General features: G+C 57.5%; 52 protein-coding genes (2 of these 52 cut by a window edge). 33 read left to right on the top strand and 19 right to left on the bottom strand.

What is annotated here, in order from left to right; all coding sequences use genetic code 11:
- The 4 genes from gudP to EnteroDNA1_RS09660 form a co-directional block, all read left to right on the top strand.
- On the top strand, positions 1 to 1256 hold the 3' portion of the coding sequence (gene gudP, locus EnteroDNA1_RS09675) for a galactarate/glucarate/glycerate transporter GudP (RefSeq protein ID WP_023309021.1). 100 nt of this gene lie to the left of the window's left edge; 1256 of the gene's 1356 nt are visible here — the last part of the coding sequence; its start codon lies off the left edge, out of view; it ends in the stop codon at positions 1254 to 1256.
- On the top strand, positions 1256 to 2596 hold the full coding sequence (locus EnteroDNA1_RS09670; protein ID WP_069303258.1) for an enolase C-terminal domain-like protein: 1341 nt from the start codon (positions 1256 to 1258) through the stop codon (positions 2594 to 2596). Before gudP ends, EnteroDNA1_RS09670 begins: the two co-directional genes overlap by 1 nt.
- A gap of 15 nt (positions 2597 to 2611) precedes the next feature.
- Positions 2612 to 3949, top strand: coding sequence for a glucarate dehydratase (gene gudD, locus EnteroDNA1_RS09665; protein ID WP_069303257.1), 1338 nt, complete (start codon positions 2612 to 2614; stop codon positions 3947 to 3949).
- 77 nt (positions 3950 to 4026) lie between these two features.
- On the top strand, positions 4027 to 5166 hold the full coding sequence (locus EnteroDNA1_RS09660) for a glycerate kinase (RefSeq protein WP_069303256.1): 1140 nt from the start codon (positions 4027 to 4029) through the stop codon (positions 5164 to 5166).
- A gap of 83 nt (positions 5167 to 5249) precedes the next feature.
- Here the strand turns inward: EnteroDNA1_RS09660 and barA are convergent, their stop codons facing one another.
- On the bottom strand, positions 5250 to 8009 hold the full coding sequence (barA, locus tag EnteroDNA1_RS09655) for a two-component sensor histidine kinase BarA (protein WP_069303255.1): 2760 nt from the start codon (positions 8007 to 8009) through the stop codon (positions 5250 to 5252).
- A 57-nt stretch (positions 8010 to 8066) separates the two neighbouring features.
- On the opposite strand from barA, the gene rlmD reads away from it, so the two are divergent.
- The 5 genes from rlmD to eno all read left to right on the top strand — a co-directional run bounded on the left by rlmD (position 8067) and on the right by eno (position 15749).
- On the top strand, positions 8067 to 9365 hold the full coding sequence (rlmD, locus tag EnteroDNA1_RS09650) for a 23S rRNA (uracil(1939)-C(5))-methyltransferase RlmD (protein WP_069303254.1): 1299 nt from the start codon (positions 8067 to 8069) through the stop codon (positions 9363 to 9365).
- Between the two features lie 51 nt (positions 9366 to 9416).
- Positions 9417 to 11648: a GTP diphosphokinase gene (relA, locus tag EnteroDNA1_RS09645; protein WP_023309015.1), complete on the top strand. Its 2232-nt coding sequence runs from the start codon at positions 9417 to 9419 to the stop codon at positions 11646 to 11648.
- 67 nt (positions 11649 to 11715) lie between these two features.
- Positions 11716 to 12507 carry a nucleoside triphosphate pyrophosphohydrolase gene (mazG, locus tag EnteroDNA1_RS09640; RefSeq protein WP_069303253.1) on the top strand — a complete coding sequence of 264 codons (792 nt, stop codon included), beginning with the start codon at positions 11716 to 11718 and terminating at the stop codon, positions 12505 to 12507.
- 223 nt (positions 12508 to 12730) lie between these two features.
- Entirely contained in the window at positions 12731 to 14368 is a 1638-nt protein-coding gene (gene pyrG, locus EnteroDNA1_RS09635; protein ID WP_023309013.1) for a glutamine hydrolyzing CTP synthase, read from the top strand.
- Positions 14369 to 14450: 82 nt separating this feature from the next.
- A complete protein-coding gene (eno, locus tag EnteroDNA1_RS09630; RefSeq protein ID WP_023309012.1) occupies positions 14451 to 15749 on the top strand; it encodes a phosphopyruvate hydratase in 1299 nt (432 codons plus the stop codon).
- 53 nt (positions 15750 to 15802) lie between these two features.
- Here the strand turns inward: eno and EnteroDNA1_RS09625 are convergent, their stop codons facing one another.
- Together EnteroDNA1_RS09625 and EnteroDNA1_RS09620 are read right to left on the bottom strand one after the other, a co-directional pair.
- Positions 15803 to 16912, bottom strand: coding sequence for an SDR family oxidoreductase (locus EnteroDNA1_RS09625; RefSeq protein ID WP_069303252.1), 1110 nt, complete (start codon positions 16910 to 16912; stop codon positions 15803 to 15805).
- Positions 16913 to 17270: 358 nt separating this feature from the next.
- On the bottom strand, positions 17271 to 18095 hold the full coding sequence (locus tag EnteroDNA1_RS09620; RefSeq protein ID WP_029741550.1) for a MurR/RpiR family transcriptional regulator: 825 nt from the start codon (positions 18093 to 18095) through the stop codon (positions 17271 to 17273).
- 165 nt (positions 18096 to 18260) lie between these two features.
- Between EnteroDNA1_RS09620 and EnteroDNA1_RS09615 the strand changes: the two genes are divergently transcribed.
- The 3 genes from EnteroDNA1_RS09615 to queE are packed head-to-tail and all read left to right on the top strand — an operon-like array spanning position 18261 to position 21253.
- Positions 18261 to 19820, top strand: a complete 1560-nt coding sequence (locus EnteroDNA1_RS09615; protein ID WP_069303251.1) for a PTS transporter subunit EIIC — start codon at positions 18261 to 18263, stop codon at positions 19818 to 19820.
- Positions 19820 to 20527 carry an N-acetylmannosamine-6-phosphate 2-epimerase gene (locus EnteroDNA1_RS09610; RefSeq protein WP_069303250.1) on the top strand — a complete coding sequence of 236 codons (708 nt, stop codon included), beginning with the start codon at positions 19820 to 19822 and terminating at the stop codon, positions 20525 to 20527. Before EnteroDNA1_RS09615 ends, EnteroDNA1_RS09610 begins: the two co-directional genes overlap by 1 nt.
- A 54-nt stretch (positions 20528 to 20581) precedes the next feature.
- Positions 20582 to 21253 carry a 7-carboxy-7-deazaguanine synthase QueE gene (gene queE / locus EnteroDNA1_RS09605; RefSeq protein WP_023333236.1) on the top strand — a complete coding sequence of 224 codons (672 nt, stop codon included), beginning with the start codon at positions 20582 to 20584 and terminating at the stop codon, positions 21251 to 21253.
- A 28-nt stretch (positions 21254 to 21281) separates the two neighbouring features.
- Here the strand turns inward: queE and queD are convergent, their stop codons facing one another.
- Positions 21282 to 21644 carry a 6-carboxytetrahydropterin synthase QueD gene (queD, locus tag EnteroDNA1_RS09600; protein ID WP_023309002.1) on the bottom strand — a complete coding sequence of 121 codons (363 nt, stop codon included), beginning with the start codon at positions 21642 to 21644 and terminating at the stop codon, positions 21282 to 21284.
- A gap of 306 nt (positions 21645 to 21950) precedes the next feature.
- On the opposite strand from queD, the gene cysJ reads away from it, so the two are divergent.
- Genes cysJ through cysH form a run of 3 tightly spaced genes read left to right on the top strand, consistent with a single transcriptional unit; the run spans position 21951 to position 26218 of the window.
- Positions 21951 to 23756 carry an NADPH-dependent assimilatory sulfite reductase flavoprotein subunit gene (cysJ, locus tag EnteroDNA1_RS09595; RefSeq protein ID WP_033146415.1) on the top strand — a complete coding sequence of 602 codons (1806 nt, stop codon included), beginning with the start codon at positions 21951 to 21953 and terminating at the stop codon, positions 23754 to 23756.
- Complete coding sequence (gene cysI, locus EnteroDNA1_RS09590) at positions 23756 to 25468, top strand: assimilatory sulfite reductase (NADPH) hemoprotein subunit (RefSeq protein ID WP_023309000.1); 1713 nt, start codon at positions 23756 to 23758, stop codon at positions 25466 to 25468. Before cysJ ends, cysI begins: the two co-directional genes overlap by 1 nt.
- A gap of 15 nt (positions 25469 to 25483) precedes the next feature.
- The gene (cysH, locus tag EnteroDNA1_RS09585; RefSeq protein ID WP_069303249.1) at positions 25484 to 26218 is read left to right on the top strand and encodes a phosphoadenosine phosphosulfate reductase; all 735 of its coding nucleotides are present in this window, start codon (positions 25484 to 25486) and stop codon (positions 26216 to 26218) included.
- Between the two features lie 71 nt (positions 26219 to 26289).
- On the opposite strand, the gene EnteroDNA1_RS09580 is transcribed toward cysH, so the two are convergent.
- Positions 26290 to 27333 (bottom strand): aminopeptidase, encoded by a 1044-nt coding sequence (locus EnteroDNA1_RS09580; RefSeq protein ID WP_069303248.1) that lies wholly within the window; start codon positions 27331 to 27333, stop codon positions 26290 to 26292.
- A 237-nt stretch (positions 27334 to 27570) separates the two neighbouring features.
- On the opposite strand from EnteroDNA1_RS09580, the gene cysG reads away from it, so the two are divergent.
- From cysG to rpoS, 13 genes are all read left to right on the top strand, one after another.
- Positions 27571 to 28929: a siroheme synthase CysG gene (gene cysG / locus EnteroDNA1_RS09575; RefSeq protein ID WP_069303247.1), complete on the top strand. Its 1359-nt coding sequence runs from the start codon at positions 27571 to 27573 to the stop codon at positions 28927 to 28929.
- 9 nt (positions 28930 to 28938) lie between these two features.
- Positions 28939 to 29847 (top strand): sulfate adenylyltransferase subunit CysD, encoded by a 909-nt coding sequence (cysD, locus tag EnteroDNA1_RS09570; protein WP_010434549.1) that lies wholly within the window; start codon positions 28939 to 28941, stop codon positions 29845 to 29847.
- 9 nt (positions 29848 to 29856) lie between these two features.
- Positions 29857 to 31281: a sulfate adenylyltransferase subunit CysN gene (gene cysN / locus EnteroDNA1_RS09565; protein WP_023308996.1), complete on the top strand. Its 1425-nt coding sequence runs from the start codon at positions 29857 to 29859 to the stop codon at positions 31279 to 31281.
- Positions 31281 to 31886 carry an adenylyl-sulfate kinase gene (gene cysC, locus EnteroDNA1_RS09560; RefSeq protein WP_010434543.1) on the top strand — a complete coding sequence of 202 codons (606 nt, stop codon included), beginning with the start codon at positions 31281 to 31283 and terminating at the stop codon, positions 31884 to 31886. The genes cysN and cysC overlap by 1 nt, the downstream gene beginning before the upstream one ends.
- A gap of 58 nt (positions 31887 to 31944) precedes the next feature.
- A complete protein-coding gene (locus tag EnteroDNA1_RS09555) occupies positions 31945 to 32271 on the top strand; it encodes a DUF3561 family protein (protein WP_008499610.1) in 327 nt (108 codons plus the stop codon).
- Between the two features lie 166 nt (positions 32272 to 32437).
- Positions 32438 to 32749, top strand: a complete 312-nt coding sequence (gene ftsB / locus EnteroDNA1_RS09550) for a cell division protein FtsB (protein WP_008499609.1) — start codon at positions 32438 to 32440, stop codon at positions 32747 to 32749.
- A gap of 19 nt (positions 32750 to 32768) precedes the next feature.
- Complete coding sequence (gene ispD / locus EnteroDNA1_RS09545) at positions 32769 to 33479, top strand: 2-C-methyl-D-erythritol 4-phosphate cytidylyltransferase (RefSeq protein WP_069303246.1); 711 nt, start codon at positions 32769 to 32771, stop codon at positions 33477 to 33479.
- Positions 33479 to 33958, top strand: coding sequence for a 2-C-methyl-D-erythritol 2,4-cyclodiphosphate synthase (ispF, locus tag EnteroDNA1_RS09540; protein WP_029741541.1), 480 nt, complete (start codon positions 33479 to 33481; stop codon positions 33956 to 33958). The genes ispD and ispF overlap by 1 nt, the downstream gene beginning before the upstream one ends.
- Positions 33955 to 35004 (top strand): tRNA pseudouridine(13) synthase TruD, encoded by a 1050-nt coding sequence (gene truD / locus EnteroDNA1_RS09535; RefSeq protein WP_069303245.1) that lies wholly within the window; start codon positions 33955 to 33957, stop codon positions 35002 to 35004. The genes ispF and truD overlap by 4 nt, the downstream gene beginning before the upstream one ends.
- Positions 34985 to 35746, top strand: a complete 762-nt coding sequence (surE, locus tag EnteroDNA1_RS09530; protein ID WP_069303244.1) for a 5'/3'-nucleotidase SurE — start codon at positions 34985 to 34987, stop codon at positions 35744 to 35746. The genes truD and surE overlap by 20 nt, the downstream gene beginning before the upstream one ends.
- Entirely contained in the window at positions 35740 to 36366 is a 627-nt protein-coding gene (locus EnteroDNA1_RS09525; RefSeq protein WP_023333224.1) for a protein-L-isoaspartate(D-aspartate) O-methyltransferase, read from the top strand. The genes surE and EnteroDNA1_RS09525 overlap by 7 nt, the downstream gene beginning before the upstream one ends.
- A 116-nt stretch (positions 36367 to 36482) precedes the next feature.
- Complete coding sequence (gene nlpD, locus EnteroDNA1_RS09520; RefSeq protein WP_033146405.1) at positions 36483 to 37607, top strand: murein hydrolase activator NlpD; 1125 nt, start codon at positions 36483 to 36485, stop codon at positions 37605 to 37607.
- A 59-nt stretch (positions 37608 to 37666) separates the two neighbouring features.
- Positions 37667 to 38659, top strand: a complete 993-nt coding sequence (gene rpoS / locus EnteroDNA1_RS09515) for an RNA polymerase sigma factor RpoS (RefSeq protein ID WP_008499600.1) — start codon at positions 37667 to 37669, stop codon at positions 38657 to 38659.
- A 52-nt stretch (positions 38660 to 38711) separates the two neighbouring features.
- On the opposite strand, the gene EnteroDNA1_RS09510 is transcribed toward rpoS, so the two are convergent.
- A complete protein-coding gene (locus EnteroDNA1_RS09510) occupies positions 38712 to 39089 on the bottom strand; it encodes a DUF4440 domain-containing protein (RefSeq protein WP_069303243.1) in 378 nt (125 codons plus the stop codon).
- The gene (locus tag EnteroDNA1_RS09505) at positions 39086 to 40288 is read right to left on the bottom strand and encodes an MFS transporter (protein ID WP_069303242.1); all 1203 of its coding nucleotides are present in this window, start codon (positions 40286 to 40288) and stop codon (positions 39086 to 39088) included. The genes EnteroDNA1_RS09510 and EnteroDNA1_RS09505 overlap by 4 nt, the downstream gene beginning before the upstream one ends.
- A 108-nt stretch (positions 40289 to 40396) precedes the next feature.
- Here EnteroDNA1_RS09505 and EnteroDNA1_RS09500 point away from each other — a divergent pair, with 108 nt between their 5' ends.
- Positions 40397 to 41284: a LysR family transcriptional regulator gene (locus tag EnteroDNA1_RS09500; RefSeq protein ID WP_064673568.1), complete on the top strand. Its 888-nt coding sequence runs from the start codon at positions 40397 to 40399 to the stop codon at positions 41282 to 41284.
- On the opposite strand, the gene EnteroDNA1_RS09495 is transcribed toward EnteroDNA1_RS09500, so the two are convergent.
- Entirely contained in the window at positions 41281 to 41688 is a 408-nt protein-coding gene (locus tag EnteroDNA1_RS09495; RefSeq protein WP_023308984.1) for a MarR family winged helix-turn-helix transcriptional regulator, read from the bottom strand. The genes EnteroDNA1_RS09500 and EnteroDNA1_RS09495 overlap by 4 nt on opposite strands.
- 172 nt (positions 41689 to 41860) lie before the next feature.
- Here EnteroDNA1_RS09495 and EnteroDNA1_RS09490 point away from each other — a divergent pair, with 172 nt between their 5' ends.
- The 3 genes from EnteroDNA1_RS09490 to EnteroDNA1_RS09480 are packed head-to-tail and all read left to right on the top strand — an operon-like array spanning position 41861 to position 44112.
- The gene (locus tag EnteroDNA1_RS09490; protein WP_069303241.1) at positions 41861 to 42463 is read left to right on the top strand and encodes a non-oxidative hydroxyarylic acid decarboxylases subunit B; all 603 of its coding nucleotides are present in this window, start codon (positions 41861 to 41863) and stop codon (positions 42461 to 42463) included.
- Positions 42453 to 43880: a non-oxidative hydroxyarylic acid decarboxylases subunit C gene (locus tag EnteroDNA1_RS09485; protein ID WP_069303240.1), complete on the top strand. Its 1428-nt coding sequence runs from the start codon at positions 42453 to 42455 to the stop codon at positions 43878 to 43880. Before EnteroDNA1_RS09490 ends, EnteroDNA1_RS09485 begins: the two co-directional genes overlap by 11 nt.
- Positions 43881 to 43890: 10 nt before the next feature.
- On the top strand, positions 43891 to 44112 hold the full coding sequence (locus tag EnteroDNA1_RS09480; RefSeq protein ID WP_033146398.1) for a non-oxidative hydroxyarylic acid decarboxylases subunit D: 222 nt from the start codon (positions 43891 to 43893) through the stop codon (positions 44110 to 44112).
- A 92-nt stretch (positions 44113 to 44204) separates the two neighbouring features.
- Here EnteroDNA1_RS09480 and mutS read toward each other — a convergent pair whose 3' ends face one another.
- Positions 44205 to 46766, bottom strand: a complete 2562-nt coding sequence (mutS, locus tag EnteroDNA1_RS09475) for a DNA mismatch repair protein MutS (RefSeq protein WP_069303239.1) — start codon at positions 46764 to 46766, stop codon at positions 44205 to 44207.
- Positions 46767 to 46879: 113 nt separating this feature from the next.
- Positions 46880 to 47110 (bottom strand): SymE family type I addiction module toxin, encoded by a 231-nt coding sequence (locus EnteroDNA1_RS09470; RefSeq protein WP_023333217.1) that lies wholly within the window; start codon positions 47108 to 47110, stop codon positions 46880 to 46882.
- A 175-nt stretch (positions 47111 to 47285) separates the two neighbouring features.
- Here EnteroDNA1_RS09470 and EnteroDNA1_RS09465 point away from each other — a divergent pair, with 175 nt between their 5' ends.
- Positions 47286 to 47630 (top strand): nitrous oxide-stimulated promoter family protein, encoded by a 345-nt coding sequence (locus EnteroDNA1_RS09465; RefSeq protein ID WP_048979264.1) that lies wholly within the window; start codon positions 47286 to 47288, stop codon positions 47628 to 47630.
- Between the two features lie 5 nt (positions 47631 to 47635).
- Here the strand turns inward: EnteroDNA1_RS09465 and EnteroDNA1_RS09460 are convergent, their stop codons facing one another.
- From EnteroDNA1_RS09460 to hypB, 9 genes are all read right to left on the bottom strand, one after another.
- On the bottom strand, positions 47636 to 48856 hold the full coding sequence (locus EnteroDNA1_RS09460) for an MDR family MFS transporter (protein WP_064673522.1): 1221 nt from the start codon (positions 48854 to 48856) through the stop codon (positions 47636 to 47638).
- Between the two features lie 16 nt (positions 48857 to 48872).
- Entirely contained in the window at positions 48873 to 49634 is a 762-nt protein-coding gene (locus tag EnteroDNA1_RS09455) for an ABC transporter ATP-binding protein (protein WP_069303238.1), read from the bottom strand.
- Complete coding sequence (locus EnteroDNA1_RS09450) at positions 49634 to 50671, bottom strand: FecCD family ABC transporter permease (RefSeq protein ID WP_069303237.1); 1038 nt, start codon at positions 50669 to 50671, stop codon at positions 49634 to 49636. The genes EnteroDNA1_RS09455 and EnteroDNA1_RS09450 overlap by 1 nt, the downstream gene beginning before the upstream one ends.
- Positions 50671 to 51669, bottom strand: a complete 999-nt coding sequence (locus tag EnteroDNA1_RS09445) for an ABC transporter substrate-binding protein (RefSeq protein WP_069303236.1) — start codon at positions 51667 to 51669, stop codon at positions 50671 to 50673. The genes EnteroDNA1_RS09450 and EnteroDNA1_RS09445 overlap by 1 nt, the downstream gene beginning before the upstream one ends.
- Before the next feature lie 153 nt (positions 51670 to 51822).
- On the bottom strand, positions 51823 to 53895 hold the full coding sequence (gene flhA, locus EnteroDNA1_RS09440; protein ID WP_029739538.1) for a formate hydrogenlyase transcriptional activator FlhA: 2073 nt from the start codon (positions 53893 to 53895) through the stop codon (positions 51823 to 51825).
- A gap of 63 nt (positions 53896 to 53958) precedes the next feature.
- Positions 53959 to 54969, bottom strand: a complete 1011-nt coding sequence (hypE, locus tag EnteroDNA1_RS09435) for a hydrogenase expression/formation protein HypE (RefSeq protein ID WP_069303235.1) — start codon at positions 54967 to 54969, stop codon at positions 53959 to 53961.
- On the bottom strand, positions 54966 to 56087 hold the full coding sequence (gene hypD / locus EnteroDNA1_RS09430) for a hydrogenase formation protein HypD (protein WP_069303234.1): 1122 nt from the start codon (positions 56085 to 56087) through the stop codon (positions 54966 to 54968). The genes hypE and hypD overlap by 4 nt, the downstream gene beginning before the upstream one ends.
- 2 nt (positions 56088 to 56089) lie before the next feature.
- On the bottom strand, positions 56090 to 56362 hold the full coding sequence (locus EnteroDNA1_RS09425) for a HypC/HybG/HupF family hydrogenase formation chaperone (protein ID WP_023308975.1): 273 nt from the start codon (positions 56360 to 56362) through the stop codon (positions 56090 to 56092).
- Positions 56353 to 56766: the final stretch of a hydrogenase nickel incorporation protein HypB gene (gene hypB / locus EnteroDNA1_RS09420; RefSeq protein ID WP_069303233.1), read on the bottom strand. It continues 450 nt past the right edge of the window; 414 of the gene's 864 nt are visible here — the last part of the coding sequence; its start codon lies beyond the right edge, outside the window; the stop codon is at positions 56353 to 56355. The genes EnteroDNA1_RS09425 and hypB overlap by 10 nt, the downstream gene beginning before the upstream one ends.

The following is a 56766-nucleotide window of genomic DNA, read 5'->3' as shown; positions in this document are numbered from 1 at the left end:
GTGACCGCGCCACGCTGTCGATTGCCGGTTCGGAAATGGCAAAAGATATCGGCCTTGATCCGGTGGGCATGGGTTACGTTTTCTCCGCATTCTCATGGGCCTACGTCATCGGACAAATTCCTGGCGGCTGGCTGCTGGACCGTTTTGGATCTAAACGCGTCTATTTCTGGTCTATCTTTATCTGGTCGATGTTTACCCTGTTGCAGGGTTTCGTCGATATCTTCAGCGGCTTCGGCATTATCGTGGCGCTCTTCACGCTGCGCTTCCTGGTAGGCTTAGCGGAAGCACCTTCCTTCCCGGGGAACAGCCGCATTGTCGCTGCCTGGTTCCCGGCGCAGGAGAGGGGAACGGCGGTGGCGATTTTCAACTCCGCACAGTACTTCGCGACGGTGATCTTCGCGCCAATCATGGGCTGGCTGACGCATGAGGTGGGCTGGTCGCACGTCTTCTTCTTCATGGGCGGGCTTGGGATCGTCATCAGCTTCGTCTGGCTGAAAGTGATCCACGAACCCAATCAGCATCCTGGCGTGAACAAAAAAGAGCTGGAGTACATCGCGGAAGGCGGCGCGCTGATCAATATGGATCAGAAATCCGCAAAAGCAAAAGTCCCGTTCAGCCAGAAATGGGCGCAGATCAAGCAGCTCGTCGGCTCGCGCATGATGATCGGCATCTATCTGGGCCAGTACTGTATTAACGCCTTAACCTACTTCTTCATCACCTGGTTCCCGGTATACCTGGTGCAGGCACGCGGCATGTCGATTCTGAAAGCGGGATTTGTCGCGTCGGTCCCGGCAATTTGCGGCTTCGTCGGCGGCGTGCTCGGCGGAGTGATTTCCGACTGGCTGATGCGCCGTACCGGCTCGCTGAACATCGCGCGTAAAACCCCGATTGTGCTCGGCATGCTGCTCTCCATGACCATGGTGTTCTGTAACTACGTCAACGCCGAATGGATGATTATCGGCTTTATGGCGATGGCCTTCTTCGGCAAAGGCATTGGCGCGCTGGGCTGGGCGGTGATGGCGGATACGGCGCCGAAAGAGATCAGCGGCCTGAGCGGCGGCCTGTTCAACATGTTCGGCAACATCTCCGGGATTGTTACGCCTATCGCTATCGGCTACATCGTCGGCACCACCGGCTCTTTCAACGGTGCGCTAATCTACGTGGGGGTGCATGCGCTGGTGGCGGTACTGAGTTACCTGGTGCTGGTGGGGGATATCAAACGCGTCGAACTTAAACCTGTTGCGGAGCGTGGATAATGACAACGCAATCGAGCCCAACCGTCACGGATATGAAGGTCATCCCGGTGGCCGGGCAGGACAGCATGCTGCTCAATATCGGCGGGGCACATAACGCCTGGTTTACCCGTAATATCGTCGTGCTGAAAGACAGCGCAGGGCATACCGGCGTGGGCGAGGCCCCGGGCGGAGAGGTGATCTACCAGACGCTGGTCGATGCCATTCCGCAGGTGGTGGGCCAGGAGGTCGCCCGTCTGAACAAGGTGGTTCAGCGGGTGCATAAGGGCAATCAGTCGGCAGACTTTGATACGTTCGGTAAAGGTGCCTGGACGTTTGAACTGCGGGTCAACGCGGTCGCCGCGCTGGAGGCCGCTCTGCTCGACTTGCTGGGTAAGGCGCTCAATGTTCCGGTTTGCGAGCTGCTGGGGCCCGGCAAACAGCGTGATGCGGTCACCGTGCTGGGCTATCTGTTCTACGTTGGCGATCGCAATAAGACCGATCTCCCGTATCTGGCCCGATCCACGGGCGATCACGACTGGTATCGCCTGCGCCACCAGGAAGCGCTCTCCAGCGACGCGGTGGTGCGGCTGGCCGAGGCTGCGCAGGATCGCTACGGCTTTAAGGATTTCAAGCTGAAGGGCGGCGTGCTGCCCGGCGAGCAGGAGATTGAAACGGCCCGGGCGCTGAAAAAACGCTTTGCTGATGCGCGGATCACCGTCGATCCCAACGGCGCCTGGCTGCTGGAGGAAGCGATTAGCCTGTGCAAGGGGCTGGGGGATGTCCTGACCTATGCGGAAGACCCCTGCGGCGCGGAGCAGGGCTTCTCGGGCCGTGAAGTCATGGCTGAGTTCCGTCGCGCCACCGGGCTGCCTGTCGCGACCAACATGATCGCCACCAACTGGCGTGAAATGGGTCATGCGGTGATGCTGAACGCCGTCGACATTCCGCTGGCGGATCCTCACTTCTGGACGCTTTCAGGTGCAGTGCGCGTGGCGCAGCTGTGCGATGACTGGGGGCTGACCTGGGGCTGTCACTCGAACAACCACTTTGATATTTCGCTGGCGATGTTTACCCACGTTGGCGCTGCGGCGCCGGGTAACCCGACCGCCATCGATACCCACTGGATTTGGCAGGAAGGGGAAGCCCGCCTGACGAAAAATCCGCTGGAAATCATCAACGGCAAGATTGCCGTACCGGATGCGCCGGGCCTGGGCGTGGAGATTGACTGGGATCAGATCCATAAAGCCCATGAGGCGTATAAAAAGCTACCGGGCGGCGCGCGTAACGACGCGGGCCCGATGCAGTACCTTATCCCCGGCTGGACATTTGACCGTAAGCGCCCTGTTTTTGGACGTCACTGATAAAAGGATTACACGATGAGTACTTTTACGACCCCTGTCGTCACTTCCATGCAGATCGTTCCGGTTGCGGGCCATGACAGCATGCTGATGAACCTGAGCGGCGCGCATGCGCCATTCTTTACCCGCAATATTGTCATTATCAAAGACAATTCCGGGCATACGGGCGTGGGTGAAATTCCGGGCGGGGAGAAGATCCGCCAGACGCTGGAAGATGCCATTCCACTGGTGGTGGGCAAAACGCTGGGTGAGTATAAAAATGTCCTCAACACCGTGCGTAACACCTTTGCCGATCGCGATGCCGGAGGGCGTGGCCTGCAGACTTTCGATCTGCGCACCACCATTCACGTGGTGACCGGGATTGAATCCGCGATGCTGGATCTGCTGGGTCAGCATCTGGGCGTTAACGTTGCGTCGCTGTTGGGCGAGGGGCAGCAGCGCAGCGAAGTGGAAATGCTGGGCTATCTGTTCTTTGTCGGCGACCGCAGGCTGACGCCATTGCCTTATCAGAGCCAGCCGGATGAACAATGCGACTGGTACCGACTTCGCCACGACGAGGCGATGACCCCGGATGCGGTGGTGCGCCTGGCGGAAGCCGCGTACGAAAAATATGGCTTTAATGATTTCAAACTGAAGGGCGGCGTGCTGGCCGGTGAGGAAGAGGCGGAAGCCGTTACCGCGCTGGCAAAACGTTTCCCGCAGGCCCGCGTGACGCTGGATCCGAACGGCGCGTGGTCGCTAGATGAAGCGATCAAAATTGGCAAGCAGCTGAAAGGCGTGCTTGCGTATGCGGAAGATCCGTGTGGGGCTGAACAGGGCTTCTCGGGCCGTGAAGTTATGGCGGAGTTCCGTCGCGCCACGGGGCTGCCGACCGCGACCAATATGATTGCCACCGACTGGCGTCAGATGGGACACACCCTGTCATTGCAGTCCGTCGATATTCCGCTGGCGGACCCGCACTTCTGGACGATGCAGGGGTCGGTGCGCGTGGCGCAAATGTGTCACGAGTTTGGCCTGACCTGGGGCTCGCACTCCAACAACCACTTCGACGTGTCGCTGGCGATGTTCACGCACGTTGCCGCCGCCGCGCCGGGCACGATTACCGCTATCGACACGCACTGGATCTGGCAGGAAGGTAATCAGCGTCTGACTAAGCAGCCGTTTGAGATCAAAGGTGGCATGGTGCAGGTGCCTTCCACGCCGGGGCTGGGGGTTGAGCTGGATATGGACCAGGTCATGAAAGCCCATGAGCTGTATCAAAAACACGGTCTAGGCGCGCGCGACGACGCCATGGCGATGCAGTACCTGATCCCCGACTGGACATTCGACAATAAACGCCCGTGCATGGTACGATAAACGCATTGGGACCGCTCCCACGAGCGGTCTTTTACGTGGTGTATGCTTAACGTAACGACTATGCGTAAGGATGGCTTATGAAAATTGTTATCGCACCGGACTCGTATAAGGAAAGTTTGAGTGCGCTTGAGGTTGCGACAGCGATAGAACGTGGTTTTCGCGAGATCTTTCCCGAGGCGGTTTACGTCAAACTGCCGGTCGCGGACGGTGGCGAAGGGACGGTTGAGGCGATGATCGCGGCAACGCAGGGACGCATTGTGCATGTTCCGGTGACCGGCCCGCTGGGTGAGCGCGTGGAAGGATTTTATGGCTTATCCGGTGACGAGCAAAGTGCCTTTATTGAAATGGCGGCGGCAAGCGGCCTGGAGCTGGTCGTTCCTTCGCAGCGTAATCCCCTGAAAACCACCTCGTGGGGCACGGGCGAACTTATTCGTCACGCGCTGGACGCAGGCGTTAAGCATATCATTATCGGCATTGGCGGCAGCGCCACCAATGACGGCGGGGCAGGGATGGTGCAGGCGCTGGGGGCAAAGCTGCTGGACGACAGCGGGCAGCCCCTTGGGCAGGGCGGGGGCGAGCTGGGAAAACTCGCGCGTATCGACCTGAGCGGGCTGGACAGACGTCTGGCGGACTGCCGGATTGAGGTCGCCTGTGATGTGACGAATCCGCTCACCGGAAAGGATGGCGCATCAGCCGTATTTGGTCCGCAAAAGGGGGCCACTCCCGAGATGATCGTCACCCTGGACAACGCGCTGGCGCAGTATGCGAGAGTCATTGCCCGGGATCTGGATATCGACGTGCTAAACCTTGCTGGCGGCGGCGCGGCGGGTGGCATGGGGGCCGCGCTGTACGCCTTTTGCGGCGCGGAGCTGCGCCAGGGCATTGAGATCGTGACCGATGCGCTACACCTGGCCGACCAGGTGGCCGATGCGGATCTGGTGATCACGGGAGAAGGCCGCATCGACAGCCAGACGATCCACGGCAAAGTTCCGGTGGGCGTTGCGAAAGTGGCGAAACGCTTTAACAAACCCGTCATCGGCATTGCAGGCAGCCTGACGTCGGACGTTGGCGTGGTACACGATCACGGCATTGATGCGGTGTTTAGCGTGATTTACACCATCTGCTCGCTGGAAGATGCGCTGGAAAATGCCAGCGAGAACGTCAGGATGGCCGCCAGGAATATCGCGGCGGTGCTGAAGGTGGGGCAGGGAATGTAGTTCTCCCTCTCCCTGTGGGTGAGGGCATCAGGCCGCACCCGCAATCATAGGCCCGGTAAGCGTAGCGCCACCGGGCTTTTATCTCAGCTTCCCAGCAACTTCGTCGCTTCGCGCGTTACGTTATCCATCTCATCCAGCAGCTCCAGAAACTCCGGTTCAAGCTCCGATTCCGGCGTGCCGGCACGCAGCTGCTGCTCCAGCAGCTGGCAAAGGTTTTTCAGCCGCGGCACGCCGCTGTACCCGCAGCTGCCGTGCAGCTTGTGGATCGCCTCCAGCAGCGCTTCCGGGTTTTCCCCCACCAGCTGCTCTTCCACCTTATTGCGAATTTCCGGCAGAAACGCGACCAGCATTTGCAGCATTTCGCGGGCCAAATCGGGTTTACCGGCCGCCTGGCGCAGCGCGAGCTGCCAGTCAAAGGTCGCGTTCTGGTTAACGCTGATTTCAACCGGCTCGCTGGAAACCGTGTACGTCCCGCTAATGTGACCCGGCTTATAGCGTAACAGCAGGTTATGAAGTTTCTCTTCATCGATGGGCTTCGCCAGATAGTCATTCATTCCGGCGCTCAGCAGCTTCTCTTTCTGACCGGCCATCGCGTGCGCGGTGACCGCAATGACCGGGGTTTGCTGCTGGTGCGGCAGCTGGTGGATCAGCTCGCAGGCCCGAATGCCATCCATGCCCGGCATCTGAATATCCATCAGGATTAAATCGAACTGCATCTGCTTCGCCTGTTCAACCGCCTGCGCGCCGCTGGTGCATAGCTCAACGTGCTGAACCTGGTCCTCAAGCAATGCGCCAATCAGCTTCAGGTTGGCCTGATTATCATCCACCGCCATCACGCTCATCGGCAATTTTTGCTCGTCGTTAATCAGAGGGAGAGCATGCTGGCTAAGACGGCAATACTCCGTGAGCGCGGGCAGGAGGCGGGTTGAGGTGAGCGGCTTAAGCAGACACGCGGCGGCTCCGTCGTTTTTCAACTCCTCTGCATTAATCTGGGCATGGCAGGGTAGCGCCAGCAGCAGATAGTCGGTCATTGAGGCGGCTTTCGCCAGCCGCTCCTGCTGCATGGTCAGTTCGCCGGTGAAGGTGACCGGGATCCCCATCAGCAGAATATCGTAATGCTCAACGGCAAGCGCTGAGAAGGTTGGGCTGTAAACTACCTCCAGCGGCGTGGTGCTTAAAATATCGAGCGCACACTGCGCTGCCGCCGCGTTAGGTTCGACGTAGGCCAGGCGCTTGCCTTTCAGGCAGTCCGTCACCGGGCCATCGGTCAAAACGTTCGGATTGAGGTCCAGATTAATGTGGAACCAGAAGGTTGAACCGCGGTTCGGCTGGCTGTGGAAAGAGATATCGCCGCCCATCTCGTTCACCAGGCGCTGCGTGATCACCAGCCCCAGGCCGGTACCGCCATGACGGCGGGAGATACTGGCGTCCGCCTGACGGAACGCCTGGAACAGACGCGACTGATCCCGCTCAGGAATACCGATGCCGGTATCGCGGATCTGGACTTCAATCTGCACCTTATTGCTGCTGATAGAGCGTTTTTCTACCAGAATGTCAATGTTACCGCTTTCGGTGAATTTAATCGCATTCCCGACAAGGTTGGTAATGACCTGCTGCAGGCGCAGCGGATCGCCAATGACGTTATCCGGCACGTCGTTTTTAATGTTGAGCGTCAGCTCAAGGCCCTTGTCGTGCGACGAGTGCGCGAGCAGCGTCACCACCTCATCGAGCGTACTGCGCAGCGGGAACGGAATGCTTTCCAGGATCAGCTTGCCCGCTTCCAGCTTGGAGAAGTCCAGCACGTCGTTGATGATCGCCAGCAGGTTGTTAGCCGAACGTTCAATGGTGTGCAGGTGATCGCGCTGAGTCGGGTTAAGCTCGCTTTTCAGCGTCAGGCGGGTAAAGCCGATCACGCCATTGAGCGGCGTACGCAGCTCGTGCGACATATTGGCCAGGAATTCCGACTTAATACGTGCCGCTTCCTGGGCGCGCTTTTTCGCCAGATCCAGCTCAACGTTCTGGATCTCCATCTGCTCCAGCGTTTCGCGCAGGTCGGACGTCGCCTGGTCAACGTTGTGCTGCATCTCTTCGTGATACGCCGCCAGCGACATGGCCATTGAGTTGATGCCGTTCTTCAGCATGTCCAGCTCGCCCAGCATAAACCCTTCCACCCGGCTGTCGAGCTGTCCCCGGCGGATGCGGTCAACCGTATTAACCATGTTGCGGATGGGGCCCGTCACGTCGCGCATCAGGCGCCAGCCGAAGATCAGCGCAATCCCAATGCAGAACAGCATCATCACGCCAGAGATGAAAATTTCTTTGTACTGCTGTAGCCGGACCGACTTGAGATCCAGCTCCAGCGCCACGTATCCCAGCATATTGTTGCTGGATTTGGCGTCGGATTGCGCAGACTCATCGGGTGAATAGCTTTCCGACACGATCGGCGTGCGCAGGATCATGATATCGCCGCGCCGCAAGACGGTGAGGTGGCGCGGGAACGGCGTACCGTCCGGGATCTTCAGGGCCGCCGGATCGAGATGAAAATTCGAGGTGACAAACAGGCGGTTATGTTCGTCGTAAACGGAAATGGCGCGTACGATGTCCGAGTGACGGCGGTGGAGCACGCTGATTAACTGGCCAATGGATTCGCGGTTTTGCAGGTTCATGCCGTACTCGCTGGAAACGGCAAGCGGTTCGATAATGCTGGCGCCTGCATCCTCAAGCTGTCGCTGCAAATCGTTATAGCGGTGCACAACAAAGAAGATACTCAGCAGCAAACCGATGAGAACGGTGGGGGCGAGGATCAAAATCATCATGCGCGCGCGCAGGCTGTAGTTGGTCATGGCGTTCCGTTATGGGACAATTAAGATAATTATGTTTATGTGAGAAAAATCTCGGCGATGGCGCAATTCTACTCTGCAAAGCGACGCGTGACGACGCGTCAAATCATTACTGTTGAAGCCACGGACCTCGATCCGTTTGGTCAGGGAGTGGCACGTCACAACGGTAAGGCTCTGTTTATAACAGGTTTACTGCCGATAGAACGAGCAGAAATTACGCTGACGGAAGATAAACGCCAGTTCGCGCGCGGACAGGTTAAGCGTCGCCTCAACGATAGCCCGGAGCGCGTGAAGCCGCGATGCCCACATTTTGGCGTTTGCGGGGGCTGCCAGCAACAGCATGCGAGCACAGAATTACAGCAAAAAAGCAAAAGCCGCGCGCTGGCGCGTCAGCTTAAACATGACGTTAACGAAATTCTCGCCGATGCGCCCTGGGGCTATCGGCGACGCGCGCGCCTGAGCCTCAGCTATCAGCCAAAAACGGCTCGTCTTGAGATGGGGTTTCGCAAGGCCGGTTCCAGTGACATTGTCGATGTGCAGCAGTGCCCCATTTTGGTGCCCCATCTTGAGGCATTGCTTCCGGAGGTGCGCACCTGTCTTTCCGGGCTGGACGGCGTTCGCCACCTCGGGCATGTCGAACTGGTCATGGCCAACAATGGACCGCTGATGGTCCTGCGCCATACCGCGCCGTTGTCGAAAAAAGATCGCGAAAAACTGGAACGCTTTTCGCATTCCCACGACCTGGCGCTTTTCCTTGCACCACAAAGCGAGATACTTGAGCAGGTTACCGGTGAGGCGCCCTGGTATGCGTCAAACGGGCTACGCTTAACGTTCAGCCCGCGGGATTTCATTCAGGTGAATGACGGCGTTAACCAACTGATGGTTGAGAAAGCGCTGACGTGGCTGGATGTTCAGAAAAGCGATCGGGTGCTCGATCTGTTCTGCGGAATGGGCAACTTCACGCTGCCGCTGGCGCAAAAAGCGGCCAGCGTCGTCGGCGTGGAAGGCGTTGAGGCGCTGGTAGCTAAAGGGCAGGAGAACGCGCTGCAGAACGGCTTGCAAAATGTGACATTCTTTCATCAAAATCTTGAAGAAGATGTCACCCAACAGCCGTGGGCAAAACAGGGCTTTGATAAAATTTTGCTCGACCCGGCGCGTGCCGGTGCCCCGGGTGTGATGGCACATATTATTAAACTCGCGCCGAAGCGTGTGGTCTATGTTTCCTGTAACCCGGCAACGCTTGCCCGGGACAGCGAGGCATTAATCAGCGCGGGTTACCAGATTCAGCGGCTGGCAATGCTGGACATGTTCCCGCACACTGGACATCTGGAATCGATGGTGTTGTTCGAGCACATCTAATTTGTTTGGCTTGTCGACTTCGACAGGCCCTGGTCCCTAAAGGAGAGGACAATGGTTGCGGTAAGAAGTGCACATCTCAATAAAGCTGGGGAATTTGACCCACAAAAATGGATCGCAAGTCTGGGAATTTCCAGCCAGCAGTCGTGTGAACGCTTAACCGAAACCTGGGCCTATTGTCTGCGCACCACGCAGGGGCATCCCGACGCCGATCTTCTCCTGTGGCGCGGCGTGGAGATGGTGGAAATCTTATCCATGCTGAACATGGATATTGAAACGCTGCAGGCCGCGCTTCTCTTCCCCCTCGCGGATGCGGACGTGGTCAGCGAAGACGTGCTGCGCGACAGCGTCGGGAAATCCGTCGTCGCGCTGATCCACGGCGTGCGCGATATGGCGGCCATTCGCCAGCTCAAAGCCGCGCACACCGATTCCGTCTCCTCTGAGCAGGTCGATAACGTTCGCCGGATGCTGCTGGCCATGGTGGATGATTTCCGCTGCGTGGTCATCAAGCTTGCCGAGCGGATTGCCCACCTGCGTGAGGTGAAGGATGCGCCGGAAGACGAGCGCGTGCTGGCGGCCAAAGAGTGTACAAATATCTACGCGCCGCTGGCGAACCGCTTAGGCATTGGTCAGCTGAAATGGGAGCTGGAAGATTATTGCTTCCGCTATCTGCACCCGGCGGAATATAAACGTATTGCCAAACTCCTGCACGAGCGCCGTATCGACCGCGAGCACTATATCGAGGAATTTGTCGGCGGGCTGCGCCAGGCGATGAAAGAAGAGAACGTGCGCGCCGAAGTCTACGGCCGGCCTAAGCATATCTACAGCATCTGGCGCAAAATGCAGAAGAAACACCTCGCGTTTGACGAGCTGTTTGACGTGCGCGCCGTGCGTATCGTGGCGGAGCGTCTGCAGGACTGCTACGCCGCGCTGGGGATAGTACACACTCACTTCCGTCATCTGCCCGATGAGTTTGATGACTATGTCGCCAACCCCAAACCGAACGGCTATCAGTCTATCCATACCGTTGTGCTTGGCCCTGGCGGCAAAACGGTCGAGATTCAGATCCGCACCAAACAGATGCACGAAGACGCCGAGCTGGGCGTGGCCGCGCACTGGAAATACAAAGAAGGCACGTCCGGCGGAGCGCGTTCTGGCCACGAAGACCGCATTGCCTGGCTGCGCAAGCTAATTGCGTGGCAGGAAGAGATGGCCGACTCCGGCGAGATGCTCGACGAAGTGCGCAGCCAGGTCTTTGACGATCGCGTCTACGTCTTTACCCCAAAAGGGGACGTTGTCGACCTGCCTGCGGGCTCTACGCCGCTCGATTTTGCCTACCACATCCACAGCGATGTGGGGCACCGCTGCATCGGGGCGAAAATTGGCGGACGTATCGTACCGTTCACCTATCAACTGCAGATGGGTGACCAGATTGAAATCATTACCCAGAAGCAGCCCAACCCGAGCCGTGACTGGCTTAACCCGAACCTGGGCTACGTCACCACCAGCCGCGGGCGCTCGAAAATTCACGCCTGGTTCCGTAAACAGGATCGTGACAAGAACATTCTTGCCGGTCGCCAGATCCTCGACGACGAGCTGGAGCATATCGGGATAAGCCTGAAAGAGGCGGAGAAATTCCTGCTGCCGCGCTACAACTTCAACGAGCTTGATGAGCTGCTAGCGGCGATTGGCGGCGGTGATATCCGTCTGAATCAGATGGTGAACTTCCTGCAGGCGCAGTTCAATAAGCCAAGCGCGGCAGAGCAGGACGCGGCGGCGCTGAAGCAGCTGCAGCAGAAAACCTACGCGCCGCAGCAGCGCAGCAAAGACAACGGCCGCGTGGTGGTCGAGGGCGTAGGTAACCTGATGCACCACATTGCCCGCTGCTGTCAGCCAATTCCGGGCGACGATATCGTCGGCTTTATCACTCAGGGACGCGGGATTTCGATTCACCGTTCCGACTGCGACCAGCTTGCCGAGCTGCAGTCGCATGCGCCGGAGCGCATCGTGGAAGCGGTCTGGGGTGAGAGCTATTCCGCCGGCTACTCGCTGGTGGTGCGCGTCACTGCCAACGACCGCAGCGGCCTGCTGCGCGACATCACGACCATTCTCGCCAACGAGAAGGTCAACGTGCTGGGGGTCGCCAGCCGCAGCGATACCCGCGAGCAGCTTGCCACCATCGATATGACCATCGAAATCTACAACCTGCAGGTGCTGGGCCGCGTGCTCGGTAAACTGAACCAGGTGCCGGATGTGATTGACGCGCGTCGTCTGCACGGCGGTTAAACACACTCTTCTGTAGGCCGGGTAAGGCTTTGCCGCCACCCGGCTTGTTTTTTTAATGGAAAACACTATGACTCAAATTGACCGCCTGCTCGGCATCATTAAACGCCTGCGCGACCCGGAAAACGGCTGTCCGTGGGACAAAGAGCAGACTTTCGCCACCATCGCGCCTTATACCCTCGAAGAGACCTACGAGGTGCTGGACGCCATTTCCCGCGAAGATTTTGACGACCTGCGCGGCGAGCTGGGCGATCTGCTGTTCCAGGTGGTGTTCTATGCGCAAATGGCGCAGGAAGAGGGGCGCTTTAACTTTGACGATATCTGCGCTGCCATCAGCGACAAGCTTGAGCGCCGTCATCCCCATATCTTCGGCGATGCCACCGCAGAGAACAGCGCTGAGGTGCTGGCCCGCTGGGAGCAGATCAAAAGCGCCGAGCGGGCGGAAAAATCCCAGCACTCGGCGCTGGATGATATTCCGCTGAGCCTGCCCGCGCTGATGCGCGCGCATAAAATCCAGAAACGCTGCTCCGCCGTCGGTTTTGACTGGACCTCCCTCGGCCCGGTGCTGGATAAAGTGCACGAAGAGATTGACGAAGTCATGCACGAAGCGCAGCAGGCGGTGGTGGATGAAGCAAAGCTTGAGGAAGAGATGGGCGACCTGCTGTTTGCGACCGTCAACCTTTCTCGCCATCTGGGTGTAAAAGCGGAAACCGCCCTGCAAAAAGCCAATATAAAATTCGAACGACGCTTTCGCGAAGTTGAGCGGATTGTCGCCTCGCGAGGCCTGGAAATGAGCGGAATTGACCTCGACGCGATGGAAGAAGTCTGGCAAGAAGTAAAGCGCCAGGAATCTGATCTCTAACGAGATTTTGCGATCAAGCGCAATTTGTGTGATTTTTTAAATGACAAGCGCTTGATTTGCGTCAAAAACATTTACCCAAAAGGGGCTATTTTCTCACTCCTTATGTTTGTCATGGCCTGGAATGGAGACGGAGAATGAAAGTTTGTGGCGCTCGCCGTGTTCGGGTATACTACTTTCCCGTCCTGGTTATTCCATCGTTTCACCCTAACTTCTCAGGTTCAGCATGACAACGAACTATATTTTTGTGACCGGCGGGGTCGTATCCTCTCTGGGTAAAGGCATTGCCGCAGCCTCCCTCGCAGCCATTCTTGAAGCCCGTGGCCTCAATGTGACCATGATGAAACTGGATCCGTATATCAACGTCGATCCGGGCACCATGAGCCCAATCCAACACGGGGAAGTGTTCGTTACTGAAGACGGCGCTGAAACCGATCTGGATCTTGGCCACTACGAGCGTTTCATCCGCACCAAAATGACCCGTCGTAACAACTTCACGACTGGCCGCATCTACTCCGACGTTCTGCGTAAAGAGCGCCGTGGTGACTATCTGGGTGCAACCGTTCAGGTTATCCCGCACATCACTAACGCAATCAAAGAACGCATTGTTGCGGGTGGCGAAGGCCACGACGTGGTGCTGGTTGAAATCGGCGGTACCGTGGGTGATATCGAATCCCTGCCATTCCTGGAAGCGATTCGTCAGCTGGCGGTAGATATTGGCCGTGAGCACGCGCTGTTCATGCACCTGACTCTGGTGCCGTACATGGCCGCCGCAGGTGAAGTGAAAACCAAGCCGACTCAGCACTCTGTGAAAGAGCTGCTCTCCATTGGTATTCAGCCAGATATCCTGGTTTGCCGCTCCGATCGTGCGGTTCCGGCGAACGAACGTGCGAAAATTGCATTGTTCTGTAACGTGCCTGAAAAAGCCGTTATTTCAATGAAAGATGTCGATTCCATTTATAAAATCCCGGGCCTGTTGAAATCTCAGGGCCTGGACGATTATATTTGTAAACGATTCAGCTTGAACTGTCCGGAAGCGAACCTGTCTGAATGGGAACAGGTTATTTATGAAGAAGCCAACCCGGCAGGGGAAGTGACTATCGGTATGGTCGGCAAGTACATTGAACTGCCGGATGCCTATAAGTCAGTGATCGAAGCGCTGAAACACGGTGGTCTGAAGAACCGTGTTTCCGTGAACATCAAGCTGATTGATTCGCAGGATGTTGAAACGCGTGGCGTTGAAATCCTGAAAGATCTGGATGCTATCCTCATCCCTGGCGGCTTCGGCTACCGTGGTGTAGAAGGCAAGATCGCCACCGCGCGCTATGCGCGTGAAAACAATATTCCATACCTCGGCATCTGTCTGGGTATGCAGGTTGCGCTGATCGAATTTGCGCGCAACGTAGCGGGAATGGAAAACGCGAACTCTACGGAATTTGTGCCAGACTGTAAGTACCCTGTTGTGGCGCTTATCACTGAATGGCGTGACGAAGAAGGTAACGTCGAAGTCCGTACCGAGAAGAGCGATCTGGGTGGCACCATGCGTCTTGGCGCACAGGCCTGCCAGCTGTCTGACGATAGCGTGGTTCGCAAGCTGTACGGCGAGCCGGTCATCACCGAGCGCCATCGTCACCGCTATGAAGTCAACAACATGTTGTTGAAACCTATTGAAGCCGCGGGCCTGCGTGTTGCGGGCCGCTCCGGGGATGATCAGTTAGTCGAGATCATCGAAGTGCCAAACCATCCGTGGTTTGTCGCCTGCCAGTTCCACCCGGAATTTACTTCAACGCCACGTGACGGGCATCCGCTGTTTGCAGGCTTCGTGAAGGCCGCCAGCGACTACCAGAAGCGTCAGGCGAAGTAAAAAAAGTTAGAACGGCAACGCGTACCTTTGGTACGCGTTGTTTGTCTGGAGTTTTAGTTTAACTTGTACTGAGGAAAATCTAATGTCCAAAATCGTTAAAGTCATCGGTCGTGAAATCATCGACTCCCGTGGTAACCCGACCGTTGAAGCCGAAGTTCACCTGGAAGGTGGTTTCGTTGGTATGGCTGCTGCTCCATCAGGTGCTTCTACTGGTTCTCGCGAAGCGCTGGAACTGCGCGATGGCGACAAATCCCGCTTCCTGGGCAAAGGCGTACTGAAAGCGGTTGGCGCTGTAAACGGTCCGATTGCTCAGGCAATCCTTGGCAAAGACGCCAAAGACCAGGCTGGCATCGACAAGATCATGATCGATCTGGACGGTACTGAAAACAAATCTAACTTCGGTGCGAACGCAATCCTGGCTGTTTCCCTGGCGAACGCCAAAGCGGCAGCTGCTGCGAAAGGTATGCCACTGTTCGAGCACATCGCTGAACTGAACGGCACCCCAGGCAAATACTCCATGCCTGTACCAATGATGAACATCATCAACGGTGGTGAGCACGCAGACAACAACGTTGATATTCAGGAATTCATGATTCAGCCAGTTGGCGCGAAATCCCTGAAAGAAGCGGTACGTATGGGTTCTGAAGTGTTCCACAACCTGGCTAAAGTTCTGAAAGCTAAAGGTATGAACACTGCTGTTGGTGACGAAGGTGGCTATGCTCCAAACCTGGGTTCTAACGCAGAAGCGCTGGCTGTTATCGCAGAAGCAGTAAAAGCTGCTGGCTACGAGCTGGGCAAAGACATCACCCTGGCGATGGACTGTGCAGCATCTGAATTCTACAAAGACGGTAAATACGTTCTGGCTGGCGAAGGCAACAAAGCGTTCACCTCCGAAGAGTTCACTCACTTCCTGGAAGACCTGACCAAACAGTACCCAATCGTGTCTATCGAAGACGGTCTGGACGAGTCTGACTGGGCTGGCTTCGCATACCAGACTAAAGTACTGGGCGACAAAATCCAGCTGGTTGGTGACGACCTGTTCGTAACCAACACCAAGATCCTGAAAGAAGGCATCGAGAAAGGCATCGTTAACTCCATCCTGATCAAATTCAACCAGATCGGTTCTCTGACCGAAACTCTGGCTGCGATCAAAATGGCGAAAGACGCTGGCTACACCGCTGTTATCTCTCACCGTTCTGGCGAAACTGAAGACGCTACCATTGCCGACCTGGCAGTGGGTACCGCTGCAGGCCAGATCAAAACCGGTTCTATGAGCCGTTCTGACCGTGTTGCTAAATACAACCAGCTGATTCGTATCGAAGAAGCTCTGGGCGAAAAAGCACCATACAACGGTTTGAAAGAGATCAAAGGCCAGGCATAATTGCTTAAGCCTTAAAATGAAAATGCCAGTCGAATGACTGGCATTTTTTTTGGCTATTTAAAATCGACCGCCATTTGCTCCGGAATGGTCAGCCCCTGAGTGGTTTGCACGCAGCGGGCGATGTAATCCGTAAACCGGGGTGGCTTCGGCATCCCCATACTCAGCAGCTTATCGTTGCTGAAGCGCACGTTAAGCGTGGCAAACGCACCGTATAAACGCATGGCTTTCAGCATCAGACGTTCGTTGCACGGCCCAAAAATATGTTTCAGCTCGCGGCGCATTCTGACCAGCGTTTCGTAGCTGACCTGCGCATATTTATCCCCGACGGGGGCTTTCTCCAGCGCCTGCGCCATTGCCTGATCGATATCCGCAAAGCGAACGCTGTTCTCTTCTCCCGCAGAAATGTGCACCACTTCTCCCGGACGAGCGTTGCTGTTGAGCAGCATTAACATCGCGTCGGCGCAATAATCCACCGGAACAACGTCAATCCGGTCTTCCATTGAGCACATAAACTTCTGCAGCATCAGGCCCATGCTAAAGACCCAGAAAATGCTGCTCGACGGCGTGCAGCCGTGACGGGTATGGCCGACGACGATGGACGGACGGGCGATGAGCAGCGGCAGGTTAGGGCACTCCTGGCGCATCAGCTGTTCGATGGTTGACTTCGAAAACGTGTATTCCACCAGGTGTTCAGCATTCTCTCTGAATTCAGCGCTTTCGGCGACCAGTGAATCTTGCTCCGGCGTGCATGACATTGCGGTGCCGACGTGGAGGAAACGCTGCAGGCCCGTGACCTGCTCCATACGGCGCGCCAGCGCGAGCGTACCTTCAACGTTGACCTTCCAGATCAGCGGGTTATTACCAAATGAGGCCACGGCCGCACAGTTAACCACGTGCGTGACCCGATCCAGACGGGGATCGTTCAGGAAGGCATCCGGCTGGCTGAGGTCGCCAATCAGGATATTATCCACGCCCAGAGAGGCCAGTTTGTCCTCAGGAACGTTGAACTTGCGCATGTTCTCCTGCACGCGCTCCAGCCCGCTCTGCGGATCGCTGGCGCGCGCAAGCAAAAGAAGTTTTACGGATTGATCGCTGGTCAGGATTTTTTCAAGAACTGCACCACCCAGAAATCCGGTCACGCCTGTAATCAATAACATCTTCATTAATACCGTCTCATTATGATTGATGAGGCGGATTGTAGGCGTGCAAAAGTAAACGGCATTTAAATAATAAAACGCCGAAATCAATGGCGTCTTAAGCTTATTTTAAGGAAAGGAAATCAGGTGGATATATTGGACAGTATCGCAAGGGTAAAAATTCACTCTATTAAAATTTAAATTTTAACTCATTGAATTTAATTGTTTTTATTAGGTCTGCGCCGAAGGGTGAACGTAATTCAAAATGTAATAAGTATAATAATTTGTTACACCAAACATTTATCGAATAAATGTTTTAAATACCCCTTAACTCAAATCAGACAACATAAGTCGCAGGCCGATTTATTTAGCCTGCGAATGATTTTCAGAGCAAAAGGGGAAGCGTGGCGCTGGCTGTTTGCTGGCTAACGTCGCCGTAATGACCATCCAGCGCAATCATGGACGTGGTCAACAGCTCGACCAGCAGCATCACTCCAACCTTAGCATTGAGCGCGCCTGCACTTAGAGGGCCTTCTGGTTTGGCGGCAACCAGCTGCATGTCGCTCAGAGACGCCAGCGGGCTGCGGGGCGTATTGCTGAGCGCCAGAACCTTAACGCCGCGCTTGCGGGCAAGCTTCACCACGTGGAGTAAATCCCGCGTTGAACCCGAGCTGGAGATGGCCACAACCAGCGTATCTTTCGAAAGCGTTGTCGCATTCATGGCCGCGCGGTGCATATCGCTAAACAGCTGTGCGGGTTTTCCCAGCCGCAGCAGCTTGTAATGCAGATACTCGCCGAGGATCGCGCTGGCCGCGACGCCATAAATCTGCACGGATTGCGCCTGATGCAGCGCCAGCGCCGCTTTTTCAAGCAGCGTGCGGTCGAGGAGTCTGGCGGTATCCTGCAAAGCCTGCACCGACTCATCCACGACGTTATCAATCTCATCCCCCGCCTGACGCGCGGGCTGGCCCTGCTGAATATCCAGCGCAAGCGCCATTTTAAATTCGTTATAGCCCTTGCAGCCCAGCGTCCGGCAAAGGCGCGTGACGCTGGCTTCGCTGGTGTGGCTCTCGCGCGCCAGTTCAGTGATCGTCAGGTAGAGCACCCGGGCAGGATCGCTGAGGACAAACTCACCGAGTTTTTGTTGCGTTGGGCTGTACCCGGAAGCCTCCTGGCGGAGCTTCAGCAGCAGATTTTCATGGTCCGACATGCCACGTCCTTAATGTGTTTCGCTGCGACTAGTGTGGCGGAAAGGAGGGGAAAGATGCCAGTCATTTTGAAAAAGTATGATCGGCTTCCTGGTTTTTGATGATAATTTTCACTGAGTGATATTTATATGGTAAAAATTTTCATCGTTTAAAGGGGAGATGAAAAAATGATGCAAATGTTCAGTGGTGCTTCTTCGGGGGGATGGTTTGAAAAAGCGCAGCGCTTTGGTAAATCCTTTATGTTGCCTATCGCCGTGCTGCCCGCGGCGGGCCTGCTGCTGGGGATAGGCGGCGCGTTATCGAATCCCAATACGCTGGCGGCTTATCCGTTTTTAGATGTGGGCTGGCTGCAGGCCATTTTCACTATCATGAGCAGCGCCGGTTCAATCGTGTTTGCGAACCTCTCGGTGCTGTTTGCGGTTGGGGTAGCCGTCGGGTTGGCAAAAAGCGATAAGGGCACGGCTGGGCTGGCGGCGCTACTCGCGTTTCTGGTGATGAATGCCACCATCAACGCGCTGCTGATCCTCACCGGCAAACTGGCGCACGAGAACCCGGGCGCTGTGGGGCAGGGCATGACGCTGGGGATCCAGACGCTGGAAACCGGCGTGTTTGGCGGCGTGGTGATTGGTCTGGTGACCTGCACGCTCCATCATCGGTTTAATAAAATTGCGCTTCCGCAGTTCCTCGGGTTCTTTGGCGGCTCGCGCTTTGTTCCCATCATCAGCTCGCTGGCGGCGATACTCGTCGGCGCGCTCATGACGGTGGTCTGGCCGCATTTTCAGAAACTGATTTTTGGTCTCGGCGGGCTGGTGGATGCCACCGGCTATCTGGGCACCCTGCTGTACGGCTTCATTTTACGCATGCTGGGCCCGTTTGGTTTGCACCACATCTTCTATCTGCCGTTCTGGACCACCGCGCTCGGGGGCAGCGATATTGTCAACGGTCACCTCGTTGAGGGCACACAGCGGATATTCTTCGCCCAGCTGGCCGACCCGAACACGCAGCATTTCTATGAGGGCACGTCGCGCTTCATGTCCGGGCGCTTTATTACGATGATGTTTGGCCTGCTCGGCGCGTGTCTGGCGATGTACCACACGGCAAAACCGGAGAACAAAAAGCGCGTTGCCGGGCTGCTGCTCTCTGCGGCATTAACCTCGTTCCTGACCGGAATTACCGAGCCTATCGAGTTTTCCTTCCTGTTTATTGCGCCTGTGCTTTACGTCATTCATGCGCTGTTTGACGGGCTGGCGTTCATGCTCGCACACATGCTGCATATCACCATCGGGCAAACCTTCTCCGGCGGTTTTATTGACTTCGTGCTGTTCGGCATTTTGCAGGGAGAGGCCAAAACCAACTGGATGTTCGTTCCCCTGGTGGGCGTGCCGTGGTTCTTCCTTTACTACTTCACCTTCCGCTATCTGATTAACCGTTTTGATTTTGCCACGCCGGGTCGGGAAAAGGAGGCGATGGCCAATGAAGTGACCTTCTCGCAGAGCGAGCGCGCCGTTGCGGTGATCGCGGGATTAGGCGGAAAAGAGAATCTGGAAGAGGTGGACTGCTGCGCCACGCGGCTTCGCGTCACGGTGAAGGACGGCAGCAAAGTGAATGACGCGGCGCTGAAAGCCACCGGCGCGCGCGGCGTTATCGTGCGCGGTAACGGGGTTCAGGTCATTTATGGCCCGCACGTCACGATTATCAAAAACGAAGTGGAAGAGATCTTATCGTAATGAAAACTGTACTGGATAACCTGAAGGGAAAACTGGTCGTCTCCTGTCAGGCGCTGGAAAATGAACCGCTGCATAGCCCGTTTATTATGTCGCGCATGGCGCTGGCGGCGGCACAGGGCGGAGCCGCTGCCATTCGTGCCAACAGCGTGGTGGATATCGAGGCCATTAAGCAGCAGGTCTCTTTGCCTGTTATCGGCATCATCAAACGGGATTACCCGGAAAGCGAAGTGTTTATCACCGCCACGATGAAAGAGGTGGATGAGCTCATGACCGTCTCTCCGGAAATCATTGCGCTTGATGTGACGGCGCGGGAGCGTCCCGGTGGAGAATCCCTGGAAACGCTGGTCGCGCGCATCCGCTCGCGCTATCCCGCGGTACTGCTGATGGCGGATATTTCCACCGTGGGCGAAGCCGTGACGGCACAGGCGCTTGGCTTTGACTGTGTCGGCACCACGCTTTATGGCTATACGGCGGAAACGGCGGGCCATTCGCTTCCGGAGAACGACTGCGCGTTCCTGAAGGGCGTGCTGGCTGCCGTGACGGTTCCCGTGGTTGCCGAAGGCAACGTGGATACGCCTGAACGCGCGGCCAGATGCCTGGCGCTGGGCGCGCATACGGTCGTCGTCGGCGGCGCCATCACCCGTCCACAGCAAATTACCGAGCGTTTTATGGCGGCGATTGGCGCGCAAAGCACCGATGGAGCATGACCATCAGGCGGGGATCTGCGATACTTATCGTTTATCCCCTTTACTGAGATGACTATGCAGTACCCGATTAACGAGATGTTCCAGACCCTGCAAGGCGAGGGTTACTTTACCGGCGTTCCCGCTATTTTCATTCGTTTACAGGGATGCCCGGTTGGCTGTGCCTGGTGTGATACCAAACATACGTGGGATAAGCTCGCAGATCGGGAAGTGTCGCTGTTTAGCATTCTGGCGAAAACCAAAGAGAGCGATAAGTGGGGCGCGGGCAGTTCAGAAGATCTGCTGGCCATTATTGGTCGTCAGGGCTGGACGGCGCGCCACGTCGTGATCACCGGCGGTGAACCCTGCATCCACGATCTGACGCCGCTGACCGAGCTGCTCGAAAAGAACGGCTACAGCTGCCAGATTGAAACCAGCGGCACCCATGAAGTGCGCTGTTCACACACCACCTGGGTGACGGTATCGCCAAAAGTGAATATGCGCGGCGGGTATGACGTGCTGTCTCAGGCGCTGGAACGCGCGGATGAGATTAAGCACCCGGTTGGGCGCGTGCGTGATATCGAAGCGCTGGATGAACTGCTGGCAACGCTGACGGATGAAAAGCAGCGCGTCATTGCGCTACAGCCGATCAGCCAGAAAGACGACGCGACGCGCCTGTGCATTGAAACCTGTATTGCGCGCAACTGGCGCCTGTCGATGCAGACGCACAAATACCTGAATATTGCCTAAAAAAAAGCCCGGTTTAGCCGGGCTTTTTTTACTCCCCGCGATAGATACAGCCGGCGGTACAGGTCTCTTTAATCATCACCGCGCTCAGCAGCGGTACCAGCGGCTTCATCTGATCCCAAATCCATTTCGCCAGCACTTCGCTGGTCGGGTTTTCAAGGCCCGGGATATCATTCAGGTAGTAATGATCCAGACGATCGTAGGTCGGCTTAAACGCCGCCTTCAGTTCGGCAAAATCCATGATCCAACCGGTATGCGGATCAACTTCACCGGTGATCTCAAGACGCACCATGAACGAATGCCCGTGCAGACGGCCGCATTTATGCCCTTCAGGGACATGCGGAAGGTGGTGGGCGGCTTCGAAGGTGAAATCTTTAAACAGTGTGGTGGACATGATCGCTCTCAGTAATGCGGAAAAAACCGCCGCATAGTACCGGAAAGCACAATTTTTAGCATTAACTAAAACGGCTCTGAAGCCTGGCGTCTCGTTAACAGGCGTTTTTTGATGCTTTTATCGATAATTTTCAGAGGGTTAATTAATCGGTTTTATCGCTAAGTATGACAACTAAAACAGGTTAGTCCATTTGGTTATTTATTATTTCCATCCCTTCTTTAATTGTTATTATCCTCGCCGTTAACCTTATCTTCAGTTTGGATTTATTCGCTTAAAGTCCGCTTGGCTACTGGAACATAACGACGCATGACAACACAGGCCCCACCTTCAAATTTGCTTCCCCTGAACCCGGAGCAACTGGCGCGCCTTCAGGCTGCCACCTCTGATTTTTCTCCCACTCAGCTTGCCTGGGTCTCCGGTTATTTCTGGGGAATGCTCAATCAGCAGCCTGGCGCTGTGGCGGGTGCACCGGTAACGGCCGTTGAAATTCCGGCCATTACCCTGATTTCCGCCTCGCAGACGGGCAATGCGCGCCGCGTGGCCGAAGCGCTGCGTGACGACCTGCTGGCCGCCAAACTGAACGTGAACCTGGTCAACGCCGGGGATTATAAATTTAAGCAAATCGCGTCAGAAAAACTGCTGGTGGTGGTCGCCTCTACGCAGGGTGAAGGTGAACCTGCTGAAGAAGCGGTGGCGCTGCACAAGTTCCTGTTCTCGAAAAAAGCGCCGAAGCTGGATGCCACGGCGTTTGCCGTATTTGGCCTTGGCGATACCTCGTATGAATTCTTCTGCCAGTCCGGTAAAGACTTCGACAGCAGGCTGGCGGAGCTGGGCGCGGAGCGCCTGCTGGACCGCGTTGACGCGGATGTTGAATACCAGACCGCCGCCGCCGAATGGCGTGCGCGCATCGTTGAGGTGCTGAAAGCGCGCGTGCCGAAAGAGACGTCGGCGCAGGCCGCGTTCACCGCGACGGGTGCCGTCAACGACATCCACACCAGCCCGTACACCAAAGAGGCGCCGCTGACGGCGAGCCTGTCGGTGAACCAGAAAATCACCGGCCGCGATTCGGAAAAAGACGTGCGCCATATCGAGATCGATCTCGGCGACTCTGGCCTGCGCTATCAGCCGGGCGACGCGCTGGGTATCTGGTATCAAAACGATCCGGCGCTGGTGAAAGAGCTGGTTGAGCTGCTGTGGCTGAAGGGTGACGAGCCCGTCACCGTTGACGGCAAAACCCAGCCGCTTGCAGAGGCGCTGCAGTGGCATTTCGAGCTGACGGTGAACACCCCGAATATCGTCGAAAATTATGCCACCTTAACGCGCAGCGAATCCCTGCTGCCGCTGGTGGGCGACAAGGCGAAGCTGCAGCATTACGCCGCGACGACGCCAATTGTCGATATGGTGCGTTTCTCTCCGGCTCAGTTGGATGCGGATGCGCTGATCGGCCTGCTGCGACCGCTGACGCCGCGCCTGTACTCCATCGCCTCTTCGCAGGCCGAAGTGGAGAGTGAAGTGCATATTACCGTCGGCGTGGTGCGCTACGACATCGAAGGCCGCGCCCGTGCGGGTGGGGCATCAAGCTTCCTGGCGGATCGCGTGGAAGAAGAGGGCGAAGTGCGCGTCTTTATTGAGCACAACGACAACTTCCGCCTGCCGGCGAACCCGGAAACGCCGGTCATCATGATTGGCCCAGGCACCGGCATTGCGCCGTTCCGCGCCTTCATGCAGCAGCGCGCGGCAGATGAAGCGCCGGGTAAAAACTGGCTGTTCTTCGGCAACCCGCACTTTACCGAGGATTTCCTCTACCAGGTTGAGTGGCAGCGCTATGTGAAAGAAGGCGTACTGACCCGCATCGATCTGGCCTGGTCCCGCGACCAGAAAGAAAAAGTATACGTACAAGATAAACTGCGCGAACAGGGCGCAGAGCTGTGGCGCTGGATCAATGACGGTGCCCACATTTATGTCTGCGGCGACGCCAATCGCATGGCGAAAGACGTTGAGCAGGCACTGCTGGAAGTGATTGCCGAATTCGGCGGTATGGATGCCGAAACGGCGGATGAATTTTTAAGTGAGCTGCGCGTTGAGCGCCGTTATCAGCGAGATGTCTACTAATGAGCGAAAAACATCCAGGGCCACTGGTGGTCGAAGGTAAACTGACAGACGCCGAGCGCATGAAGCTGGAAAGCAACTATCTGCGCGGCACCATTGCTGAAGATCTGAATGACGGTCTCACCGGCGGCTTCAAAGGCGACAACTTCCTGCTGATCCGCTTCCACGGCATGTACCAGCAGGACGATCGCGACATCCGCGCCGAGCGTGCCGAACAGAAGCTGGAGCCGCGTCATGCGATGCTGCTGCGCTGCCGTCTGCCGGGCGGGGTGATCACCACCAAACAGTGGCAGGCCATCGACAAGTTTGCTGGTGAAAACACGATTTATGGCAGCATCCGCCTGACCAACCGTCAGACATTCCAGTTCCACGGCATTCTGAAGAAGAACGTCAAGCCGGTGCATCAGATGCTGCACTCGGTCGGGCTGGACGCGCTGGCGACCGCCAACGACATGAACCGTAACGTGCTTTGCACCTCGAACCCGTATGAGTCCGAGCTGCACGCCGAAGCCTATGAGTGGGCGAAGAAGATCTCTGAGCACCTGCTGCCGCGCACCCGCGCCTATGCGGAGATTTGGCTCGATCAGGAAAAAGTCGCGACCACGGACGAAGAACCGATCCTTGGCCAGACCTATCTGCCGCGTAAGTTTAAAACCACGGTCGTGATCCCACCGCAGAACGATATCGATCTGCACGCCAACGACATGAACTTCGTGGCGATTGCCGAAAACGGCAAGCTGATTGGCTTTAACCTGCTGGTGGGCGGCGGCCTGTCCATTGAGCACGGTAATAAGAAAACCTACGCCCGCACCGCGAGCGAGTTCGGCTTCCTGCCGCTGGAGCACACGCTGGCCGTGGCGGAAGCGGTAGTGACCACGCAGCGCGACTGGGGCAACCGTACCGACCGTAAAAACGCGAAAACCAAATACACCCTGGAGCGCGTGGGCGTTGAGACGTTCAAAGAGGAAGTGGAGCGTCGTGCGGGCATCAAATTTGAGCCGATCCGCCCTTACGAATTCACCGGTCGCGGCGATCGCATTGGCTGGGTGAAAGGTATCGATAATAAATGGCACCTGACGCTGTTTATCGAAAACGGCCGTATTCTGGACTATCCGGGCCGTCCGCTGAAAACCGGTCTGCTGGAAATTGCTAAGATCCATAAAGGCGAATTCCGCATTACCGCTAACCAGAATCTCATTATTGCCGGCGTGCCGGAGAGCCAGAAGGCGAAGATCGAGAAGCTGGCGCGCGACCACGGATTAATGGATGCGGTTAAGCCGCAGCGTGAAAACTCGATGGCCTGCGTGTCGTTCCCGACCTGTCCGCTGGCGATGGCCGAAGCGGAACGTTTCCTGCCGTCATTCACTGACAAAGTGGAAGCGATTCTGGAAAAACACGGCATTCCGGACGAGCATATTGTTATGCGCGTCACCGGCTGCCCGAACGGCTGCGGCCGCGCGATGCTGGCCGAACTGGGTCTGGTGGGGAAAGCGCCGGGGCGCTATAACCTGCACCTGGGCGGTAACCGTATCGGCACGCGCATTCCGCGTATGTTCCGCGAGAACATTACCGAGCCGGAAATCCTTGATTCCATCGACGAGCTTGTCGGGCGCTGGGCGAAAGAGCGCGAAGCGGGTGAAGGCTTCGGCGACTTTACGGTGCGTGCGGGCATCATTCGCCCGGTGCTCGATCCCGCAAGGGATTTCTGGGAGTAACCACGAGAGGTAATTATGTCCGTACTCGATCTAAACGCCCTTAACGATCTGCCTAAAGTCGAACGCATTCTGGCGCTGGCAGAAACCAATGCCCACCTTGAAAAGCTGGATGCCGAAGGGCGCGTGGCGTGGGCGCTGGAAAACCTGCCGGGAGACTATGTGCTCTCGTCGAGCTTTGGTATTCAGGCGGCGGTCAGCCTGCATCTGGTGAATCAGATCCGTCCGGACATTCCGGTGATCCTCACCGATACCGGCTACCTGTTTCCTGAAACCTACCAGTTTATTGACGAGCTGACGGACAAGCTCAAGCTGAACCTCAAAGTGTACCGCGCGACGGAAAGTGCGGCCTGGCAGGAGGCGCGCTACGGTAAGCTGTGGGAGCAGGGCGTTGAGGGCATTGAGAAATACAATGAGATCAACAAAGTCGAGCCGATGAACCGGGCGCTGAAAGAGCTCAATGCGCAGACGTGGTTTGCGGGGCTACGCCGCGAGCAGTCCGGCAGCCGTGCAACCTTACCGGTGCTGGCGGTCCAGCGCGGGGTATTTAAAGTGCTGCCGATTATCGACTGGGATAACAGGACGGTGTATCAGTATCTGCAAAAACACGGGCTGAAGTACCATCCGCTGTGGGACCAGGGCTATCTGTCAGTGGGCGACATCCACACCACGCGCAAATGGGAACCGGGAATGGCGGAGGAAGAGACACGATTCTTTGGGCTGAAGCGCGAGTGCGGGCTGCACGAAGGGTAATCCTTTATCCTCCCTCTCCCTGTGGGAGAGGGTTGGGGTGAGGGCATCAGGCCGCCCTATGCTTAACGACCTCAGGCTTTCCCCGCTTTCGCCAGCTCCTTCACCAGCGGCAGCATGACCTTCACCACATCACGACTGCGGTGCTCAATCCGCTGCGGCAGCGCGCTGTCAATGTGCAGCTGATTATCCAGCATCACGTTGTGCCAGCTTGTCCCGTCCGGGAAGGCTTTCGATTTAGCGCGTTGCTGATAGCCATCTTTCTTGCCCAATGCCCAGTTTGTCGCTTCCACGTACAGCACCGGAATGCCCGCCTTATCGAAGACTTCCCCGTCGTTGCAGCAGCCTGTTCCGCGTGGGAAAGCAGGATTCCCGCCCGGATTGGTCGTGGCATAAACGCCATGGCTGCGGGCAATCGCCAGCGCCCGGTCGCGCGTCAGTTTCCGCACGGGTCCCGGCGTACTCTGCCCACTGTTGAAATAAAGCTTATCGCCGACGATCAGGTTATCGAGGTTGATCACCAGCAGCGTATTTTTCTTCTCCTCAGCGCTCATGCGTTTAAGGAGATTCTCAGCGCCGAGTTTGCCCTCTTCTTCACCGCTGGTAGCCACGAAACGAATGCCATACTGGGTTGGAATATCTTTCATCCGCTCGGCCAGTTCGAGCATCACGCCCAGGCCCGCCGCGTTGTCGTCCATGCCCTGCAGCGTCAGCCCGCCGAGGTTGTTATCCGTATCGGCATCGCTCATCGGGGCGTAGGTATCAAGGTGCGCCATAATAATAATCTGTTCAGCCGCGCGACCTTCATGCGCCGCGATAACCGTACTGCCGGTCACGTTATGCCAGTTTTTCGTTTTATTTCGTGAGGTATAGACGTAGCGGCTGTGAAACGACCGGATATCGCTCTGGTAGCCCATCCCGGCAAACTGCTGGCGAAGATAGTCCGCGGAGAGCATCTCTGCAGGCGAGCCGGTCATGCGGCCTGGAAAGACGGTGGCAATATGCCGCGCCTGCATAGTGGCGATTTCACCATAAGGTTGGTTTTTTGCCTGGGCAGGAAGAATAAAGCAAACGCCGAGCGCCAGGGCAGCAATACGGTGGCGCGTTGCGGAAAACATAGTGAGTCCTTAAAAACTGAGCAAAATAATAACCCGCCTAGTATGAAACTGTGATCGTCCATACACAATTTGAATTGGTCTTAAATGCCCGAAATTTCGCGTGTTAAGCACTTTTTGGTATTAGCTTTTTCACGGCGTTATTCCATTGAGTAACTACTCATTCCAATTCGTAATTTCATTCGGTCTAAGCCGCCCCCTATAGTCCCTTTATTCCTCGTTGTTAGTGAGTTGTTGCTTGTGGACTATCTGCCCTTATTTGCCGCGATAAAAGAGAAGCCGGTGCTGGTTGTTGGCACGGGTGAAATTGCCGATCGCAAAATCGCGTTTCTGCAACGCGCAGGGGCGCAGGTGCGGGTAGTGGCAGAAGCGGATTTTGACGAATCACAAATCGACAGCGTCGTGCTGGTGATTGCGGCGACCGAAGATCGCGACCTGAACCGGCGGATTTCCGACGCCGCTCAGGCCCGTTACCGCCTGGTGAACGTGGTGGACGACCAGCCGTTATGTTCGTTCATCTTCCCGTCGATCGTTGACCGTTCTCCGCTGCTGGTGGCGATCTCCTCCGGCGGTACCGCACCGGTGCTGGCGCGCGTGCTGCGTGAAAAAATCGAAGCGCTGCTGCCGACCAGCCTCGGGCGCATGGCGGAAAAAGCCAGCTACTGGCGCAACCACCTGAAAATGCGCCTGACCAGCGTAACGGAACGCCGTCGCTTCTGGGAGCGCGTGTTTCGCGGCCGCTTTGCCAGCCTGATGCATGCCGGTAATGAGACGGCAGCGCAGAAAATTCTCGAGGACGAACTGGATAACCCCGGCAGCACGGGCGGGGAGATCATTCTGGTGGGGGCTGGGCCGGGCGATGCCGGGCTTCTGACGCTGCGCGGCCTGCAGGTGCTGCAGGACGCTGACGTGGTGTTCTACGACCATCTGGTCACCGACGGCGTGCGCGAGCTGATCCGTCGCGACGCGGAGCAAATCTGCGTCGGCAAACGGGCTGGCGAGCACTCGGTGCCGCAGCACGACACCAACCAGATGCTGGTTGACGCCGCCAAAGCGGGTAAAACCGTGGTGCGCCTGAAAGGGGGCGATCCGTTCATTTTTGGTCGCGGCGGCGAAGAACTGCAGGCGGCAGCCGAAGCGGGCATACCCTTCCAGGTGGTGCCCGGCATCACGGCGGCCTCTGCGGTAACGGCCTACGCCGGTATCCCGTTGACCCACCGCGATTACGCCCAGAGCGTGACCTTTGTGACCGGCCACTACAAGGCCGACAGCACGCCGTTCGACTGGTCGCATCTCGCCCAGAGCCGCCAGACGCTGGCGATATACATGGGCACGATGAAGGCCGCGGACATCAGCGAACAGCTTATTCAGCACGGTCGCGAGGCGACGACGCCCGTTGCCGTTATTTCTCGCGGCACGCGCGTCGATCAGCACGTTGCGACGGGCACGCTGGAACATCTTGCAACCCTGGCGAAAGACGCCCCGATGCCCGCCCTGATCGTGGTGGGTGAAGTGGTGCAGCTGCACAGCGCGCTCGCCTGGTTCCAACACACAACCGATACAGAAGGCTTTGGTTCTTCTGTCGTAAATTTGGCTTAAGGAACGGTTATGGACCAAAAACGTCTTACACACCTGCGGCAGCTCGAAGCGGAGAGTATCCATATTATCCGCGAAGTGGCCGCCGAGTTTTCTAACCCGGTGATGATGTACTCCATCGGTAAAGATTCCAGCGTCATGCTGCATCTGGCGCGTAAAGCGTTTTATCCGGGCACGCTGCCGTTCCCGCTGCTGCACGTGGATACCGGCTGGAAATTCCGCGAAATGTACGAGTTCCGCGACCGTACCGCGAAAGCCTACGGCTGCGAGCTGCTGGTGCATAAAAACCCGGAAGGGGTGGCGATGGGCATTAACCCGTTCGTGCACGGCAGCGCCAAGCACACCGATATCATGAAAACCGAAGGGCTTAAGCAGGCGCTGAACAAATACGGTTTTGACGCGGCCTTCGGCGGCGCGCGCCGTGACGAGGAGAAATCCCGCGCCAAAGAGCGTATCTACTCCTTCCGCGACCGCTTCCACCGCTGGGATCCGAAAAACCAGCGTCCGGAGCTGTGGCACAACTACAACGGCCAGATCAACAAAGGCGAAAGCATTCGCGTCTTCCCGCTCTCCAACTGGACCGAGCTGGATATCTGGCAGTACATCTATCTGGAAAACATTGAAATCGTTCCGCTGTATCTGGCCGCCGAGCGCCCGGTGCTGGAGCGCGACGGCATGCTGATGATGATCGACGACGATCGCATCGACCTGCAGCCGGGCGAAGTGATCAAACAACAGATGGTGCGCTTCCGTACCCTCGGCTGCTGGCCGCTGACCGGGGCGGTGGAATCCAGCGCGCAGACGCTGCCGGAGATCATCGAAGAGATGCTGGTGTCCACCACCAGCGAGCGACAGGGGCGCGTGATTGACCGCGACCAGGCAGGCTCCATGGAGCTGAAGAAACGTCAGGGTTATTTCTAAGGAGCCGCCATGAACACCACTATTGCTCAACAAATTGCCAACGAAGGCGGCGTGGAAGCGTATCTGCACGCGCAACAACACAAAAGCCTGCTGCGTTTTCTGACCTGCGGCAGCGTGGATGACGGGAAAAGTACCCTGATTGGCCGCCTGCTGCACGATACGCGCCAGATTTACGAAGATCAGCTCTCTTCCCTGCATAACGACAGTAAACGTCACGGCACCCAGGGTGAAAAACTCGACCTGGCGCTGCTGGTGGACGGCCTGCAGGCGGAGCGCGAGCAGGGCATCACCATCGACGTGGCCTACCGCTACTTCTCTACCGAGAAGCGCAAATTTATTATCGCCGACACCCCGGGGCACGAGCAGTACACCCGCAACATGGCGACCGGCGCGTCTACCTGCGACCTGGCGATCCTGCTGATGGACGCGCGTAAAGGCGTGCTGGATCAGACCCGTCGCCACAGCTTTATCTCGACGCTGCTGGGGATCAAACACCTGGTGGTGGCGGTCAACAAGATGGATCTGGTCAACTTCAGCGAAGAGAAGTTCGAGGAGATCCGCCAGAGCTATCTGACCTTTGCCGAACAGCTGCCGGGCAACCTGGATATTCGCTTTGTACCGCTCTCGGCGCTGGAAGGGGATAACGTCGCCTCCCAGAGCGCGAACATGCCGTGGTACAGCGGTCCGACGCTGCTGGAAGTGCTGGAAACCGTTGAAATTCAGCGCGTGGTCGATACCCAGCCGATGCGCTTCCCGGTGCAGTACGTGAACCGTCCAAACCTCGATTTCCGCGGCTTCTCAGGCACCCTCGCGTCAGGCTCCGTGAAGGTAGGTCAGCGCGTCAAGGTGCTGCCATCCGGCGTGGAATCGACTATCGCCCGCATCGTCACCTTCGACGGTGACCTGCAGGAAGCGGGCGCCGGTGAAGCCGTAACGCTGGTGCTGAAAGACGAAATTGATATCAGCCGGGGCGACCTGCTGGTTGACGCGCAGGAAACGCTGGCGGCAGTGCAGGGGGCTTCCGTGGACGTGGTGTGGATGGCCGAACAGCCGCTGACCGCTGGCCAGAGCTATGACATCAAAATTGCCGGCAAGAAAACCCGCGCCCGCGTGGACGGTATTCAGTTCCAGGTGGATATCAACAACCTGACCCAGCGTGACGTCACCGAGCTGCCGCTGAACGGCATTGGTCTGGTCGATCTGACCTTCGACGAACCGCTGGTGCTGGATCCGTATCAGCAGAATCCGGTCACGGGAGGTCTTATCTTTATCGACAGGCTGACCAACGTTACCGTCGGGGCCGGTATGGTTCGCGAACCGATTAAACAGGCTGCCGCGACGTCTGAATTCAGCGCCTTCGAGCTGGAACTGAACGCGCTGGTGCGTAAACACTTCCCGCACTGGGGTGCACGCGATCTGCTGGGAGGCAAGTAATGGCCGCCCATGATGAGAACGTCGTCTGGCATCCTCATCCGGTCACCGTCGCCCAGCGCGAACAGCTCCACGGTCATCGTGGGGTTGTGCTGTGGTTTACCGGGCTGTCCGGCTCGGGTAAATCGACGGTGGCCGGCGCGCTGGAAGAGGCGTTGCATCAGCAGGGCGTAAGCACGTACCTGCTGGATGGCGACAACGTGCGTCACGGCCTGTGCAGCGATTTAGGGTTTAGCGACGATGACCGCAAAGAGAACATCCGCCGGGTGGGCGAAGTCGCCAGCCTGATGGCTGACGCCGGGCTGGTGGTGCTGACCGCGTTTATCTCTCCGCACCGCGCCGAGCGCCAGATGGTGCGCGAACGCGTGGGCCAGGATCGCTTTATCGAGGTGTTTGTCGATACGCCGCTGGAGATTTGCGAAGCGCGCGACCCGAAAGGGCTGTACAAGAAAGCGCGTGCCGGAGAACTGCGCAACTTCACCGGAATTGACGCGGTATACGAAGCGCCTGAATCGCCTGAAATTCACCTGGAAGGTCAACAATTGGTAACAAATTTAGTAAGCCAATTATTAGACCTGCTCAGACGGGACGATATTATCAGATCCTGAGGCGGTATCGTTCGGGAGCTGTCTTCCCGAACGATCAGTCACGGTCACAGGATTAGCTATGCGCAACAGTGAACATTACATCACCACCACCGGGTCGGAGCCGCTAGCGACCGACGACGAAACGACCTGGTCATTTCCTGGGGCCATCATTGGCTTCGTCTCATGGCTGCTGGCGCTTGGCATTCCGTTTCTCATCTACGGCGGCAACACGCTGTTCTTCTTTCTCTACACCTGGCCTTTCTTTCTGGCGTTGATGCCCGTGGCGGTTGTCGTCGGCATTGCGCTGCACTCGCTGCTCAACGGTAAGCTCCTGTACAGCACCGTGGTCACGATTGTGACGGTGGTTCTCATGTTTGGTCTGTTATTTTTGTGGCTCATGGGCTAACTTCAGCCATAATTCAAACCGTAACCAACTGTGTAACGATATTGAGCAGGACGATTCTGCGGAAAAAATGTGGTACATTTGCCCGCGATGTTGCGGCATCTCTGTTACCCCGGCGTAGTGCTCTGGGGAAGTCTTGGGATGATGATGCCGTTTTTCAGGGGGCAGGATGGGTAAACTAACGCTGCTGTTGCTGGCTTTGCTAATCTGGCTGCAATATTCGCTGTGGTTCGGTAAGAACGGACTGCACGACTATAGCCGGGTGAGCGATGACGTCGCGGCTCAGCAGGCAACAAACGCCAAACTTAAGGCGCGAAACGATCAACTCTTTGCTGAAATTGATGACCTCAATGGCGGGCAAGAGGCGATTGAGGAACGCGCACGCAATGAACTCAGTATGACTAAGCCGGGCGAAACCTTTTATCGTCTGGTTCCGGATGCGTCTAAACGCAATCAGGGCTCAGCACAAAACAATCGATAATCAGGCCCAGGATTACGACATGGCAGTAACTTTTTCGGACGTATGCGCCGTGGTGCCGGCCGCAGGTTTTGGCCGGCGCATGCAGACAGAATGTCCCAAGCAGTACCTCTCTATTGGCGATAAAACGATCCTCGAGCACGCCGTGGCGGCGCTGCTGGCGCACCCGCGGGTGACGCGTGTGATCATCGCTATCAGCCCTGGCGATGCGCGCTTCGCGCAGCTGCCGCTGGCAAATCATCCACAGATTACCGTCGTTGACGGTGGCGCCGAGCGCGCCGATTCCGTGCTGGCGGGCATTCAGGCCGCCGGAAACGCGTCGTGGGTGCTGGTGCATGACGCGGCGCGTCCTTGCCTGCATCAGGACGATCTTGCGCGCCTGCTGGCGCTGAGCGAAACAAGCAAGGTTGGCGGGATTCTGGCCGCACCGGTGCGCGACACCATGAAGCGCGCCGAGCCGGGCAAACAGGCTATCGCCCACACCGTCGACCGCGTCGATTTATGGCACGCGCTGACGCCACAATTTTTCCCCCGCGAATTACTCCACGACTGCCTAACGCGTGCGCTTAAAGAAGGCGCGACCATCACGGACGAAGCCTCTGCGCTGGAATATTGCGGTTTCCACCCTGAGCTTGTTGAAGGACGCGCTGATAATATAAAAGTGACGCGTCCGGAAGATTTACAGCTCGCGGAATTTTATCTTACCCGTTCGACCCATCAGGAGAAGGCATAATGCGAATTGGACACGGTTTTGATGTACACGCCTTTGGCGGAGAAGGCCCAATTATCATTGGCGGCGTGCGCATTCCCTATGAAAAAGGGCTGCTGGCGCATTCTGATGGCGACGTTGCACTGCATGCGCTGACCGACGCGCTGTTGGGCGCTGCCGCGCTGGGTGATATCGGCAAGCTGTTCCCGGACACCGACCCGGCATTTAAAGGCGCGGACAGCCGCGAACTGCTGCGCGAAGCATGGCGCCGCATCCAGGCGAAAGGCTACACCCTCGGCAACGTCGACGTGACGATTATTGCTCAGGCCCCGAAAATGCTGCCGCATATTCCGCAGATGCGCGTGTTTATTGCAGAAGATCTGGGCTGCCATATGGACGACGTGAACGTCAAAGCGACGACGACCGAGAAGCTGGGCTTTACCGGGCGTGGCGAAGGAATTGCCTGTGAAGCCGTGGCGCTGCTGCTGAAGGCGAGCAAATGACAGACTTCGACAACCTGACATACCTGCACGGTAAACCGCAGGGGAACGGGGTGCTGAAAGCCAGCCCGGAAGATTTCCTCGTGGTGGAGGATCTGGGCTTTGAGCCGGATGGCGAAGGCGAACATATCCTGGTGCGTATTCTGAAAAATGGCTGCAATACCCGCTTTGTGGCCGACGCGCTGGCAAAATTCCTCAAAATTCATGCCCGCGAAGTGAGCTTTGCCGGACAGAAAGATAAACACGCCGTCACGGAACAGTGGCTCTGCGCGCGCGTTCCCGGCAATACGATGCCTGATTTAAGCAAATTTGAGCTTGAAGGCTGTAAGGTACTGGAATTCGCCCGCCACAAGCGCAAACTGCGTCTGGGGGCGTTGAAGGGGAACGACTTTACGCTGGTGCTGCGTGAAGTGTCTCACCGCGAAGACGTTGAAAAACGTCTGAACGCTATCAGTGAACGCGGTGTACCGAACTACTTTGGCGCGCAGCGCTTTGGCATTGGCGGCAGCAACCTGCAGGGTGCGCTGCGCTGGGCGCAAAGCGATGCCCCGGTGCGCGACAGGAATAAACGCAGTTTTTGGTTGTCGGCGGCCCGCAGCGCGTTGTTTAATCGGATTGTGAGCGAAAGGCTGAAAAAACCGGACGCGAATCAAGTTGTTGTTGGCGATGCGCTACAATTAGCGGGACGCGGAAGCTGGTTTGTGGCAACGGCCGAAGAAATGGCCGATGTGCAGTCGCGCGTGGACGCAAAAGCGCTGATGATTACCGCCGCGCTGCCCGGTACGGGCGACTGGGGAACGCAGGGCGACGCGCTGGCTGCCGAGCAGTTAGCCGTAGCGGATGCGCCAGAATTGCAATCCTTGCTGGTGCGGGAAAAAGTCGAGGCGGCACGCCGCGCGATGCTGCTCTACCCGCAGCAGTTAAGCTGGAACTGGTGGGATGACGTGACCGTCGAGTTACGCTTCTGGCTACCGGCAGGTAGCTTTGCCACCAGTGTTGTCAGGGAACTTATCAACACCTCGGGTGATTATGCGAATATTGCTGAGTAACGATGACGGTATCCACGCGCCAGGCATTCAGACCCTGGCGAAACACCTCCGCGAATTCGCGGACGTGCAGGTCGTGGCGCCCGATCGTAACCGCAGTGGAGCGTCTAACTCACTGACGCTGGAGTCGTCGCTTCGCACCTTTACCTTTGAAAATGGCGATATTGCCGTGCAGATGGGCACGCCAACCGACTGCGTTTTTCTGGGCGTGAACGCGCTGATGCGGCCGCGTCCGGATATCGTTGTTTCCGGCATTAACGCCGGTCCTAACCTCGGCGATGACGTGATTTACTCCGGCACCGTGGCGGCCGCAATGGAAGGGCGCCATCTGGGGTTCCCGGCGCTGGCGGTCTCGTTAAACGGCCACACGCACTACGACACCGCCGCCGCGGTGACCTGTTCGATCCTGCGGGCGCTCGGCCGCGAGCCGTTGCGTACCGGGCGCATCCTCAACATCAACGTGCCGGATCTTCCTCTCGATGAAATTAAAGGCATTCGCGTCACCCGTTGCGGAAGCCGACATCCTGCCGATCAGGTGATCCCGCAGCAGGATCCTCGCGGCAACACGCTTTACTGGATTGGCCCTCCCGGCGATAAGTGCGATGCGGGTCCGGATACCGACTTTGCCGCCGTGGAGGAAGGCTATGTTTCGGTTACCCCGCTGCACGTAGATTTAACCGCGTATAGCGCGCATGATGTGGTATCGAGCTGGCTGGAACGCGCAGGAGTGAACGCGCAATGGTAAACAAACGTGTACAAACTCTTCTGGAACAACTCCGCGCGCAGGGGATCCGCGACGAGCACGTGCTTGAAGCGCTTGCTCAGGTTCCGCGTGAGAAATTTGTAGATGAGGCGTTTGAACACAAAGCGTGGGAAAACGTGGCGCTGCCCATCGGACAGGGCCAGACGATTTCGCAGCCTTACATGGTGGCGCGCATGACGGAGCTGCTGGAGCTGACGCCTGACTCCCGCGTGCTGGAGATTGGCACCGGGTCGGGGTATCAGACCGCGATCCTGGCGCATCTGGTTCATCATGTATGCTCCGTTGAGCGGATTAAAGGTTTACAGTGGCAGGCGCGTCGTCGCCTGAAACAACTTGATTTACATAATGTTTCGACACGACACGGTGATGGATGGCAGGGTTGGAAGGCGCGCGCGCCGTTTGACGCGATCATCGTGACGGCGGCCCCGCCTGAAATTCCTGCGGCCCTGTTGTCGCAGCTGGATGAGGGGGGCATTCTTGTTCTGCCCGTCGGGGACGAGCAGCAGCTTTTGAAGCGCGTTCGTCGGCGCGGCGGCGAGTTTATTATCGACACCGTGGAAGCCGTGCGCTTTGTGCCTCTGGTAAAGGGGGAGTTGGCCTGAGACTCGGAATTATCCAGGGTTATTAAGGCAAATTCAGCGTATGGTGTGGCGCGAAAGATTCGTGCCATCACGGTAAATTTTAAGTCACTGGTAGTTAACACATTCCTGGGGGATAAATGAGCGCGGGAAGCCCTAAATTCACCATCAGCCGTGTTGCGGCATTATCACTGGTTTCGCTCTGGCTGGCAGGCTGTACAAGTTCTAATAACGCGCCTGCGCCCGTCAGTTCTGTCGGCGGAAACAGCGGCTCGGGTAACACGTCCGGCGGAATGTTGATCACTCCTCCGCCTAAAATGGGTACCTCTACGGCGCAACAAAATCCGCCAATCCAGCCGGTTCAGCGTCCAATGACGCAGCCGACGCAGATTCAGCCAGTGGAACAGCCTGTTCAGACCCAGAATGGCCGCATAGTCTATAACCGTCAGTATGGGAACATTCCGAAAGGCAGCTATACCGGTGGCAGCACCTATACCGTGAAACGCGGGGATACGCTGTTCTACATTGCGTGGATTACCGGGAACGATTTCCGTGACCTCGCGCAGCGCAATAACGTCCAGGCCCCATACGGTCTGGAAGTCGGGCAAACGCTCCAGGTTGGCAACGCGACGGGCACGCCGCTTACGCCTGGCAACACCGTTTCAGCGGCCGATGTGACGGCTCAAAATAACAGCGTTAAGCCTGCACAAAAATCCACCACGGTGGTTGCTTCACAACCTGTAATTACGTATTCTGAGGATTCAGGTGATCAGACTGCTAACAAAATGTTGCCGAATAATAAAGGGACTGCGACTGTTGTCACAGCACCGGTGACGGCACCTGTGGTTAGCTCTACTGAACCGACTGCCAGCAGTATGACCTCCAGTTCGCCAATCTCTGCATGGCGCTGGCCAACTGACGGCAAGGTTATCGAGAACTTCTCTTCCTCCGAGGGGGGAAATAAAGGGATCGATATCGCAGGGAGTAAAGGACAGGCTATCATCGCGACCGCAGACGGGCGCGTTGTGTATGCCGGTAACGCTCTGCGCGGTTACGGTAATCTTATTATCATCAAACATAACGATGATTACCTGAGTGCCTACGCCCATAACGACACAATGCTGGTCCGGGAACAACAAGAAGTTAAGGCGGGGCAAAAAATCGCTACCATGGGTAGCACCGGAACCAGTTCTACACGCTTGCATTTTGAAATTCGTTACAAGGGGAAATCCGTAAACCCGCTGCAGTACTTGCCGCAGCGATAATTTGACGGGGCATGCCAGCCAGGGTGTCTCGTTCAGGGATCACGGGTAGGAGCCACCTTATGAGTCAGAATACGCTGAAAGTTCATGATTTAAATGAAGACGCGGAATTTGATGAGAACGGAGTAGAGGCTTTTGACGAAAAAGCCTTAGTAGAAGAGGAACCCAGTGATAACGATTTGGCTGAAGAAGAGCTGTTATCGCAGGGCGCCACACAGCGTGTACTGGACGCGACTCAGCTTTACCTTGGGGAGATTGGTTACTCCCCACTGTTAACGGCCGAAGAAGAAGTCTATTTCGCACGTCGTGCTTTGCGTGGTGATGTAGCCTCGCGTCGTCGCATGATTGAAAGTAACCTGCGACTGGTCGTGAAAATTGCCCGCCGTTACGGCAATCGTGGTCTGGCTCTGCTGGATCTGATTGAAGAGGGCAACTTAGGTCTCATCCGCGCAGTTGAGAAGTTTGACCCGGAACGCGGGTTCCGTTTCTCAACCTACGCGACCTGGTGGATTCGCCAGACCATCGAACGGGCTATTATGAACCAGACCCGTACGATCCGCCTGCCGATTCACATCGTCAAAGAGTTGAACGTTTATCTGCGTACCGCACGCGAGTTGTCCCATAAACTGGACCACGAGCCAAGCGCAGAAGAGATTGCTGAGCAACTCGATAAACCGGTTGATGACGTAAGCCGTATGCTGCGTCTCAACGAGCGCATTACCTCCGTTGACACCCCGCTGGGTGGCGACTCCGAAAAAGCGCTGCTGGACATCCTGGCCGATGAAAAAGACAACGGTCCGGAAGACACCACGCAGGACGATGACATGAAGCAGAGCATCGTCAAATGGCTGTTCGAACTGAACGCCAAACAGCGTGAAGTGCTGGCACGTCGTTTCGGTTTACTGGGGTATGAAGCTGCGACACTGGAAGACGTCGGCCGTGAAATTGGCCTGACCCGTGAACGTGTTCGTCAGATTCAGGTTGAAGGTCTGCGCCGCCTGCGTGAAATCCTGCAGGGGCAAGGTCTGAATATCGAAGCGCTGTTCCGCGAATAAGCAACCTTTCGTCAAAAAAGGCCCGTCGTGAGACGGGCCTTTTTCTTTTGCGCTACGGCTTAGCCGTTTCGTGCAGCAGACGCCACACTATCCGATCGCCTTCCTGATTGAGCACCGCGGTTGACCAGCGCACGTTGACGGGCAGGTCCGGCCGGGTTTGCGTCTCCCGGTAGTGGAGCACCGCGCCACGATCCCAGCGCTGGATCGTGGATAATTCGTCAATGACGATCTTCAGTTCTGGGCGGCTTCCGCGCTGGTTTTCCAGAAAACTGATCAGACCGGCATAGTCGATATGAGCGCCGCCCGGCGGGATCATCAGAAAATCTGGACGGAAGCGGGCGAGCAGGGCGTCGGAATCACCTTCACCTTTGCCTAACCAGTCTTCGAGCGCAATGTGGAGGTCGATAATGTCGTGTTCGAAAGGCGTCATGAATTCTCCTGTCGCAGCTGGGTGAGCACCTGCGTATTGTTAAGACGAAAAACGTACAGTACAGGCAGCAAGGTCATGCCTGCGGCAAAAATAAACATCCCGTGCCAGGCGGCGAGCGGTGGCAGCCTGGCCTGCGCCAGGTTCAGCGCCTGCGCCAGCAGCAGGGCTCCGGCAAAAAAGCTCAGCTGACGATTAAGATTCCACAGCGCGCTGGCATCCGGCATCTCTTCCCGGCGGGTCGTCAGAAAAGCGCTGCTCTGAGCCGTACTGCTGCACAGGCTTCCCCCCGCACCCATCAGGGTAAACGCAGCGGCAGGCAGCAGCGTAGCCGAACTGACGTTAATCAAAAGCAGAATACCCGTCGCCTGCAGCAGGCAGCCGATGACGATCAGCGGTCGGGGGCCGATACGGTTAAAATAGCGTCCCGTTGCCGTGATGGCGATAAACGATGCCGCGGACCACGGCAGCATGAGCATCCCCGTTGCGGCTGGGCTCATGTTCGCCACGTGCTGAAGATAAAACATGCCCGTGACGTTCACCCCAATAAACATGCCGGGTACGCAGATATAAACAAGCATGGAAAAACGCAAAAGCGGGTCCGCGAGCAACGACAGGTTTAGCAGTCTGGCCGCTTTCATCGCGGGCATTTCGTGTTTAAGCCACAGGCAGGCCAAAACAAAGGTCACGATAGCGACCGGTAGCGTGGCGAAAAATATCCATCGCCAGCTGAGCGTCTGCACCAGCAGTCCTCCGATAGCAGGAGAGCAGGCCGGGGCAAGCAACGCCACCAGCATCACCGCCGAGGAGAGTCGGGCCCGCTCGTGAGGCTTAAACTGTTGCCAGGTCAGCGCCTGTCCGACGGGGATCAGTAAGCCCCCTCCCACGCCCTGGAGTACTCGCCAGGCGATCAGACTTTCAAGCGTTGCAGACAGGCCCGCCGCAGCGGAGGCTGCGCTGAACAGAAAAAGCGAGAGCAGGATGACTCGCTTTGGCCCGATGCGGCGCGTGAGCACGCTGCTAAACGGGATCACCAGCGTCAGGCCGGCAATGTACCCGTTACTGACCCAGGCAAGGGCTGAAGGCGTGGTGTTAAAGGCGTGAGCCATTGCCGGGAAGGCGACGCTGGCAATGAACATGTTGATCAAATCAAGAAAAAAGCCCAGCAGGTAAACAACGGCGACTTTGCTGCGATACGTCATGGTGGATCCTCCGGTGAGGTGGCGTATCGTATCGATCCGGGAAGAACGGATAAACCTGACAAAGCGCGATATACTGTCAAAAAAATTTTGACAGTAAAGGGCGTGATGATGATTAACCTGCAGCGAGCGCAGATGTTTGTCGCGGTGGCCGATACCGGCAGTTTCACTGCCGCAGCCGAGGCAATGGGGCTGACAAAAGCCGTGGTCAGCTTCAATATTCGTCAGCTAGAAGATGAGCTGGGCGTTACGCTGCTGCTGCGCTCCACCCGCCGCCTGACGTTAACCGAGGCGGGCGCGCTCTTTCATCAACGCAGCGTGGCGCTTCTGAAGGATGCGGAACGGCTGCAGGATGATGTCCGCGCGAATCATGCGGGGCTCACTGGCGAACTGCGGATCACGACGACGCCCGAGTATGGCTCACAGGTGGTGGTACCGCTGCTGGCCAGGTTTAGCCAGCAACACCCGGATCTTCGCGTGCGGCATGTTTCGTCCTCCCTGCACGCCGACCTTATCTCGGAGCGCTTTGACGTAGCTATCCGGCTGGGAACGCTTGCCGATTCGCGCAACCACGCCGCGCTGATTTCACACTTCTCCATTCTCCCCGTTGCGACGCCCGGGTGGCTCGTTAACCATCCGATCGAAACGCTTGCGCACCTTGCCAACGCCGACTGGATTATTCACGAGCGCCTGGCCTCGCCGCTGCGCTGGCAGGTGAAGGATGCCAGCGGCGCGCCTGAAACGCTGGAAATAAAAAAAGCGCCGCGCCTGTTTGCCGACAGCGCACAGGCTCTTATGGCCTTTGCACTCGCGGGCGGAGGTGTGGCGTTACTGCCGGAATGGCTGGTGCGCGATGCGCTTGATGCGGGAAAACTGGTCCCGGTTTTACCGGGATATACCTTTGCACAGCAGGGCATCTATGCGGTTTATCCCGATGCCCGGCATGTGTCAGCGAAAGTGCGCACCTTTATTGATTTTATGCGCACCAGCGTGAATTAATCGTGCATCATCTTTTTGATGAGCGCGGAGAACTGCTCCCGCTCGGCCTTGTTAAGACGTCCTAAAAACGCCTCATCCACCTCGTTGCCAACCGGTTTACAGCCTGCAAGCAGGGCTTCTCCTTCCGGCGTCAGGAAGACAAACCGGCGGCGCTTATCGGCCGGATCGTGCTCGCGTTTGACCAGCCCGCGCGCCTCCATGCGGCTGAGCATCTCCGCCAGGGTCGCTTTCGTGCTGACCGCCACTTCGGTCAACGCCACCTGTTCAATACCCGGATGCTCGGCAATAGAGCGCATCACCGCATACTGTGGCTTGGTCAGTTCCGGTAAGGCATGTTGCCACTGCGCGGTATGCTGTTGAAAAAGCTGACGTAACAGGTGGAACGCCTCTTGTCTTAGTTCCATGAACACTCCGACGGAAAAAATCTCTCCCCTATGATAGCCGCTATTGCTCTCAATTTTAACGCGGCATCTTTTAGCCATTCGTGTGATCGTATGCGAACGATCTTGTCAGGTAAACGATCCTGGAGTAGCTTATTTATAATGTTCGTACACGAACAAAATATTGAGGTGATGAATGAGATTGGTAGTGGGAATGACGGGGGCAACGGGTGCACCGCTGGGCGTGGCGCTGCTGCAGGCGCTGCGGGAAATGCCGGAGGTGGAGACGCATCTGGTGATGTCTAAGTGGGCAAAAACCACCATTGAGCTGGAAACGCCCTACACCGCGCAGGACGTTGCTGCCCTGGCTGACGTTGTCCACAGTCCGGCTGACCAGGCCGCCACCATCTCCTCTGGCTCGTTTCGTACCGACGGCATGATCGTCATTCCCTGCAGCATGAAAACGCTCGCGGGGATCCGCGCGGGCTACGCCGAAGGGCTGGTGGGACGCGCGGCTGACGTGGTGCTAAAAGAGGGGCGCAAGCTGGTGCTGGTTCCGCGTGAAACACCGCTCAGCACCATTCATCTTGAGAACATGCTCGCACTTTCCCGCATGGGCGTGGCGATGGTGCCGCCCATGCCTGCGTATTACAACCACCCACAAACCGCAGATGACATTACCCAGCACATCGTGACCCGCGTGCTCGATCAGTTCGGGCTGGAGCATAAAAAGGCGCGCCGCTGGAACGGGCTGCGGGAGGCGAAACATTTTTCACAGGAGAATAAAGATGGCATTTGATGATTTGAGAAGCTTCCTGCAGGCGCTCGATGAGCAAGGGCAGCTGCTGAAAATTGAGGAAGAGGTTAACGCCGAGCCCGATCTTGCGGCGGCAGCCAACGCGACCGGCCGCATTGGCGACGGCGCGCCCGCGCTGTGGTTCGACAACATTCTTGGCTTTACCGATGCCCGCGTGGTGATGAACACCATCGGCTCCTGGCAGAACCACGCCATTTCGATGGGGCTGCCTGCGAACACTCCGGTAAAAAAACAGATCGACGAATTTATCCGCCGCTGGGATAAATTCCCCGTCACGCCGGAGCGTCGCGCCAACCCGGCCTGGGCGCAGAATACGGTGGACGGTGAAGACATTAACCTGTTCGATATCCTGCCGCTGTTTCGTCTGAACGACGGTGACGGCGGTTTTTATCTCGATAAAGCGTGCGTTGTCTCGCGCGATCCGCTCGACCCGGACAACTTCGGCAAGCAGAACGTCGGGATCTACCGTATGGAAGTGAAGGGCAAGCGCAAGCTCGGCCTGCAGCCTGTTCCGATGCACGATATCGCCCTGCATCTGCACAAGGCGGAAGAGCGCGGTAAAGACCTGCCGATTGCGATTACGCTGGGCAACGACCCGATCATCACCCTGATGGGCGCCACGCCGCTGAAATACGATCAGTCCGAGTATGAAATGGCCGGCGCGCTGCGTGAAAGCCCGTACCCGATTGCCACCGCGCCGCTGACCGGCTTCGATGTGCCGTGGGGGTCTGAAGTGATCCTGGAAGGGGTGATTGAAGGCCGCAAGCGTGAAATCGAGGGGCCATTCGGCGAGTTTACCGGGCACTATTCCGGTGGCCGTAACATGACGGTGGTCCGTATCGACAAAGTCTCTTACCGCACCAGGCCGATTTTCGAATCCCTTTACCTCGGCATGCCGTGGACCGAGATTGACTATCTGATGGGACCGGCCACCTGCGTGCCGCTCTACCAGCAGCTGAAAGCGGAATTCCCGGAAGTGCAGGCGGTGAACGCGATGTACACCCATGGTCTGCTGGCGATTATCTCCACCAAAAAACGCTACGGCGGTTTTGCCCGCGCGGTGGGTTTACGCGCCATGACCACGCCGCACGGTCTGGGCTACGTGAAGATGGTAATTATGGTGGATGAGGATGTCGATCCGTTCAACCTCCCGCAGGTGATGTGGGCGCTGTCGTCGAAAGTGAACCCGGCAGGGGATCTGGTGCAACTGCCGAACATGTCGGTCCTTGAACTCGATCCTGGCTCCAGCCCGGCGGGCATTACCGACAAACTGATTATCGATGCCACCACGCCTGTCGCGCCGGACACCCGGGGTCACTACAGCCAGCCGGTACAGGATCTGCCTGAAACCAAAGCCTGGGCTGAAAAACTGACCGCGATGCTGGCAGCACGTCAATAAGGAGGAAAAGATGATTTGTCCACGTTGTGCCGATGAGCATATTGAAGTGATGGCGACGTCGCCGGTAAAAGGGGTCTGGACCGTTTACCAGTGCCAGCATTGTTTGTATACCTGGCGTAATACTGAACCGCTGCGCCGTACCAGCCGCGAGCATTACCCGGAAGCGTTCCGCATGACGCAGAAGGATATTGACGAGGCGCCGCAGGTGCCGACGATCCCGCCGCTGCTGTAAAAAAAAGCCCGGTGGCGCTGCGCTTACCGGGCCTACGGTTTTGTAGGTCGGGTAAGGCGAAGCCGCCACCCGACAAAACAGACCGCAGAAAACTAAACCAGACTCTTCAACCTGTAAATCCACTCCAGCGCCTGACGCGGCGTCAGTGAATCCGGGTCGAGGTTTTCCAGCGCTTCCACCGCAGGCGACGTCTCTTCCGCAGGCACCAACAGCGACATCTGCGTACCATCAATCTGCGTCGCCGCAGCATTCGGTGACAGGCTTTCCAGTTCACGCAGTTTCTGACGCGCGCGCTTGATCACCTCTTTCGGCACACCTGCCAGCGCCGCGACGGCCAGGCCATAGCTCTTGCTCGCCGCGCCATCCTGCACCGTGTGCATGAAGGCAATGGTATCGCCGTGCTCCAGCGCATCCAGATGAACGTTCGCAACCCCTTCCATTTTCTCCGGCAGCTGCGTCAGTTCGAAATAGTGGGTGGCAAACAGCGTCATGGCCTTGATTTTATTCGCAAGGCTTTCCGCACAGGCCCATGCCAGCGACAGACCGTCATAGGTTGACGTTCCGCGCCCGACCTCGTCCATCAGCACCAGGCTGTGCTCCGTCGCGTTATGCAGAATGTTTGCCGTTTCGGTCATCTCGACCATGAAGGTTGAGCGACCGCTCGCCAGATCGTCCGCTGCCCCGACGCGGGTAAAGATACGGTCGATGGGGCCAATCTCCACGTTTTGCGCCGGGACGTAGCTGCCGATATACGCAAGCAGCGCAATCAGCGCCGTCTGACGCATATAGGTACTCTTACCGCCCATGTTCGGACCGGTAATGATCAACATTCTTCTCTGCGGTGACAGGCTCAGCGGGTTGGCGATGAACGGTTCGTTCAGCACCTGTTCTACCACCGGGTGACGGCCTTCGGTTATGCGAATGCCGGGCTTGTCGGTAAAGGTTGGGCAGGTGTAGTTCAGCGTTTCAGCGCGTTCTGCCAGATTGACCAGCACGTCCAGCTCCGCCAGCGCGCTGGCGCTCTGCTGCAGGTCGCCCAGGTGCGGCATCAGCATGTCGAACAGCTCTTCATACAGCTGTTTTTCCAGGGCCAGCGCCTTGCCTTTCGAGGTGAGGACTTTGTCTTCGTACTCTTTCAGTTCAGGAATGATATAGCGTTCGGCGTTTTTCAACGTCTGGCGACGCACGTAGTGAATCGGCGCCAGGTGGCTCTGCCCGCGGCTAATCTGAATGTAGTAACCGTGTACCGCGTTATACCCCACTTTCAGGGTGTCGAGCCCAAGACGCTCGCGCTCGCGGATTTCCAGCTTATCGAGGTAGTCCGTCGCACCGTCGGCCAGCGCGCGCCATTCGTCCAGCTCCTCGTTGTAGCCTGGGGCAATCACGCCGCCATCACGCACCAGAACCGGAGGCGCATCGATAACGGCGCGCTCCAGCAGTTCGCGAAGCTCGGTAAATTCGCCCATGGTTTCGCGGAGTTTCTGTACCGGCGCGCTGTCAACGTCACTCAGCTGCGCGCGCAGTTCCGGCAGCTGCTGGAAAGCATGACGCATCCGCGCGAGATCGCGTGGTCGTGCTGTTCGCAGTGCCAGACGCGCAAGGATACGCTCCAGATCGCCCACCTGGCGCAGAACCGGCTGCAGTTCGGTATAGCGATCCTGCAACGCGGCAATCGTCTGCTGACGGCAAACCAGCGTCTCGGTATCGCGGATCGGCATATGCAGCCAGCGTTTCAGCATGCGGCTGCCCATTGGCGTTACCGTACTGTCGAGGACCGACGCGAGCGTATTTTCTACGCCACCCGCCAGGTTCTGCGTGATCTCCAGGTTACGGCGCGTGGCGGCATCCATTATGATGCTGTCCTGTTGGCGCTCCATGGTGATAGAGCGGATATGCGGCAGTGCGGTGCGCTGGGTATCTTTCACGTACTGCAGGAGACAACCGGCCGCACATAGCCCGCGCGGGGCGTTTTCAACGCCAAAGCCAATCAGATCGCGGGTGCCAAACTGCAGATTCAGCTGCTGGCGCGCGGTATCAATTTCGAATTCCCACAGCGGACGACGGCGCAACCCGCGACGACCTTCAATCAGCGCCATTTCGGCGAAATCTTCGGCATAGAGCAATTCTGCCGGGTTGGTGCGCTGCAGTTCGGCGGCCATCGTTTCACGGTCAGCCGGTTCACTCAGACGAAAACGTCCGGAGCTAATATCCAGCGTCGCGTAGCCAAACCCTTTACCGTCCTGCCACAGCGCTGCCAGCAGGTTATCCTGGCGCTCCTGCAACAGGGCTTCATCACTGATGGTGCCAGGCGTGACGATGCGCACGACTTTGCGTTCCACCGGGCCTTTTGAGGTCGCCGGATCGCCGATCTGTTCGCATATGGCAACGGACTCGCCCTGATTCACCAGCTTCGCCAGGTAGTTTTCTACCGCGTGGTGCGGGATACCTGCCATAGGAATGGGCTCGCCTGCCGATGCGCCACGTTTGGTCAGCGAGATCTCGAGCAGCTGCGATGCACGCTTAGCATCGTCATAAAACAGCTCGTAAAAATCGCCCATACGGTAAAACAGCAGGATTTCCGGATGCTGTGCTTTCAGCTTCAGATACTGCTGCATCATCGGCGTATGTGCGTCGAAATTGTCGATTGTGCTCATGGAGTTATGATGTCCATTTCTTTGAAAATAAACCGTTTTGATGGGCTCAATGGCCGTTTGTTCCTTCTATTGTCGCATGAAAAAAAGGTCCGGCGCAGAAAAATGTCGTGGCTTTACGAGGCATCTTCCGCCATTAATTCGATGACAATTTTTCCATGCTCCACGCCCACCCTGACTCGGGAATGGGTCGTAAACCCCGCCTTTTCAAGCCAGTCACCTTTCAAGCTCAGCGCCGCATGCACGCTGTAGCGCTTCGGTATCTTGGTATTGCGGTCTTCATGGCGCTTTCTAAAATATCCCACTTTCAAATGGCGATAGGGTTTGCCGATCGTGAGCTCTTGCATAGGGTCTCCAGACAACACGGACAAAGGTCATTTCTGATGCCTGTATAAAATACCAGTGATTGTTCGCCGGTGCAGGACTAAAACTGGAATCAGCCTTCAGGAAACGAAATGCAACCGCTGAAATCCAGCGTTGAAAGGTGTATTATTGATGCACTTTATTATTCGGTAATCCGCTATGTCCGGTAAACGCATCTCACGAGAAAAAGAGACCATCGCGAAAATGATCGCGTTGTATGAAAAGCAGTGCCCGCAGGCCTCTCAGGAGGAAGGGTATTATCAGGCGCTCAACGCGTATGCCGATAAGCGCCTGGATAAATGCGTTTTCGGTGAGGAAAAGCCGGCCTGCAAGCAGTGCCCCGTACACTGCTACCAGCCTGCCAGACGTGAAGAGATGAAGCAGGTTATGCGCTGGGCAGGCCCGCGTATGTTATGGCGTCATCCTATTCTTACCGTTCGCCATCTGATGGATGACCGCCGTCCCGTGCCGGAACTGCCGGAGAAGTACCGTCCGAAAAAGTGATCGGTTCAGCGTCTCAGCGGACGGCAAATCACCTTCAGGGCCAGCGCGCTGCAGAGCGGGAAGAGGGCCAGCAGCAGCCAGGGATACATCGCCTGCGTAGAGGGCACCAGCGCGCGGTCCAGCAGGCTGCCAAACACCAGGTTTCCCGCCAGTACCGCTATGCCTCCGGCGGTGGCGAGTGCGCCGTAGTGCGCGCCAAGCGTGGATTCCTCCGCAAACCGAGGGATCAGATCTTTAGCCGATGGCACCAGCAGCATTTGCCCCAGCGTCAACAGCGTCACAAAACAGACAGAAGGCAGTAAGCGCAGCCAGCCTTCCGGCGGCGTCATCGGGGCAAACGTCGCCACGCTCGCAAAGGCGGCTGACAGCAGCAAAAATCCCACCGGCAGAATTCTCACCGCGCCCACGCGACGGGCGAAGCGGGCCAGCGGCAGCTGTAAGGTGATGATCAGAACGGAGGCCAGCATAAAAAGCGGGCCGAGATCTTTCTCGTTACCGCCAGAACGCTGGATTTCCACCGGCAGCGCCAGATAAAGCTGGTTATAGCTTAACAGCCATGAACTGTAGGCAATGATAAAGGCGACAAAGCGCGGCTGACGGAACGTTGTCCACCAGGGCTGTATTTTCAGCGTCTGTGAACGGTGGCCAGCAGCAGGCAGACAAAAGAAGAGCACCACTAGCGCAATGATAAAGACGCCAGCTCCCGCCAGCGCCACCTGACGAAAGCCGAGGCCGGTGAGCAGGGCGCCAGCAACCGGGCCCAGTACCGCGCCGAGCTCTCCGCAGACGGCAAAGAGCGCAAACCACTCCGCGCGGCTTCGTTTGCCTTTTGCCTCGCTGTGAGTGCCTGCTTTTGCCAGCAGTGCCTCAATCGAGGGGGAGAATAATGCGCCGCCAACGCCCGTCAGACACGCGCCCAGAATAATCGGCCACAGGGATTCCCCGAAGGCCAGCAGCAGATAGCCTGAAACACGAACAATACAGCCGCTCAGGATAATCACTTTCGCGCCAAACCGATCCGATAGCGCACCGCCAACGATAAACATCCCCTGTTGCGAGAAGGTACGCAGGCCCAGGATCAGCCCGATCAGTCCGCCGGAGAGCAGCATGTCGTCGCGCAGGAATATCGCCAGGAAGGGAACGACGGCGTAAAAGCCAATGTTGAAAACAAACTGGCTACCCAGTAAGACGGGCGGCCAGAGCGCGGCGGCAGGGCGAAGGGGCATCGTCGTTCACTCGCCCCTAAACGATAAAGTGGATGTGCTTTTTGCCATGGAACGGCGAGATCTCAATTTTGGTTTTGACCCGGAAGACATCCCACAGCAAAGACTCGGATAAGATGTCCTGCGGTGTCCCCGTCGCCACAATTTGCCCTTTCTGCATCACAATCAGCGAGTCGCAGAACATCGAGGCGTGGTTGAGATCGTGGATAGCGACAATGCTGGTGACCGGTAATTCGCTGATCAACTGCATCAGCTGCATCTGATGATGAATGTCGAGGTGGTTGGTCGGCTCGTCCAGCAGGATTTCCGTTGGGGTCTGAGCCAGCGCGCGGGCAATATGCACCCGCTGGCGCTCTCCGCCGGAGAGGCTCAGCCAGCCCTGATCGCTTTTATCCAGCATATCCACGCGCTGCAGGGCGGCGGTGACGGTTTCGTCATCGTGGTTGCTCCAGTTGGAAAAAGCGGAGTGGTGCGGAATACGCCCGAGTTTCACCACGTCGCGCACGCGCATGTTGGCGTCCGTCATCCCGTGCTGTTCCACAAAGGCGACCCGGCGCGCCAGCTGCTTATTGGCGATGCGGGAGATGTCCTGCCCGTCCAGAGTGACGAGTCCAGCATCCGGGCGACGAAGCCCGGCGAGGATCCGTAAAAGAGACGATTTACCGCAGCCGTTAGGGCCAAGCAGCCCTACCGTTTCGCCCCGGGAAACCTTCAGCGAGACGTCGTTAACGATGACCTTTTTGCCGACCTTCCAGGTAATATTTTCAGCGCAGATACTCATCACTTATTCCTTGAACGGTAGATAATCACGGCAAAGAAAGGCACGCCAACCAGCGCGGTGACCACGCCGACGGGCAGGCTTTGCGGCGCAATCAGCATGCGCGAGGCAATGTCTGCCAGCACCATCAGGATCGCCCCTGCCAGCGCGCTGGCAATCAGCAGCGTGCGGTGCAGCGGCCCGAACAGGAAACGCATCACGTGCGGGACCACCAGCCCGACAAAGCCGATTGAGCCCGCCATGCTGACAATCGTCGCGGTAATCAGCGCGGTAGTGGTAAAGAGCGTCAGGCGCACCCACGGGACGGCAATACCTAAAGAGGCGGCAGCGTCATCACCGAACGTGAAGGCATCCAGCGCTCGGGAATAGTAGAGGCAAACGGCTAATCCAGTCAGCACCACCACCAGCGCCAGCTGGAATTCAGGCCAGCGAACGCCGCTGAAGCTGCCCAGCAGCCAGAACATCACGTCGCGCGCCTGCTGGGCGCTGGCGGAGGTGCTGATGGTGTAGGCAGTAATGGCGTTGAACAGCTGTGAGGCGGCAACGCCAGCCAGAATGGTACGTTCATTTCCCCCGCGCGCGCCGTTCGTCAGAAACGCGACAAACGCAAAGGCGGCGAACGCCCCGGCAAAGGCCCCGGCAGACAACGACACCGCACCCGTGCCAATCCCCAAAACGACGACCGACACCGCCCCGGTTGAGGCACCTGCCGACACGCCGAGCACGTAAGGTTCCGCCAGGGCGTTCTTCAGCAGGCTCTGCAATACGGCACCGCAGATAGCCAGCCCCGCGCCGCAGCAGGCCGCCACCAGCGCGCGGCTCAGGCGAAAGTCCCAGATCACGCTCTCATAGATGCGGGTGAGCGGAACCTCGGTGAGCCCAATTTTATTGCTGATGGCGTAAAACACCTTATCCAGCGGGATGGACAACTCGCCGACGCTGACGCTCAGCGCGATCGCCAGAAATAACAGGCCCAGAGCGAGCAAACCCGAGGTCGTCAGAACCAGGCTCTGCCGGGCCTGAAGAACGGCGGTTGTCATCAGTTCAGCCCCAGCTTTCTGAGCTGTTCGCCGACCTGCTCAGCCCCGTAAATCGTGCGGATCGTCGGGTTCATCGCCTGGCCGTCCATCACCACGATATGGCCTTTTTTAACCGCGTCCAGCTGGCTGACCGCCGGATCGCTCTTCAGGAATTTGATTTTTTCTTCCGCGTTATCCAGCGCCCAGCGGTTGCGGTCCAGGCTGGACACCACAATGACATCCGGATTGGCGGCAATAATGCTTTCCCAGCCTACGGTTGGCCATTCGGTCTCGGACGTAATGGCGTTATGACCGCCCATCAGGCTGGCGATAAACCCGGAGGGGCTATTTTTACCGCCGACGTAGGCGTCAGCAGAAGGGGACGAACTGGAGAACCAGAAGACAAACGAAAGGTCTTTTTTACTCTTGCCGAATTCCTTACGCAGGTCGGCCTCGCGGTTTTTGAAATCGGCAATAACGGCCTGACCGCGGTCTTCAACGTTAAAGATTTTGGCGAAATCCTCAATCTCTTTATAGAGATACGTCATATCCCACAGCTTCTGGCGGCTGCCGTACATATCGCCGGAGGCTTTTTTGGTCGCGCACATGCCCGGCGACACGTAGCTGTTCACGCCCAGGGTCATCAGGTCTTCGCGTTTTGCGACCTTACTTTCAGGCCCCAGCAGCAGCGGGGACTGCGCCGGGACAAAGTCAGGATTTTGCGCAAGAACGGATTCAAGGGTCGGGATTTCGACCGTCAGGGTTTTGATTTTTGCGTTCTGTTCCGCCAGCTGCGGCAGCACTTTGGTCGGCCAGAAGGCGCTGGCCTTCACCTTATCTTCCAGGCCCAGCAGGAGCAAAATTTCGACGGTGTTCTGGCCCAGGGCCACGACGCGTTCCGGTGCTTTGGTGAACGTCTCTTTGTAGCCACAGTTTTCAATCGTCAGGGGATAGGTGGTTGCCAGAGCAGAACCGACCGACGCAATCGCCAGGCCTAACGCGCAGATGACCTTTTTCATGAAACGCTACCCTTCATTAAAATTATTTTTGATGCAAATGAAACTCATTATTAAGGCGGAATTTTATACAGAGGAAACGATTTTGTGTCAATGAGGGACAATTACGCAGGGGAACAAAAGGCGGTGTCAGAAAAACACCGCCGGAATAAGGTCTTAAATGAGGCTCTCTTTATCAATCCCGAGACGCTTCATGCGTGACAGCAGGGTGGTGCGTTTTAACCCCAGACGCTGGGCGGCACCTTTTGGCCCGGCGACCACGCCGTTGGTCTCTTTCAGCACGCGCATAATGAGCTGATATTCATCTTCTCCCTCTTTTGCGGTCTCGGCGGCGGGCGCGGTCACGTCAGGAAGCGTAACCTCAGGCAGGGAGAGTTGCAGCACGTTACCGCGCGTCAGCAGCACCGCGCGTTCGATGACGTTTTCCAGCTCGCGCACGTTGCCGGGCCATTCCATCGATGAAAGAGTGCGCAACGTCTCGGCAGGAATACTGTCGATGTTGCGCCCCATCCGGCGTGCGATCTTCGCGGTAAAGGCTTTGACCAGCAGGGGGATATCTTCCGGGCGCTCGCGCAGCGGCGGCAGGAAGATCGGGAAGACGTTCAGACGATAGTAAAGATCGCTGCGAAACTCGCGGTCGGCGACCATTTTTTTCAGGTCACGGTTGGTGGCGGCAATCAGCCGCACGTCGGTCTGGATAAGCTTGTTGCTGCCCAGGCGCTCAAACTCCTGCTCCTGCAGGACGCGCAGCAGTTTCGGCTGTAGCTCCAGCGGCATATCGCCCACTTCGTCGAGGAACAGCGAGCTTTTGTCGGCCAGCTCAAAACGGCCCAGCCGCTGGCTGCTGGCCCCGGTGAATGCTCCGCGCTCGTGGCCGAACAGATCGCTTTCCAGCAGTCCCGCAGGCATCGCGGCGCAGTTCATCTTCACCATCCGTCGGCTGTTGCGGTTGCTCAGGTTGTGGATTGCGCGGGCTATCAGCTCTTTGCCCGTGCCGGTTTCGCCCAGAATCAGCACCGTACTGTCGCTTTGCGCCACCATCTCAACCTGCTTAAGCACGCTGTACATGGCGTCGCTGCGCCCGATGATTTCACCAAACTCGCTGTCCACGTTGTTGAGCTGTTCGGTCAGGGCCAGGTTCTCATCCACCAGCCGCTCTTTCAGGCGATGAATTTCCTGATAGGCGAGGGCGTTATCCAGCGCGATGGAAATACGCTCGGCAATCTGGCGCAGCAGCTTCAGGTTGGCGGTGGTAAACACGCCCTCCTCGCACTGCGCCAGCTTTAGCACGCCCAGCATGGTGTTGCCGGACATCAGCGGCAGCAGACACAGGGTCTGAATTTTATTGCCCCAGGTGTTAAACAGCATCCGCTCGTACGGCGCGACCGGGTCCTGCTCGTTCAGGTTGAGCAGGAGGATCTCTTTGCTTTTGAAGACCCGCTCGGAAAGGGTGCCCGCTTCGTCCACCTCGCTCTGCTCGTGCGCCGGGTTGGCTTCATCGAGATAATGCGTGGAGTAGATGTTCAGCTTGCCCTTGCGATGGCCGCGCAGCGCAATGCTGATAGCGTCGATTTTGAAATAGTGGTGGATCTCTTTCGAAACTTCGCTGACCAGCTCGTCCATGTCCAGGCGGGAGAGCACGGCGTTGGTGATGGCGACCAGAATACGGAAGTTGTCGCGCTCGCGGCTCAGCAGGTCGTAATCGACGTTATTGGTGACGCGGCTTTGGATCTGCTCCGCGACGACGGCCACAATCTGGGTAAAGGTGTGCAGGCGCTCGTATTCCGCCTCGCTCCAGGGCTGGTCGGTCGTGCGGATAAACTCGCAGCCGCCAAAAATCTGGCCCTCAGCCGCCAGCGGCAGCATGCAGTAATGCCCGAAAGGCTGATAAAGGTCGCTCTCCGCCAGCTTCGGCCACGCCTGGCGGAACTCCGCAAAGTTGCAGTGCAGCACTTCTGGCCGGGAGAGTATGCGGCGCACCGGGCCATGCGCCAGATACGTTTCGTCTTCGTATTCAAACGTTTTGCCATTATCACGCGTCGAGTAGTAGCTCGCGCGCTGCGTTCCGCTATGCCAGAGCACAATCGCGGCGCTGTCCGCCAGCGCCGATTGCCTGACCAGCCGCGTCAGGGCATCGCTCAGCGCGCCGAGATCGGGCTGCTGTAAAAGTGTGCGCGTGATGTCAAACAGGCCCTGCTGTCCAAGATCGCTCATCGGTGTATACGGCATATTGCTTTCCAATAGAAACTGGCAAAAAAGAGACATTCAGTGCTGACCGCTTTTGGCGCGGTTCTAGCAAATTCGGGGTAAGGGTTCCGCGTGCGGCAGATCCAGCGTCCGCTTCACGCCATACAGCCCGGCCAGGCGCACCCCTTTGCGCTCAACCACTTCACCAATCATCGCCGCCTCTTTTCCTGACGGATGAGCCCGCAGCTGTTCAAGAACGGCTTCCGCTGACGCGCGTTCAACGCCAATCACCAGTTTGCCTTCGTTGGCAAAGTTGAGCGGGTCAAGGCCCAGCAGTTCGCAAAGGCCGCGAACGGCAGGCTTAACGGGCAGGCTGCGCTCGGTGAGTTCAATCCCGTACCCGCAGCTTGCTGCAAATTCGTGGACCACGGCGTTCACGCCGCCTCGCGTCGCGTCCCGCAGGGCTTTCACGCCGGGAATACCCCTCAGCGTCTGGATCAGCGGGGTGAGCACCGCGCAGTCGCTGCGCAGTTCCCCGTCCAGCCCCAGACCTTCGCGCAGGTTTAAGATGGTCGCCCCGTGGCAGCCCAGCGTTCCGGTCACGATCAGCACGTCGCCCACGCTAAGCCGCTGCGCGCCCCAGTGAATATCGGCGGGGATCGCCCCCATGCCGGCGGTATTGATAAACAGCTTGTCGGCCGCGCCGCGCTGCACCACTTTGGTATCGCCGGTGACGATAGCTATCCCCGCCTCGCGCGCGGTCTGCGCCATGCTGTTGACCACTGTCGTGAGCGTCTCCATCGGTAACCCCTCTTCGAGGATAAATCCGCAGGAGAGGTAGCGCGGAATGGCGCCGCTGACCGCTACGTCGTTGGCCGTGCCGCAGACGGCGAGCTTGCCGATATCGCCGCCGGGGAAGAACAGCGGATCGATCACGTAGCTGTCGGTGGAGAACGCCAGCCTGTCGCCCTGCGCGGTGAGGGTTGCAAGGTCAATGCGCGCCTGGTCTTCCTGTTCGGCGAGCCAGGGGTTGTTGAAGGCTTCCATAAACAGCCGGTTAATCAGCTGCTGCATCGCCTGTCCGCCGCTGCCGTGTGCCATTTCAACCGTATTCATGCTTCACTCTCCTGGTTGCGATACTGATACCACGCGGCACACGCCCCTTCGGAGGAGACCATCAGCGCGCCAAACGCCGTTTGCGGGTTACAGGTATCGCCAAATAACCGGCATTGATGCGGTTTGCATTTACCGGTGAGCACGTCGCCGCAGCGGGCCCGGGGATCGTCGCAAACCTGCTGCGGCTGCGGGCGGAAATGCGCTTCGGCGTCGAACGAGCGATAGGCTGGCGTCAGGTGCACGCCGGATTCGGCAATCAGCCCCAGACCACGCCACTCGCTGTCGCCCTCAACGCTGAACACGTCGGCTATCGCCTGCTGCGCCCGTTCATTTCCCGCATCCGGTACCACGCGGCGGTACTGGTTTTCCACGTTACTCAGGGCCGCTATTTTCTGCTCAACCAGCATGGTGACACCTTGCAGTAGATCAAGTGGTTCGAAACCAGCGACCACTAACGGACGATTGTACTGTTCAGCGATAAAACCGTAGGCGTCTGTGCCAATTACCATGCTGACATGCCCCGGTGCCAGAAAGGCGTCAATGCCGTTTCCCGGTTCTTCCAGCAGGCTGCGCAGCGTGGGAATGAGCGTAATGTGCTGGCAGAAGAAGAAAAAATTCCCGACGCCGCGCGCTTTCGCCTGCTGCAGCGTGATGGCGGTGGCGGGCATGGTGGTTTCAAACCCCAGACCAAAAAACACCACCTTGCGCGCGGGGTTGTCCTCCGCCAGCGTCAGGGCATCCATCGGCGAATAGACGATCCGGATGTCGGCCCCGCGCGCTTTCGCCTGCAGCAGCGAGCCGTTTTTCCCCGGCACGCGCATCGCGTCGCCAAAGGTGCAGAAAATGACGTCGGGCTGGCTGGCAATTTCGATACAGCTGTCGATTCGCCCCATCGGCAGCACGCACACCGGGCAGCCGGGGCCGTGGATAAACTCGATGTTCTCCGGCAGCAGCTGGTCGAGGCCAAATTTGAAGATGGCGTGCGTGTGTCCGCCGCACACCTCCATGATCCGCAGCGGTTTTTCCGCCGTGTAGTCCAGCAGCGACGCGCGCGTTTTCAGGTGCCCGATAAGCTGCAGCACCTGCTCCGGCGCGCGGTATTCATCAACGTAACGCATGGCTAACGCTCCTCGCCGTACAGCAGCGCGCCCACGTCCGGCTCCACGTCGAACATGTTTTGCAGGGCATCCAGCGTGTCGCGGGCTTCCGCTTCGTTAATCACGCTCATGGCAAACCCCACGTGGACGAGCACCCACTGGCCGAGACGCGATGCGCCCGTTTCATCGCTGCTGCCCACCAGCGTCAGGTCCACGTCGCGCAGGATGCCGCAGACCTCTACTTTGGCCTGGTTCCCGTCAATGGAATGGATTTGTCCCGGTACGCCTATGCACATCGTTCACTCTCCAGCCAGTTCAGCCAGGCGTCCATCCCGTCACCGCGCGTGGCGGAGACCAGCAGGATCTCAATCTCGGGATTCACTTCCCGGGCGCAGGACAGGCACTTATCCACGTCGAAGTTCAGGTACGGCAGCAGGTCGACCTTGTTCAGCAGCATGATGGACGCGGCGGCAAACATATGCGGGTACTTCAGCGGCTTGTCTTCGCCTTCGGTCACCGAAAGCACCGCCACCTTGTGGCGTTCGCCCAGATCGAAGCTTGCCGGGCAGACCAGGTTGCCGACGTTTTCAATAAACAGAATGCCGTTATCCGCCAGCGGCAGACGCGGGGCGGCGTCGGCAATCATCTGCGCATCCAGGTGGCAGCCTTTGCCGGTATTGACCTGAATCGCCGGGGTGCC

The organism is Enterobacter sp. HK169, from assembly GCF_001719105.1.
Classification (GTDB): domain Bacteria; phylum Pseudomonadota; class Gammaproteobacteria; order Enterobacterales; family Enterobacteriaceae; genus Enterobacter; species Enterobacter asburiae_B.
This window is presented reverse-complemented; position numbering and strand designations above follow the sequence as displayed.

Coding starts and splice junctions, on each gene's coding strand:
- EnteroDNA1_RS09670 (WP_069303258.1), top strand. CDS start 1,256: ATGACAACGCAATCGAGCCCAACCGTCACGGATATGAAGGTCATCCCG.
- gudD (WP_069303257.1), top strand. CDS start 2,612: ATGAGTACTTTTACGACCCCTGTCGTCACTTCCATGCAGATCGTTCCG.
- EnteroDNA1_RS09660 (WP_069303256.1), top strand. CDS start 4,027: ATGAAAATTGTTATCGCACCGGACTCGTATAAGGAAAGTTTGAGTGCG.
- barA (WP_069303255.1), bottom strand. CDS start 8,009: ATGACCAACTACAGCCTGCGCGCGCGCATGATGATTTTGATCCTCGCC.
- rlmD (WP_069303254.1), top strand. CDS start 8,067: ATGGCGCAATTCTACTCTGCAAAGCGACGCGTGACGACGCGTCAAATC.
- relA (WP_023309015.1), top strand. CDS start 9,417: ATGGTTGCGGTAAGAAGTGCACATCTCAATAAAGCTGGGGAATTTGAC.
- mazG (WP_069303253.1), top strand. CDS start 11,716: ATGACTCAAATTGACCGCCTGCTCGGCATCATTAAACGCCTGCGCGAC.
- pyrG (WP_023309013.1), top strand. CDS start 12,731: ATGACAACGAACTATATTTTTGTGACCGGCGGGGTCGTATCCTCTCTG.
- eno (WP_023309012.1), top strand. CDS start 14,451: ATGTCCAAAATCGTTAAAGTCATCGGTCGTGAAATCATCGACTCCCGT.
- EnteroDNA1_RS09625 (WP_069303252.1), bottom strand. CDS start 16,912: ATGAAGATGTTATTGATTACAGGCGTGACCGGATTTCTGGGTGGTGCA.
- EnteroDNA1_RS09620 (WP_029741550.1), bottom strand. CDS start 18,095: ATGTCGGACCATGAAAATCTGCTGCTGAAGCTCCGCCAGGAGGCTTCC.
- EnteroDNA1_RS09615 (WP_069303251.1), top strand. CDS start 18,261: ATGATGCAAATGTTCAGTGGTGCTTCTTCGGGGGGATGGTTTGAAAAA.
- EnteroDNA1_RS09610 (WP_069303250.1), top strand. CDS start 19,820: ATGAAAACTGTACTGGATAACCTGAAGGGAAAACTGGTCGTCTCCTGT.
- queE (WP_023333236.1), top strand. CDS start 20,582: ATGCAGTACCCGATTAACGAGATGTTCCAGACCCTGCAAGGCGAGGGT.
- queD (WP_023309002.1), bottom strand. CDS start 21,644: ATGTCCACCACACTGTTTAAAGATTTCACCTTCGAAGCCGCCCACCAC.
- cysJ (WP_033146415.1), top strand. CDS start 21,951: ATGACAACACAGGCCCCACCTTCAAATTTGCTTCCCCTGAACCCGGAG.
- cysI (WP_023309000.1), top strand. CDS start 23,756: ATGAGCGAAAAACATCCAGGGCCACTGGTGGTCGAAGGTAAACTGACA.
- cysH (WP_069303249.1), top strand. CDS start 25,484: ATGTCCGTACTCGATCTAAACGCCCTTAACGATCTGCCTAAAGTCGAA.
- EnteroDNA1_RS09580 (WP_069303248.1), bottom strand. CDS start 27,333: ATGTTTTCCGCAACGCGCCACCGTATTGCTGCCCTGGCGCTCGGCGTT.
- cysD (WP_010434549.1), top strand. CDS start 28,939: ATGGACCAAAAACGTCTTACACACCTGCGGCAGCTCGAAGCGGAGAGT.
- cysN (WP_023308996.1), top strand. CDS start 29,857: ATGAACACCACTATTGCTCAACAAATTGCCAACGAAGGCGGCGTGGAA.
- cysC (WP_010434543.1), top strand. CDS start 31,281: ATGGCCGCCCATGATGAGAACGTCGTCTGGCATCCTCATCCGGTCACC.
- EnteroDNA1_RS09555 (WP_008499610.1), top strand. CDS start 31,945: ATGCGCAACAGTGAACATTACATCACCACCACCGGGTCGGAGCCGCTA.
- ftsB (WP_008499609.1), top strand. CDS start 32,438: ATGGGTAAACTAACGCTGCTGTTGCTGGCTTTGCTAATCTGGCTGCAA.
- ispD (WP_069303246.1), top strand. CDS start 32,769: ATGGCAGTAACTTTTTCGGACGTATGCGCCGTGGTGCCGGCCGCAGGT.
- ispF (WP_029741541.1), top strand. CDS start 33,479: ATGCGAATTGGACACGGTTTTGATGTACACGCCTTTGGCGGAGAAGGC.
- truD (WP_069303245.1), top strand. CDS start 33,955: ATGACAGACTTCGACAACCTGACATACCTGCACGGTAAACCGCAGGGG.
- surE (WP_069303244.1), top strand. CDS start 34,985: ATGCGAATATTGCTGAGTAACGATGACGGTATCCACGCGCCAGGCATT.
- EnteroDNA1_RS09525 (WP_023333224.1), top strand. CDS start 35,740: ATGGTAAACAAACGTGTACAAACTCTTCTGGAACAACTCCGCGCGCAG.
- nlpD (WP_033146405.1), top strand. CDS start 36,483: ATGAGCGCGGGAAGCCCTAAATTCACCATCAGCCGTGTTGCGGCATTA.
- rpoS (WP_008499600.1), top strand. CDS start 37,667: ATGAGTCAGAATACGCTGAAAGTTCATGATTTAAATGAAGACGCGGAA.
- EnteroDNA1_RS09510 (WP_069303243.1), bottom strand. CDS start 39,089: ATGACGCCTTTCGAACACGACATTATCGACCTCCACATTGCGCTCGAA.
- EnteroDNA1_RS09505 (WP_069303242.1), bottom strand. CDS start 40,288: ATGACGTATCGCAGCAAAGTCGCCGTTGTTTACCTGCTGGGCTTTTTT.
- EnteroDNA1_RS09500 (WP_064673568.1), top strand. CDS start 40,397: ATGATTAACCTGCAGCGAGCGCAGATGTTTGTCGCGGTGGCCGATACC.
- EnteroDNA1_RS09495 (WP_023308984.1), bottom strand. CDS start 41,688: ATGGAACTAAGACAAGAGGCGTTCCACCTGTTACGTCAGCTTTTTCAA.
- EnteroDNA1_RS09490 (WP_069303241.1), top strand. CDS start 41,861: ATGAGATTGGTAGTGGGAATGACGGGGGCAACGGGTGCACCGCTGGGC.
- EnteroDNA1_RS09485 (WP_069303240.1), top strand. CDS start 42,453: ATGGCATTTGATGATTTGAGAAGCTTCCTGCAGGCGCTCGATGAGCAA.
- EnteroDNA1_RS09480 (WP_033146398.1), top strand. CDS start 43,891: ATGATTTGTCCACGTTGTGCCGATGAGCATATTGAAGTGATGGCGACG.
- mutS (WP_069303239.1), bottom strand. CDS start 46,766: ATGAGCACAATCGACAATTTCGACGCACATACGCCGATGATGCAGCAG.
- EnteroDNA1_RS09470 (WP_023333217.1), bottom strand. CDS start 47,110: ATGCAAGAGCTCACGATCGGCAAACCCTATCGCCATTTGAAAGTGGGA.
- EnteroDNA1_RS09465 (WP_048979264.1), top strand. CDS start 47,286: ATGTCCGGTAAACGCATCTCACGAGAAAAAGAGACCATCGCGAAAATG.
- EnteroDNA1_RS09460 (WP_064673522.1), bottom strand. CDS start 48,856: ATGCCCCTTCGCCCTGCCGCCGCGCTCTGGCCGCCCGTCTTACTGGGT.
- EnteroDNA1_RS09455 (WP_069303238.1), bottom strand. CDS start 49,634: ATGAGTATCTGCGCTGAAAATATTACCTGGAAGGTCGGCAAAAAGGTC.
- EnteroDNA1_RS09450 (WP_069303237.1), bottom strand. CDS start 50,671: ATGACAACCGCCGTTCTTCAGGCCCGGCAGAGCCTGGTTCTGACGACC.
- EnteroDNA1_RS09445 (WP_069303236.1), bottom strand. CDS start 51,669: ATGAAAAAGGTCATCTGCGCGTTAGGCCTGGCGATTGCGTCGGTCGGT.
- flhA (WP_029739538.1), bottom strand. CDS start 53,895: ATGCCGTATACACCGATGAGCGATCTTGGACAGCAGGGCCTGTTTGAC.
- hypE (WP_069303235.1), bottom strand. CDS start 54,969: ATGAATACGGTTGAAATGGCACACGGCAGCGGCGGACAGGCGATGCAG.
- hypD (WP_069303234.1), bottom strand. CDS start 56,087: ATGCGTTACGTTGATGAATACCGCGCGCCGGAGCAGGTGCTGCAGCTT.
- EnteroDNA1_RS09425 (WP_023308975.1), bottom strand. CDS start 56,362: ATGTGCATAGGCGTACCGGGACAAATCCATTCCATTGACGGGAACCAG.